Raw genomic sequence first — 57671 nt, 5'->3', positions numbered from 1 at the left:
ATTTTCTTAAAGATGATGAATTTCACACAGTACCCGTCAGTGGACGTTACGCAGTTAACCACTCGCAGATGCGACTGAAAGGTGTGAAAGAAGGTCTAGGCGTCGGTATTTTCCATGACTTCGTGATTCAAGATGCGTTGGCTGAAGGGTCTGTAGTACAAGTGTTGGAAGATTGGACCATCAAGAGTAATTACCATGGTGCGATTGCGATGCAGTTTGCTCAAACCAAGTACATGCCCGCTCGACTGCGTGTATTCATTGATTACGCCATGAAGCACTTAGGTGACAAGTTGGCAGGAGAAATAAACTGATGCTGAAAGGAATACACCACGCGGCCATAATCTGTTCAGACTACGACGCGTCGAAACACTTTTACACTGAGATTTTGAAACTCGAGATAATTGCCGAAAACTATCGAGAGGCTCGCCAGTCGTACAAACTTGATTTAGCGCTACCTAATGGTGCTCAGATAGAGCTATTCAGCTTCCCTAACGCACCAGAAAGACCTAGCTTTCCAGAAGCCCAAGGGCTGAGACATTTAGCCTTTTGTGTCGATGAAGTTCAACAAGTCAAAAGCTATTTGGAAGGACAAGGAATCGAAGTCGAACCGATCCGAGTTGATGAGTTTACAGGTAAAGCATTTACCTTTTTTGCCGATCCTGACGGGCTTCCGTTAGAGCTTTACCAAATATAGAGCTTTATCAAGTCTAACGTCTTCTTAATAAACAGAGCATGTCATCTGATTAATGAAACTGACCTCCTCAAACAGAAGGTCAGTTTGTGTATCAATTAACTCAATGCTGTCTTGAATTTCTCGACACGCGAGAACAGTAACCAATCCAATAGCATGGCTGTCACGATCGTCGCACCCGCCAGTGGAAACAGCGCTGAAATAACTATCACCGTCACTAAGCCTGCTTTCCAAAGCCCTGCATCACCAAACTTCGGTGGCGTGCCAAGCTTTCGTTGACCTGAAGGTCTGCGCATCCACCACATCACACCGCCAGTCACAGACACAACAATGAACGCCAAGCAAAACAAGGCATTTAGAAGCTTATTGATGATACTGATGTCACCTTGGTGCAATGAAATACCAACCGCTAACGTCTTGGCAATGAAGTTATAATCTTGCCATGTCACCTCACCCAGTATACGACCAGAATATTGGTCGAGGTGCGTGGTACGATCCTGCGTTGGATCGATGATATCGCCACCCATTGTATTGGCTGTGACCGTGTAAACGCCCGTTTCTGAACGCGGGAAATTGACCTTGTATTGCGTAAAGCCAAGTGAGTATGCTTTTTCAGTAACGTCATCAATGTCGAAGTTGCTTGCTGACAACATATGTTGAGAGTGATCTTCACCCATCTTAGAATGGTCGTGAGGCTCAGTAGCCTCTTCCACATGATGAACGTGCTCTGCTGGCTTATCTTGAGACAAAGGCAGTGGTGTTTGCTCCAAGTTCCAAGGGAGCTCTTCTTCTGATCCATGGTTGAGGGAAGCGTGCGTCTTATCAGACAATGGAATATCGTCCCACATTTGAGCAGGGAAAGTACTCCATGCTTGAACAAGCTTACCGCCCCAAAAACCTGTCCATGCCAATCCAGATAGAATAAACAACAACAGAATAAGCGATAAGGTACCACCGATGTTCGCATGCAGATCACGCATGAGAACACGTGGCCCGGATGACACTCTCAGCTTGAGAAAACCAGCGCGGCTTGCGTTGTCTCTCGGTAGCCATAAGTAAATGCCACTGACGAGCAACAGAATAGACAAGCTTATTGCGACTTCAATTAGATAATCACCCCAATCACCAATCAACAAAGTGCCGTGAATATCATTCGCTAGTTGGTACAGGCTATCGCTGCGTGGAATTTCTCCGACCACTTCGCCAGTGTACTGATTCACAGTGGCGAAAACAGATGTTCCGTCTTCAAGTGATAGCGAAAAGCGGTTAGCGAGATCAGGGGCTTTACTCGGAACAAACTGCGTCACCGAGCCTTGTGGGTATTGATTCTGCACTGCAGTTAACTGTTGTGACACTTTAATCGGATCGCCCGATGCAACAATCTCAATGGCTTCGTGATGAAAATCTAACTCGATTTCATCATCAAACAGCATCACCAAACCTGTAATGCTCAGCATTAACATAAACGGGATAACAAATAGCCCAGCATAGAAGTGCCAGCGCCATGTGAGGAAATAGAGGGTTTTATTGCGGTCTTTGCTTTTTATATTGGTTTCCGAACCGGTTGTTGCACTGCTTTTAGACTGCGAAGTTGCTTGTGCTTTCGCAGGGGTTTGAGATTCATTTCTCAACATTATAATTTCCTTTGACACACGCAAACATACCTTCTGAAAAATCAGAAAGTAATCTGAGCATGTTTAACTTTACTTAATACTTTATTTTTTAATTATTTTAATGGGTTAGGTTTAAGCAATAACAAAGGGAGGGCCGCGCGGGGCTTGCCTCGTGTAGCGTTCGCTTAGAGCCAAAAAAGCGTAGCTGTCGGAGACAATAGAACTCAGTCGAGTTGTCAGTAGTGTAGTGGGAAGTTCATCTTGGTGAAACGTGGAAAAATGGCTAAACGGACACGGCTTTCCTTTATGAGTATTAGGTTCGCCTTCTTCGATTTGAACCAATTCAAAGCCATTGACCGTACATAACGACGCCCATACTCCCGCACTATTACCATGAGCATTGATAACAGGCATTAATGTCACTAGCGCCCAGCTTAATGCTGTTGCAAGTAACATGAAGAAGTTGAACGAGGTTCGGCGCATTATTCCAAGTCTTTATAAATTTCCCTTATTATGAGGGACTTGGAATATAGGTAAACGTAAAGATTAACAGCAAGTTAAAAAATTGAAGCTAACGCACACTCTTTTTCGTTAAATACTGGTTACAACACTAAAACTAAGAAAGTAATACTCATCTCTTTGCAGCAGGCTTTCGATAAAAGAGACAATAAAAACGCCGCCTTACACCTTCCTCGAAAGAGGGTAATGTAAGGCGGCGTTTTAGAAATCGAATCTTGAGGTTTGCTCTTTGTTACCTATCTAGCAAACGTTCATGATTAACGAATTAACCGAAGATCTTGCTCCAGATGCTTGGGTTACGCTTCTCATGGTACTCTTCACGAAGGCCATCAATAGTACGAAGTTCTTGCTGTGCCGACGCTAAGTCACCTTGGTCTAGCTTCTGCTCAATGCTATCCAGTGATGCACTGATCTTTTTGAAGCCTTCCATGAAGTTGTCTTCTTTCTCGACTGGGTAAACACCCGTTTTCAGCTCTGCCACTAGCGTATCTAAACGAACGATAGGCTTTTGCATCTCTTCAATGCTTTGAGCTTCTGCCGCTTGTTTGAACGCAAGCTTCATTTCTTGCATGTTTTTCTTAAGGTCTACATTAGCAAATGCGTTGCCAGACAATACTGAAGCAGCGATTAAGCCAGATAAAAGGATTGAGCGAGTTTTCATTGTTTCTCCAAGTGAAGCGGTGTCTTTGAAGTTAGAGCCGTCATTACTGTGGCACTTCGACTTTATTATTTTCGGCTAGTGTATACAAAAATCTTTCAGGCACAAAAATTGATTGTGTCGAAATGCAAACCCGCCGATATTCTCTTAAACAAGATCTGAATATTCTGGGATTTCATTACGACCGCGCAAGGCCAAAAAGGCTAGGAACTGCTTTGGCGAATGGGTAATCACTTTACTCGAGTCTACGCCCACTTCATCTAACAATGCTGCGACTAAGTCTAAGCCACCGACATCTAAACAGAAATGCGCATCGCTGCCTGTTGTAATAAATGCACCCTTCGCTTTCGCTATTCTTGCAATCTCATAGCAGCGGTCAACACTGCCAACTCGGCTATTGCCTTTGAGTGTGGTGTTGTTGATCTCAATCGCCACGTTGTTCTCAACCGCACATTGAATAACGGCTTCGAAATCGAAATCAAAATTAGGATTGCCTAAGTGACCAAGCGCATCAATTCGACCGCCCTTAATCACATTCAACAATGCTTCTGTATGGGTAGCGACATCCGATGGGCGAAATACTGGCTCGTGAAAACTCGCGATCACCCAATCCAAGTTCTTATCCACACTCGGATGAATGTCGATTTCACCCTGTGTGTTCATGATGTTTGACTCAACACCTCGAATAATTGCGACATCTTCAATAAAACGAGGGAGCACACGCTGATTGCTGAAGAACCAATAGTGTGGCGCGCCCGGCATTGATTCTGAATGATCAGTAGTACAAAACATGGCTAAACCATTTTGCTTTGCCGACTTGGCGTTTTCGATCAATGTGCTGTAAGCATGACCACTTGCGTATGTGTGGGTGTGAGTATCTACTTTGAGTTCCATGAATCAATGCCCTCTTCGCTCGGTCAAAATACGTTTTTCAGAAAGTAACTCTGAATCTCTTTCAGGAAAAGAATACTTCAGAAAATGAATGCCTAATGGCAACAATTCGGCCAGTTTATCAGCTGAAAGTGACAATTAGCACCCAAACATAAAGGTTTATTACTGGTTCATTTACACGACACGGGAATACGTGGCTAACCAGAGCCAGCCAGCGCTTGGTCTTATCTAAGTCGAACCGCACACACTCGGTAATTGCGCCAATTTTTTGCAACCTACCCAAGTTCGTCAATACTTAAACCAGCCTACAAACTGGAGTGTTAGATGAGAAGAAGACGATATCCGCTGAGTATCCACATCACTAGCCTTTTCCTAATTTTGACAACACTTGTCGGTGCGGTATTGATTTCGATTAGTTATCGGCACTCCCAAGAGCTGCTGCTAGGCACAGTGCGCGAGATCAGTAATGAGCACCGCGACAAACTGGAATCAGTATTTAAACAAGCCATTGCCCCTGTTATCACAACCTTAAATGTGATGGCGGTGAGCCCGTTTGTTGCTCATCAAGCTTCCGCTGTCGAAAAAGACTCTTGGCTTGCTTCGGTCGATATCATCTTCAAGCAAAACACCAATTTGGTCGCTCTATTTTATGGTTCTGAAGATGGTGACTTCAGAATCTTTCGTCCATTAAGCACCAATAAACAGAGAGCCGAAAACAGCGCGCCCGCTAAAGCGACCATGATGGTTAGCAGCACCAATCTAGACGGTGAAAACTTTATTACCTATCTTGATGGCGCACATCAAGTGATCAGTACTCGACAAGCAGAGAGTAAGTTCAACCCCACCACTCGTCCTTGGTTTCGTAACGCAAAGCCTGATGGCTCAATACAACTCTCTGAGCCCTATCTATTCTATTTCCTGCAAACCAATGGCATTACACTCTCTAGGCGTTCTGCCGATGGCAAGCATGTGGTTGGTGCCGACTTTACGTTGAGTTCCCTCTCTTCTCAGATCAGTGAATTAGCTTATTCTCCGCAAACCCGACTCGCCTTGTTCGATCAACATTTTAATCTTCTCGGTCAGCATCAACTTGAGCTATCAGTACCCAAGCCTGACTCCCAATCTGATGACACAAGTAAAACTGAGCAAACGAACAACCAAACAACGGGGAATCTCTCTGGCAGTGAGCAAGACCAAAGCTTCTTTAATGTGCCCAAACGTGAACAGATGGAAGCATTGAAAGCGTCCGTTATTGCGCCGCTTATCTCTGATGAAGAGAAGTTTAACCTCAATCTAAAAAACGTTGAGTACAACTTAAACACTTGGGCACTAACGCTAACGCCGGTTCAACTGACTCAAAATGTCACCTTATACTTGGCAGAAGCGACGCCACACAATGAGCTGCTCGCTGATCTTATCTCGATGCGAGACAAGCAAGTTGCGGTCGCGATTGGGATGTTGTTCATCTGCTTCGCTATCGTATGGTTTGTTGCTAATCGACTGTCTCAGCCACTCAATACGCTGATGCAACTCACCGACAACATCGCTCGATTTGACTTCAGGCGTACTCATTATCCCAAAAGCATGATTCAAGAAGTGGCTAACCTTGCCCACTCGATTGAGCTAATGGAACACACGCTTCATGATCTGATTACCCTACTTCGAGACACCGCCGGGAATCAGGAGTTTTCGATCTTAGCCAAGAACATTGCTCATCAAAGCTATTTAATTACCAAAGCAGAAACCATTGTCCTTTTCACTCAATCCAAAGAGAAAGACGTGTTTGATACGGCAGCCAACCTTGCCATTCTTCCTTTTAAGGCCGACATTAATGACTTCATCAAACACACGCCTTGGTTGCTGTGTCAGCTTAAATCTGGTGAGACGATCCATTTGAACAGAGAAGACAATGTTCTCAACTATTACCAAGATTCGATCTTCAATTCAGACCTGTACCTATTTCCACTATTAAACCGAGAGAAACTGTTGGTAGGGATTGTGGCAATTGGCTATGAGAGACCAATTACCAAGATGCAGGCAGACAAGCACGCCTTTTTAAGAGAGTTGCTCAGCTTTGCGGAAATAGCGAAAGACAACATCGACCAAATGCAGCAACAAAAAGACATGCTTAATGCCTTTATTGAGCTGATTGCATCGGCGATTGATACCAAGTCACCTTATACGGGCGGGCATTGCCAACGAGTGCCTGAGCTCACCAAATGGCTAACTCAAGCAACCATAGATGATGACCGCTATTACCCGCAATTCTCATTGGACAGTAAACAGTGGGAAGAGTTGATGCTCGCCGCTTGGCTTCATGACTGCGGCAAGGTGACCACGCCTGAATATGTGGTAGATAAGGCAACAAAACTGGAAACCATTTACGACCGAATCCACGAAGTGCGAATGCGTTTTGAGTTGTTGAAACAGCAAGCGGAAACCGATTACTGGAAAGCGATGGCGAACGGTGCACTACAAGAAGAACAACTCAAAATACTCGAACAAAGCCTGTTTGAACTGGATGAGGAGTTTGCCTTCGTTGCTGAGTGTAATCTTGGCGGCGAATCTATGACGGAAGAGCAGCTAGAACGCTTAGATCAAATAGCCAAACGCCAATGGAAACGTACACTGGATGATCAATTGGGTTTGTCTTGGTCTGAAAAAGAGAGATTTAACACCCAAAAAGAGTCGGTTGAGAAAGAGAGAACTGAGCCAACAAGTCAGGAAAAGGGTTTGCCTGTCATGGAGCCTCTGCTTGCAGACAAACCGGAGCATAAAATACCTTGGGACAATGGCTTTAACCCTGCCGATGTATGGCAAGAAGCGTTTGTACTTAAGCCCGGAGAAGTTAAATACAACCAAGGTGAACTGCACAATTTGAAAGTACGCCGTGGTACGCTAAACGATGAAGAACGTTTCATGATCAACGATCATATTATCCAAACCTTCACCATGCTCAACAAGTTGCCTTACCCGCCTTACCTTCAAAACATTCCGGATATCGCCAGCGGACACCACGAACGTATCGACGGTAAGGGATACCCAAGAGGCTTAAACGAAGACCAGTTACCTCTGCCGTCCAGAGCAATGGCAATTGCTGATGTCTTTGAAGCGCTCACCTCTAGTGATCGCCCTTATAAGAAAGGTAAACTCTTAAGCGAATCACTCAACATCATGACCGACATGGCCACCAGCGGTCATATCGATCCCAAGTTGTATTTACTGTTTTTGGAAAACAAAATCTACGATAAATACGCTGAGCGATTCCTAGAAATGAACCAACGCTGCGAGATTGACCCGCACGAACACATCGACCGAGTAAAAGAATACATACGCTCATTGTTCTAAGTTTTAAATTAACCATTCAGAGGATAAGCCATAACTCAATGGTTAGCTTTTAGCTGCCGAGTCCAATACCGCAACGTCCACTACAGTCGCTACAGCCACTGTGGTGTGCGGTTTTTGTTTGGCTTTCGCCTTGCTGTGTCTTTTTGCCAGCAATGTATTGGTGATGCTCGCCACGACAATCAGGTTAATGCCAATCATCTGCTGTGTAGAAAACACATCATCAAAGAACAAGCCCTGCCAAAGCGCGCTAAACAGCATGTTAGTAAAAATCAGAGGTGCCAACTGGGAGCCACTGTCTGCAAGCTTATACGCCTTGGAACGGAAGATTTGGGTATTGATGGTAAACAGTGCAAGACCAAGTGATCCGAGAACAATCCAGCGTAAATCGTCAAAAGACAGCAACGCCGACAAGGTTCCTTTCTCTGCACTTTCAAGTACATCAGGCACCGCAGAAACAGAAGTAAACACCACCATTGGTATCACAATAATTGCCGCAACTAAAAAGGTCCACGCGTTAAGCTCTGCCGGAGTCAGGCTGGTTTTAGACGCTCGGTACAAACTCACTTGCGAGCCAGAATTAAATACCCCCGCGAGAAGCCCAAGCAGAAGCGCAGGTCTAAAGAACTCCGAACCCAACTCAAACTGCGACCAATCCCCCGCCATCATCACTACGCCAACAAAGGTGACAGCTAAACACACTATCGTCGTTGTATGAATCTTGGTTCTAAATATTAACTTTTCTAACAATGGAATAAACAGAGGCCCCGTACTGAACAACACAACCCCTTCAACAAGCGTTAAGGTTTGCAGTGAAGTAAGGAAACACCACTGACACGCCACCATAAAGATCGCCCGCATCACCAAAGGTTTCCACATTTCTCGTGTCGGCTTGCTGATTTTGTAAAAGGTCAGGAAAAAAAATAAAAACAGACTGGGTAACAAAAAACGCACAAAACTGAGTAACGAAGTGGGCATCACTTCAGATAGATACTTGGCCATCAAGCCACTTAAAGACAAACTGAACGTCGACAACAACATGAAAGTCGTCGCCTTGGTAATATCAGACATAATTATCACCTCCTATGACATCTATTTTAGAGGCGTGACGTAATGAAAAATAGCGAGTAATATTAACTATAACTGTAAGGAAAACTTACCAATGAAAAAACTCGTTCCGCTTAAATCCGTTTATGCTTTCATTGCTGTTGCTGAGACTGGCAGCATGACCGACGCCGCGCGGGTATTGTACGTCAGTCACTCTGCGGTAAGCCAAGCGATAAAGTCGTTAGAACAACTGGTCAACAAGCCTCTGTTTCAACGAGTCGGTCGTCGTGTTGTTCTTAATGCCGCAGGTAAGCGATATTACCGCAAAGTTGCTCCCGCACTTGAGCAAGTGATAGAGGCGACCGAAGAGCTTGCCAGAACGCCTAACGACCACCGCATTACCCTCAACATGGTCAATTCGCTAGCGATGCACTGGTGGATCCCACGAGTTCCCGACTTCCAAGCCTTCGCTCCCTCACTTGATATCCGCATTTCGACGCTAACTGGCCCTTTCGATATCGAGCAGGAAGGGGTCGATGTTGCGCTTGTACATGGCAAACCCAACGAGTGGGAACAATATTACAGCGAGAAACTGGGCGACGATGACCTAATCTTGGTGTGTAGCCCTACGATATTAAAAAACCAGACCGGATTGAGCGTCGAACAACTCGTCAAACAAAACCCGACCATTGGCGTTTTTAACCTCAGGCGACAACACGACTGGCAAGTGTGGTGCGACAATTACCAAATCCCAATGCCCACATTCCATAGCAACCTGACATTCGATGTCTCCATTCAAGCAGTACAAGCTGCGATTCGTTCACTAGGCGTATTGGTTACACATCGCTTGTTTGTGAAGGATGACATCAGCCACGGGATGCTTGTCGAACTGGGTAAACCGGTTGCTAACCCGCACCAAGATTTTTACTTTGTTTGCCCAAAAAACAAATTAAAACAAGAAAGTGTGCTAAAACTGACAACATGGTTAAGACATGAATTCACACGCTCAGAGACAGCACTGAACGATGACATTCAAGAGCAAGACCAAACTATCAATCAATAAGCGAGTGACAGCTCAGCAAGCTTACAAGAGGCCATTATGATTATTACCACCACACAATCAGTCGAAGGCAAGCGCATTGTCGATTACAAAGGGGTTATTGCCGGAGAAGCCATTCTAGGGGTGAACGTTTTCAAAGATATGTTTTCAGGAATTCGTGACTTTGTGGGTGGACGTTCTGGCACCTACGAGAAAGAACTGGAAAAAGCACGTAACTACGCGTTCAAAGAGTTAGAACAGAAAGCGATTGAAGCGGGTGCCAACGCGGTGGTAGGCGTAGATATTGATTACGAAGTCTTGGGAACAGGTAATGGCATGTTGATGGTCTCTGCTAGTGGCACGGCAGTGGTGGTTGCTTAATCAGTGGCAAACCTATCGCTCAATAGCTCTATCCATCGAATAACGGATTCAGTCGCTTAATCGTGTGATTCTTTAAAAAAACGCCCCTTAGCTAAATCGCTAACTAAGGGGCGTGATTGTATGCGTTGCCAAGTTAGATATGAATATCTCTAACTCGCGCGATCTGCGGGCTCAGAGAGCATGGCATCAAAAGAGGCAATTCGAGCCAAAAACTCTTTTCTATCTTTAGGCATAATTGAGCTTGCCATTGGTAAGTTCGCCTTCATCGCATCGACGGCGCGACCACGAACCAATACCTCAAAGTGCAAGTGCGGGCCAGTAATACGACCAGTAGCACCCGATAGCGCAATTTTCTGACCTCGCTTAATTTGCTGACCTTTCTTAACTAAGAAGCGGCTCAAGTGAAGATAACGCGTCGTATATACGCTGTTGTGTTCAATCACCAAATATTTACCAGCATACGGGTGGTCACGAAGTGCCACCACTCGACCATCACCAGTTGAGTAGATAGGTGAACCAACAGGTGTCGCAAAGTCGGTACCATTGTGCGGTGAGATTCGCCCAGTTACTGGGTGTCTTCGTGTCGGATTGAACGAAGAAGTGATTCTTCGGAATTTTCTGTCGACTGGGTATCTATCAAAGGCTTGCTCTAGACTATTTCCCTCTCTGTCATAAAAAAGACCATCTGGTGCTAGAAAAGCTGCGACTTCTCGGTTTCTTAATTGAATTGAGATACCTTGAATTTCTGTTTTACCCGTTAGGTGATCGTCCGTGTACTGCTCTTTGACCAATACATTGAAGCTATCACCAGCTCTCAGCTCTCGAGCGAAGTTGACTTTGTCTTTTAGTGTGCGGGTGATATTGGCTATCTGGTTAGTAGTTAACCCCGCTTTGTAGGCTGACGTTGAAAAGCTACCGTGAACACTACCCGCATAGAGTTTTTCTTTCCATTCGCCTGGGATCTCGTGGAATTTATAGGTGAAGCTACCATCATCGTTTCGAGTAAAGGCTGCTTGCTCAACCAAACTCTCGTGATAAATCAGCTCCACAAGCTGTTTTGAGTCACTATCCAAAAGCAACTCTAGATGGTCACCAGGTTTTATTGTGTCGAGTTTCAAAGACTCCAGATCCGCTTCCATCACCTTTTGAACGGTTCCATATGGCAGTTGCCATGACGAAAAGATGTTGCTTAGCGTATCGCCAACTTTCACAAAATAATGGACCTTAACCAAAGAGTTGGGAGTCGCTTGCGAGTCGATGACTTCCTTATCATTAGGTTGAGAACCTTGGTAAGGGGTTATTTTGATAGAGATTTCTGGTGCTGGTTTGGAGTGAAAAGAGAGCAAAGCAGCAAGGGAAAATGCGCTGATCGCAGTAACGATCAGACCAATACGGAGGAACTTCATAAAATACTTAGCGGTTATAACGAGGAACTTAGAAAGTGTTATAACATAACAATTAAATCAAAAAAATAAATGAAATGTAAGAAACCATAGCGCGATAGGTGTGAAAGTATGGTGAGCATGCAAAGCCCACCACCTTAGTTTACACGGATCTTTACCTCATATTACTCTTCACGAAGTACTTCGAAGCGTTCTAAGCCTCGCAGCATCTCAAAGTCCGGCTCTTCAGTTAGCAGCTCTCTCATGGACCCACTGGCTTCAATAGCGCGCTCTAAGTCATCGATAGCTTGACCTTCTGCCCCTAATCGAGCATAGGCGCAAGCACGTTGATACAAGGCATGAGCATTTTGGTCATCGACTTCTAATACACGGTTACAAAGACTCATTGCCCAGTGGTATTCCTGTATATCCATAGCAGCGTCAGCTTTGGCAGTAAGTGCTTCTAAATCTCCAGGACGAACCTTCAGTATTTCATCGTAGATTTCAATTTTTTGCTCTGCCGTTTGTGCGTTCTGTGCTCTCAACCATAGGTTATGAATCTCATTGATAATTTCAATTTCGCGGTTGTTGTCGGAAATGATTCTGGTCTTGCGCTTAAGATCCCGTTCAAGAACATTAAACTTCTTCTCATAGTCTTGAGCGATAGAATTAAGTCGCTTATCAGCCATGTCTTGAGTTGTGTGTTTAAGCTCTTTGATGGATTGCCAACCCACCAGCGCGATAAGAGAGGCCACACCAGCAATAATGTAGAAGAAGTAGGTTACGGTTACATTGGCGTAATTCAGAGACTTGTCTGCCACAGTCAGTTCCCGGTCAGTCATCTGAATGGTCAAGCGTCTTTCAAGATCCTGCTGTTCCATTCGAAGCTGCTTCAACTCATCCAAGATATAGCGTTCCATCAGCGGTCTATCCAAATACTCTTGTTCCGAGTACTTAACCTCTTCGCTTGCAAAACTCATCGTGCTGAACACCGAGATAACTGCAATCAATAAGATTCGAAGCATTATACATTCCTTATATATTTATCTTTAGACTAACTGTATCTCGTAATAGGCATACAAGCTAGGAAGTCGACAAGTTTGCTATGTCCATATTGGAATTAACACTCTAAAACATCATTGATAATTATAAAACACCTGAAGCAACATCATTAATTTCTAAATTATAAAAATACCGCGTAATACTGTTCTATATGATTAATTCGCGATGCGAATATACCGAAAAATGGTTTATTGCATCGAGATGAATCTTATATTAATAACGATCAGAACGAGGTTAATTTGAATAATCCACGATACGATTTAGTAAGCCGTGTACTGCACTGGGTAATGGCTTCTGTAATCATCTATGCAACAATCGCAGGGTATGTGATGCACAATGTCACCAGTCATCCAGAGCTGTTTTCTTTGCTGTCAGTGCTCAACATGTCATTGGCGACCGTTGCGACGCCACTGCTTGTGGTTCGTTATATCTGGAGCCACTTTCGCTCGTCGCCAAGCATGCCAACCTCTGTGCCTGAAGGGCAAAAATGCGTTGCCAAGCTTGCACACTCTTTGATGTATCTTGTGATGTTTATGGTTTTCAGCACCGGCTACTTAATGCTAAAAGAACCGTACTCTTTATTTTGGTTAGTGAGCGTAAATAATCTAATTACCGACTCTGCAATCAACGGCTTCTTTTTCTATTTCCATCGTGCCAGTTGTATTGCCCTAGCCTGTTTAATTGTGCTGCATATCAGTGCCACACTTAAACACCACTTTGTCTCTAGGAACTATGTATTGAAGATGATGCTCTAGATTCAAAGAATTCAAGACAATTTGCACAAACAACAAAAAAGCCATAGCATGTTCGCTATGGCTTTCTTATTTCTATTTGATTACTTGGTTTGAGTATCAAGCATCACTTGCCAGTATTCACACTTGGCCAAGAACTCTTTTAAATAAAGCTCTGGGTTAGCAAGCTTCTCACCGCCTTTAACATCAGCTCCAGTCACACGCCAAAATCCACGAGTAACCAAGTTTCGATGATAAATAAAATCGTTGAGTTCATTGGCCTTCAAAGGAAGTTGCTCACCAAACGTATTTTCGTAGTGGCTCAGAGTCGAGGCTTGTTCACTTGGCTTCTCCCTTAAAAAGGTATCCAAATCCAGACCTAATGCCTGTTGCTGATCTTTTGATAGGGTTTTAACTAATTTAGAGATCACACTGAACAGAGCCAACTCAACTTTTTGAGACGCTAATAACGATGCACCTAAAAGCGCATGTTCATTGGAAATGTGTTGCTCTGTTGATGAAACGGTTGCTGTTGTCACTGTGTTAACCTCAAATAATCATAACGGGTGTTACTGAACTGGATAGAGTCTTTTCACTAAGCTGAATCTTATTCTTGTCATTAAGAAGAATCTTACAGTTAAGCAGAGTCTTTTAGCAGAACACGGTCAGCATCAATAATGGTGAAGCCTGATGCATCTTCGTTCTTTTCGACTTGCACTAAACCTTTAAAACCAATCTGCGACAGCTTCTTCGCAAGTTGATCTGGTGCTGTTTCAAAAACAACATTCATAAAAGGTAAAGACTCAGTATCAACAAAACCATGCTCGTTAAACAGTTCCATTGCTTGAGATAAATGGTCTGAGTCGGTTAATTCGATAATTTCTACAACTTCTTCCAACAACATTTTCGATTCCATATTCGCCAGAAAGTGACTGACACAAGCCGGTTCTTTTTGCTTGCATACATCCCGATGCCCTAAGACACCCCTTTAGTAGTAGGGATATCATAACATATTAATAATCGTAAAATATGTTTTATTTTTCCTAAGCTACTGGGAATACTAGAAAAGAATAGAAATTGGTGAAACATAAGCAACACCAATTCATAGTATCGATAACGGTAAACCTGATTTGAGGTGATCAGGCAACCGTTACTTGAGAATCGCCCGTTTCTACAATCGATTCTTGTAACAAGCCAGCATAAATACCATTGTGTGCCACCAGCTGTTGATGATTACCTTGCTCAACAATTTCACCCTTTTCCAACACCAAAATCGTATCTGAGTGACGAACGGTACTCAAACGGTGTGCAATCGCAATCACAGTTTTTTCCTTGAAAAGGCGCTGCATTGCTTTTTGAATCAGGTCTTCGGTGATTGAATCTACCGAACTGGTCGCCTCGTCAAGCATCATCAATTGACCACCCTGTGCAACCGCTCTAGCGAACGAGATAAGCTGCGTTTGCCCTACAGACAAGTTGGAGCCGTTCTTTTCCAAGTGGAAGTCATAACCTTGTGGCAATTGTTCAATAAACTTATCGGCATAAACATAGCGCGCCGCCTGTTCAACCTCAGTTCTAGATAGATGCGTTTTGCCCAGCGCGATATTGAATTGAATGGTCTCTTCAAATAAGTGCACGTCTTGCATCATCATTGAGAACAAATGAGCAGAGTCTTCACTTGAGATCTGTGACAGCTCTATTCCATTCAACAAAATGCTGCCTTCATAATCTTGGTAGGTTTTAGAGATCAGACGCAGAATCGTCGACTTGCCCGAACCCGTCGAACCCACAAGGGCAATTTGATGCCCTTTCTCCAATACAAACGAGACATTCTTTAGAACGTAGGGAGAGTCGTCTTTGTAGCGGAAGCTTACGTTCTTAAACTCTAGGCTCACAAACTGTTCAAGCTGTTTCTCAACCTTGTTAGATGGCAGCAGGTTACGCCCTTCCTCTTCAGTCGGCTCAACAAACAGTTCTTCAATATGGTCAAACGCTGCAAATGAACTCTGAATCGAAGCGATCTGCGAAGTAAAGTCTCGGATCGGAACAAACACTTTCTCTAAAGTATTGATGAACGCAATCAGCACACCCAAGGTGAGCGCTCCTTCTATCACTTGCTCAGAGCCATACCAGATCATAATCGCGATAGTGATTGAAGTGATGCCGGAGATAAACGAGAACAAAATCGCATCGTATTTATTGATCTTCTTCTGCGCTCTTAAAAACTCATCGGTATAGCCTTGGTAGCGTTGCTCGACTTGCTCTTCCGCTCGGTACATCTGAACGGTTTTCATGCCAAATAAGACTTCTTGTAAAAAGCCAATACTGCGAGCCAAAGAAGAACGAGTCACCTTATACAAAGCACGAAGTCGGTTTCTCACATACACCGTCAAGTACATCACTGGTGGCATAATGATCAATACAATCATCGTTAACTGCCAATCAATAAAGAACATCATCACTAACAGAGCAATGGTATTGATGCTGTCTTTAACTAGCCCGACAACCGACTGAACAAACGTCTCGCCGATGGTTTCCAAATCACTGGTTAATCGTGAAAGCGTTACGCCAATCGGTGTGTTATCAAAATAGCTGCGTGGCAGTTTGAGCACGCGAGCAAACAACACTGAGCGCATGTCAGTTATCGTGTATTGCCCAGTTTTACGAAGGTTGTACGAATAGGTGGTATCCACCACATAACTCGCCACCAGCACGGCAACGAGATAGAAGACGTATTCGAGCAGACCATCCATATCCCCATGACTCAGGTGAACATCGATCACTTGAATGATCAGCCAAGGGAACAACAAGCTCGTGATGACAGAAAGAGGAAGCATAGCGATGCCCAGAATCGCAGAGCCTTTGTATTTCTTAGCAAACTTAAAAAAGTGCTTGAGGTATTTGAGATCAACACCTTTTAACATGCTGCTGCCTCCGTTTCATTCTGCTGTAGTTGCCATGTATCGTAATAGTAATCACAGGTTTTCAATAACGTGGCGTGGTCGCCCTTCGCGATCACTTTACCTTCGTTCAACACGATGACTTCATCCATATATTCAAGGGCATTAACGCGGTGTGAAACCACAAGAACCGATTGATTTTCCAAACGTTTAAACAAACCTTCCAAGATCTTACGTTCTGTTTCATAGTCGACAGCCGATAGAACGTTATCCATGATGATCAGGTCGGTGGGTTGCAATAAAGCACGCGCAATACTTAAGCGCTGCTTCTGACCACCTGACAACATGATCCCTTTCTCACCGACTAAGGTTTGATCGCCGTGTTCAAAACGTGTCACATCACTAGCCAACTGGCTGAGCTCTAGCACTTCATCAACCTGACTCTTTGCCAAATCGGTATCTAGGCTACCAAAGCGGATATTGTCTTCGACGGTTGCTGAAAACAGGTAAGGGTCTTGAGTCACGGTTTTCACGTAACGGCGTAAGTCACTGCGTGAGAAGCTAGTGACATCTCTTTCACCAAGGAAAACAGAACCTTGTGGTACATCCAAGTGGTGGTTTAAGCAGTTCACTAATGTCGTTTTACCCGCTCCGATCCCGCCTAACACACCCACTTTCTTACCTGCTGGAATATCAAAGCTGATGTCATCGAGAATCACGCGTTCTTCACCTGAATAGCTGAAGCTGAGGTTGCGAACAGAAAACGTTTTTCCCTTCAGTGATTCAACATCTAGTTCAGTCAGCTTACCTTCATCAAGCTCCGGGACTTTGGCATTAAGAATGGTTTGTGCACTTTGAATACCTACCATGCCACGCTGATAAATGGTCGCGATTCTGCCAAGTTGCATCAATGGCATAGCGAGCAAAACCGAGTAAGTCAGAAAGGCGGTAATCTCACCAAGTGTGAGTTCCTGTCTCATTAACATGTAGCCACCAAGCCCAAGAATGATGATTTTCATCAGGTCATTGGCGTAGTCGAGTACCGGCATAAAGAAGACTTGAATGCGTGTAATTTTAAGGCGGCATTCAAGCAATAACTGGTTCAGCTTTTCAGTTTCGGCTTTCACCCAAGGTGACATCTGCTGGCTCTTAATCAAGTCAATCCCAGACAGGTAACTCATTAGTTGAGCAGACAGGTTTTGTAGACGCTTCATGTGCTCTAAATGCAGCGTTTTCATACGCTTGAAGCCCACACGGAAAATCACAAAAGCGATTGAGATAGGAATGATCGAATACAGTGTGAGTTCTGGCGATATGCGCCACATGTAAAGAGGCGTCAACGACAACGCAAGCAAGGCATTGAAGAACTGCAAGAAGCCGACACCAAACAGCAGTCGAATGCCACTAAGGTCATTGTTGATAATCGAGATCAGTCGACCCGAAGCAAAGCGTTCGTGAAAGCTGCTCGGTAAGCGATTCAACTTTTGTAGAAGTGTACTTTTAAGTGCGGCCTCTGTAATTCGCCCCGGATTAAGCGCATAGATACGAGACAGAATTCTCACCACCACCATGGCAACCGACATCCCGACCACAATCCAAACATAGGTTTGAAGCTGTTGGTGGCCAGTTGAAGAGGCATCATCAATCAAATCTATCGCCAATTGGATATAACGAGGGATCTCTACTTGTAACCAGTTGACGAGAAAGATGAACACAATCGCCAATAAGTACGAGGTGCGATTCATGCGCAGATAATGGGCAATAAACTGTCTTTTATTCATAGTATTCTTTGTTTAGGGCAGGCTCACAGCGAGATTTAACGATATAACCGGGCAGTTAAGCTAGATAGGTTCATCGCTGAGGTAAAGATACATCAAAAACACTTAGTTGACAATATCAACCATATTCAATAATTAGTTTCCGCTATTAAATTTTAGCATTGCTAGAAACAATTTTGCCGCCAAAAGTGGCGGCAAATAAATAGCTTAGCAGGCTAGTATTGATAACGGCTAAAGCATCTCTTTGGCAATCAAATGCAGCAAAAAGGTTTCACGTTCAATACTCATGCCCTTCTTAGGGCTCTCTGCCATGGTCTTTTCGTTATGAGCGATCGCTTCATGGATATTCATCCACACCGGTTTCATCCCGTTTTTCACTTCATAATCTTCGTAAGCCGTTTCACCAAGCTCACGATCGATCTTGCATGAGTAGCAGTAAGAAATCATGTGCATCATGTCTGCATCATCTTTGTACCAAGGACGAAACTCTTCAAAAATGCCGAACGGCTTGATGCTATGGATATTCTTCGCGCCAGTCTCTTCTTCGAGTTCACGAACCATACCTGCGATCACATCTTCCCCTTCATCCAAACCACCACCAGGAATGGTGTAGTCGTGATAACGCTCTGTATACAGCATCAGAATGTCTTCACCATCTAACACAATGGCACGGGCAGCGTTGCGCTTATAGACCGTTTTATTGTCTAGATGGTCGATATCAGGATGGATGGTTGTTTTTAGGTGTCTCATGATTCTGACTGCTCTACTGAATTTGGCGGCATCATATCATAATCATCAATAGATTCGAGGTTCACAACCGCTAACCAGAACGGATCGGACGGGGATATTCCTACGGTAACTTGAATCCACTTAGCTTGATCTAACACTCAAAAAGTCGTTAAACATGAAGAAATATCAACCTATTTCAATATCTTGACCAAATTAGGACAACCTTTTCTGAAATCTAAAATATACTAATTTCATAGAGCTTCTCATTTGGTTCTGTAGAACTTAACGCATTCGATTATAGAGTTATCACGTAGGAGATAGACATGAAGAAAATTGGTTTGATGGCTGTATGTGCCGTTGTATTAGGCGGTTGTGCAAACGACTATGCAGAATATAGCGAGGGCCAACGTGTTTCAGTCGCTAACCCAGCAGCGGTTTATTGTGTTCAACAAGACGGTGAATTAGACACGGTTACTGAAAACAATCAGCGTACAACTTACTGTGTATTCGATGACGGCGAGCGCATTGAACAGTGGGAGTACTACCGCAATAACCATGAGCAAGATTCAGAAAACCAAAGTTAATCACTGTAAAAAACACATGAGCCTTCTGGCACAATGTTATGGGCGATGATTACGTTCGAGCGGTTAAAAACATCGCTGAAGAAGGCACTGAACTTCTAGCTTTTGGCATCACGAGAAAGAAATAATCACCTATCGCCACCAGCGATGTGTGTGATCCGATTCCGGATCTAAATAACGATTCAATAAAGTCAGGTTAGTATCTAGTAGAGCTAGGTATTCCCTGACTTTTTTTACATCGGTACCCACTGAAGTCTGCTGGATACAGCGCTCCAATGCTGGGAGTAAACTCTCCACAATGTCAAAGTCAGATGAACGTCCAACGAGCTCTTTGGCAGTGATCAATGCTTCCAAAGACAGTCTTTCTGGCTCTCGTCTAACCAACTCTAAATCTCGCTTAAATGCGCCCGCACAAACACCTTCAAGATAAACTCGGTAGGTCGTCAGTACGTCCATCAACAGAAACAATTGCCCCTGAGCACTTTGATGTGGGTATGGCACCGCAACATGAGCCTCCAACCTGCGATCTATTTGCTGCTCTACCCCAAGTGCGGAACACTTCTCGATGAGAACTTTAAGCAAACCTTGCTCGCCCATGAGCGATTGAATCTCGAATATACGTTGTAAATGGTAGTCATTCGAAACGAATGTCACTTGCACACTTTGCCCGCGAGTAAACAGCCCGCTTGCAATCATCTCTGAGGCCAAGTTCTGTATGTTCTCGACAGTGTTGGTCGAGTGCTGCTCGAGCAAAATCGCCCCTAAAGAAAACGGATGTTCACGCTGCTTTTCAAGCTTTCTAAAGTACTGGTGCATCGCGTCGGCTTCAGACAGTGTTTGCCCTTTTGTTAGCCCACCACAAAATGCTACCGCAGTTTGCTGATTCGACTCTTCTACCAAAGGCTCCGCCAGATACTCAACCAAAGCATCAACTCGACTGATTCCTTCATCAGTCAATTTATTCTTATTAAGTCGCTTACCCAGCACAATAAGGAGGTGATTAATGCTCATTTTATGTTCAAGTCTCGTTTTGGGGATTAGATGGAGTGAATTATGTATACAATACTTGTTAACAAAAGTATTTTGAAATTCTTATATGTTGCTCGCAATAATGCTCACTATTGATAGCGACATCTTAGGTAATACAAGAATAAACGTGTCGCTTTACAGCAAACATAGCACGCTCTTGTATTTCATCGCTCTATGCTTGTTAGCACTAGTCGATAAAAGAGCCCTTTCAATCAATGAATACGCTCTATCGCATAACTGTTTCACCCACAGAACAGGTTCACTCAAAGAAGTGCAACTAACCAAATACAAATTTTACACAGAGTTCGTCCATCGAACCGTCTTCACAGGAAGTTACTATGCTGTCTATTTTTGATATCTACAAAATTGGGGTTGGACCATCCAGCTCCCACACAAATGGACCAATGATCGCTGGGTTTAACTTTACCCAAAAAATTGATGCTCAGCTTAAGCAAGTGAAGCGTATTCAAATCGACTTATACGGCTCGTTATCATTGACGGGTATTGGTCACCACACAGACAGAGCGACCTTGTTAGGTTTGCTAGGTAACCGCCCCGACACCATTAAAATCACCAGTGCTAACCAAGCAATGCGTAAGGCGATTGAAGATAAATCTCTATTGGTTAGCGGTAACCATGAAATTTATTTCGATGTAGAAAGCGATCTGCTCTTCCACAAAACTAACCTTCCGTTGCATGAAAATGGCATGACTATCTCTGCCTTTGACGAAAGCGGCAGCCTTCTGGATATGGAAACCTACTACTCGATTGGTGGTGGCTTTATCGCAACCGCTGATGAGCTACAAAACGGCAAACAGGAAGCAGAAACACAAGTTGAGTTCCCTTTCTCTTCCGCTGATCAGTTACTTGAACTATCCGAACAACAAGGACTGAGCCTTGGTGGCTTAATTCTGCGTAACGAAGTGTCTTTCCAAGGTATGGATGTGATTGACCAGAAAGCCGACCAAATTTGGAAGGTGATGTCTCTGTGTATGCAGCGTGGCTTTGACACGGAAGGCATCCTTGATGGCGGTCTAGAAGTCACTCGTCGAGCACCTGCTCTGCTTAAAAAGCTGGAAGCAAATGCCTCGATTGAAAACGATCCAATGGAGATCATGGATTGGATTAACCTATTTGCCTTTGCTGTAAGTGAAGAAAACGCAGCGGGCGGTCAGGTCGTGACATCACCGACCAACGGTGCGGCTGGGGTTATTCCTGCGGTATTAATGTACTACCATCGCTTCATCAAAGAGCTAGACACTAAGCAGCTTAAAGACTTCTTGGCTGTCTCTGGTGCAATCGGCATCTTATACAAAACCAACGCTTCGATTTCTGGCGCAGAGGTAGGTTGTCAGGGTGAAGTCGGCGTTTCTTCATCAATGGCCGCAGCAGGCCTAACTGCCCTACGTGGTGGTAGCAACGAACAGATTTGTATTGCCGCTGAGATCGCGATGGAACACTCACTGGGCATGACATGCGATCCGATCGGCGGACTTGTTCAGGTGCCATGTATCGAACGTAACGCAATGGGTGCAATGAAAGCCATCAATGCATCGCGCATGGCGTTGAAACGTACCAGCAAGTGTCTTATCTCGTTAGACAAGGTTATCGAGACCATGTACCAAACAGGTAAAGACATGAACAAGAAGTACCGTGAAACTTCTCTAGGCGGCCTAGCCGTGATCCACATGGCACCACCTTGTGAATAAAAGACAGGAACACGAGTGGAGAAAGCCTCTATAGAGACAGCATTCTTGTAAACTTAGTTTTCAATATCTCAACAAAGCCAGCCACCAAGCTGGCTTTTTTATTGGCTAAAGCCCAACAGCTAATTGAAAGTGATACTCACTCAAAATAACTTACAGAATGACTACCTCTAACTTTCCCTTTATTAGTTCATTACTTAGCCACAAATGATGATGGCTAAATTTCATACCGCCATGCATCCACTTGCAAAATCTAACGTTGCAAATCTCATTCATGAGAAATATGAATGCACTCATAAGAAAAGATATATCGAGTAAAGTTCTGCTTGGGACAGATGTTTAAGTTTATGTATTACTACTAATGATATTATAATCGGGCAATTACACTACATATTAATACAAACGTGAGAATAAAATAATGTGGAATAGATTAAACAAATCAATGATGTTCTGCCAAATGATGTTCGGACTTTCGTTCTATGGCGTCATGGTGATCTTGACTCGTTTCTTCCTTGAAGATCTGAACTACAATGAAGCCGACACCATGATGGTTGTTGGTGCTTTCTCTGCAATCGGACCGCTATTTGCTATCGCAGGTGGCTTTATCGCCGACAAGTTTTTAGGCGCTTACCGATCTTTAACCATTGCCTTCCTAGGGTTCGCAAGTGGTTACGTTCTACTGGTACTTGGTGCAGCAGCAACCAATGTTCCGATGGCATTATGTGGTATTGCGTTAGCAAGTTATGCACGTGGTTTGATGTCCCCTTCTTACCCAAGTCTTTACAAACGCACGTTCAAAACTCAAGAAGATTTTGAGAACTGCTACCCAATCAACTACTCAGTAAACAATATTGGTGCTCTGTTAGGCCAATACCTGTTCCCAATGCTAGTACTTGTTGTTGGTTTCCACGGTGGTTTCCTTCTTTCAGCGGTGCTAGCCGGTGCTGCGCTTCTGATGATGATCTTTGTTCGCAAAGGCCTTGTTGAAGCAAGTGCTGAAATCGACCAAAAACCAGTAAGCACTAAAAACTGGGCAGCGTTCCTTGGTCTTTCTGCAGCAATGATCGGCTTGGTATTCTTCATGTTCTCTAACATGGATATTGGCCAAAACATCGTGTACGCAATCGGTGGTGCAGCGATCATCTACTTTGTCTCTTTGATGATGAAATCGAAGAAATCAGACATGCTGAAAATGGGCACTATCTTAATCATCACATTCCTGACGACATGTTTCTTCGTGTACTACGGTCAGATGATGACTTCGATGACAATGGTAGCGATCAACACAATGCGTGGCGATCTATTTGGTTTCATCCCTGTCGCACCTGAAGCTTCAATGGCAATGAACCCACTATGGTGTATGGTTGCTGGCCCTATCATCGCGGGTATCTTCTCTAACCTAGAAAAGAAAAACATTAACTTCTCAACTGCAACCAAAGTCGGTTTCTCTTTCATCCTCACGGCTATCGCTTTCGGTATCCTTACGATGGCAGTAACGACAGTTGGTGACGATATTCTGATCCGCCCAGAAGTCTTCCTAGCGATTCACTTCTTCCTAGCATTCGGTGAAGTGATTGTAGGTTCAATGGTTGTAGCCTTCATCCTGTCTGTTGCACCTAAGCACATTGAAAACTTCTCAGTAAGCTTGTTCTCTGTTGCTATCGCACTATCAGGCATTGTTGGCGCGGTATTCTCAACGTCTATTGCACTAGAGAAAGGTCAAGAGATCACACAAGAGATCGTGCAAACGGTTTACGGTGATTACTTCCAAATGCTGACTGTTCTTGCCGTCGTGATGGTAGGTATCGCAATGGCAGCATCGTTCATTATTCGTAAGATGCTAGAAGCTGCGAAAGCCGCTGAAGAAACGATTGAACTAGAGCAAGCAAACAGCTAATTCTGTTCGCTGAGTCAAACCAATCCTAAGAGCCCTTTAGTTTTCTAAAGGGCTCTTTTTGTAGGATCCGTTTCTCAATAGGATCTGTCGTATAAGTTAGGTAGTACATGTGTAAATAAAAGTAAATGATAACTATTAGTATTGAGTGTTTTTTAGTTCAGGATTATGATGTGGAAATCCAAATCTAAGAGAGCCTTATATGAGCAAGCCTAGCCCTATCACATTAACCGTTACTCAAACCTCAACAATTACTCCAAACATGCAGCGCATAACGCTTAGCGGTGAGGGATTAAGTAAATACCCAACAGAATGTGCCGGCGGCTACATCAAGCTTTTATTCTCGCCACTTGGCACGACTGATTTAAGCCAGCTAAACGAAGGTGAGCGCCCAACCATGCGTACCTACACCATTCGTCAGTACAATCCTGTAGAGCAGTGGATTGAAGTTGATTTTGTTCGTCACATCACTAAAGATTTGCAGTGTGGCTTTGCTGCAAGGTGGGCAATGAACGCGAAAGTGGGTGACACTATTTCAGTGGCTGGTCCTGGTTTAATTCAGGGGCTTAACCTAGAGTCAGACTGGTTCTTCTTAGTTGCAGACATGACGTCCCTACCTGCGCTTTCTGCAAAAGTAAAAACGCTCCCAGAAACAGCAACTGGTCACGCTATCATTCAGATCAACTCAGCAGCAGATAAGCAGGTACTTGAGACTCCTCAAGGTATCAAAGTAACCTGGTTGATTGAAGATGAAACCTCAGAGTCACTTTCACAAACCGTGCGCAACACAGAATGGTTAGAAGGTCAGGTTTCAATATGGACAGCGTGTGAATTTGAAAGCATGCGTGAGCTAAGACAATACTTCCGCAACGAAAAAGAAGTCGCGAAAGAGAACATCTACATCAGCAGCTACTGGAAACGTGGTGTCACTGAAGATGGCCACAAAGTGTTGAAACAGCAAGATGCTCAAGATTTAGCGGGGTAAGTCTTTTACTACCTACAGCTTCTTACTAGATAAAGAGAAAACGCCCTTAACGAAGTTTGTTTCGCTAAGGGCGTTTTTTCATTTAACTTAATAGAGATACCTATTCACAAATCCCCAATCACTCAGGCGATCTTTTAAGTCAATGAGATAACTAAGCCAGCAATAATTAGAGATACGCCTACACCGCGAGTCGCGTGCCACTTTTCCTTTAAAAAGTAGATCCCCATCACTACGCCGAAAATGATACTCACTTGCCTAAGAGCAACAACCAAGCTGACATTTTCAGTCATGGTCATCGCAAACAGCACTAAGCCATAGGTCGAAGCCATCATAATGCCTGCAAGCGTGGCTTTCTTTCGCAGTATCCAAGCATTAGTAAACTCGATTCTTTGGTTGGTTACGAATAACCAAACACTCAACGGAATCACAATTGCCCAAAACTGAATGCCTAGGTAGAAAATCGCGGTGTGCTTGTTAGTTATAACTGGTGTGCTCAAAGGATCGAGTAACAGAAGCGCTTCTTTATCAATGATGGAATAGCCCGTGGTACCAATGGCCGCGATTAACGCCCACAGTACGCCAAGGTTGAGATACGCTTTTAACCTAAGATCTGAAAACTTCTTAAGTGGTACAAACAAACAACCCAAGGTAATCAAGGTGAAGCCAAACCATTGATTAGGTGACAGCTCATAGCCTATCAACACCGTGCCTAAACCCACCATCAACACGGGCAGTGCCCGTGCCATTGGGTAAATCACACCGATATCAGCTTGTTTATAGGCCGCGCCTAACCCAATCAAATAGATGATTTGACAGATCCCACTCAAGAAAACCAGTTGCCAAAATGGAAGTAAGATATTTGACAGTCCAACGCTGTGAACATACCAGATCAAGTAAGGCGTCAATATCGCAGCAGCGGCAAAGCCAGAGGCTAAGAAGAAAGACGAGCCCGATCCTTGATTCGATTTACCTAGAACGTTCCAACCCGCGTGAAGCAAAGCCGAAATAGTCACGATGACGATGGCAGAGAATTCCATTTCATTCCTAAATTATAGATGAATTAGCACAACGGCTGACAACAGGTGATAAAAAGGCCTCCGAATAAGAGACCTTTGAACTTTTCAATTGGGCAATCCTGCATAATTGCAGATATGCTAACGTTCTAACGTATGACTAGCGCTCTAGCTGCGCGATTGACTCAATACTGATCGCGTCATGACGCCAATACTCAATATCACAGTCAATCAGATCGCCGTTTTGATTGTAGTTAACACGCTCAACAACCATTGCAGGTGAGCCAGAAGTCGCACGCAGGGCTTGCGCTGTCTCGCCAAGTAAAGACGTTGTGCTCACTCGGTAACGGATCTTCTGATACACCACACCAAAGTGTTCGCGGTAGATGTCCGTCAACGATTTAGACAAGTCATAATCAAGCAAGTTAGGGAACAACTCTGGTCGAATGTAGTTGGTCACATACACAACCGGCCTATCTTCAAGATAACGAACTCTGTCTACTCGATAAACGTCCGAGAAAGGTTGTAACTCAAGAAGCCGAGTCGCCTCCTTGGTTGCTAACATTCCTTTCGCCGCCACCAACTCAGTTTTCGGCTGTCGATTCTGCGATAGAGCCATATTGGTGAAGTTCAGCGTTTGTGTTGGATCGTAACGAAGCGGCTCGGGAGAGATAAACCAACCACGTCGGTCTTCTCGATAAATGCGCCCTTCCGCTTCAAGTGAAGACAAGGCTTCGCGTAAGGTAACTCGAGTCGTATCAAACGATTCAGCCAGCTTACGTTCCGCAGGCAGCTTCTGTCGTGGTGTTAACATCCCCGACTCTATCTGCTCTACGATGACATCTTTGATTTTTACGTACTGCACTTCATTTCCTTTCATTCTTGTTCTTGTCGTCAGCCACTCCTTGGCCAACTGCAATATAAGTGGTTCGCTAGCGTTTACGCCAAGCTTGGGTGCGCTTATCGAATAACTTGTTGATTAGCATATGAATCAACTTCGCACTCGCTGCAGATATCATGATCATCACCGCCATCGCTGCTGCTGCACCGGTTTGACCTGCATCGTCCATATTCAGTACTGATACTGACGCTGGAATCGTATTGGTAGAATACAAGAATACTACCGCAGATGTCGTGGTAAGTGCATTAATAAACAGGTATGTCGCAATATCTAAAATCGCCGGCAGACAAACAGGTAACGTCACCTTAAAGAACAGCTTGTATTGCGGTAAGTTTACCGAAGCCGCTGTTGCTTCAATTTCGGAAGGCAGTTGTTTCAATGCCGTTAACGCCGTCATGTGCCCTACCGTGTAGTAGTGAACCACGGTATTAATCACCAAGAACGCCATCGTGCCATACAAGAAGTTAAGTGGGTTACTCAAATCATTGAAGTAGAAGATATAACCCAAACCCAGCACCATACCCGGAACGGCCATCGGAACAACGCTGAGCATTTGCATCGCTTGACGAACAGGACCGAAGGCGCGACCTTTCTCAATGCAGTATGCACCTAAGAAAATCAGAACAGTACCAATAACCGCAGTCCAAGCACCAAGCGTTAAGGAGTTGAAGAATGGCGCCCAACCATAAGTACTCATTTCTGCGAAGTTGTAGTTGTTTAGCGTCAGCGCTTTGTTCCAAGGCCAGAAGGTGACCATCGAACCGTATATCGCCATGCCCAACACAATAACCACAGCAGCAGAGATGATGGTGCAATAAAGGAAACATAAGCCATCACGTAGTGAACTAGGTTCAGGTTGGTACGCGACAGAACGAGTATCAAACAAGCTCTTTTGTTTCTTTTGAACCCAGCGGTCAACGGTAAACGCAAGCAACGCAGGTAATAGCAGCAAGATACTGGTTACTGCACCCATAGAGAAGTTCTGTTGACCAACCACCTGCTTAAAGATGTCAGTCGATAACACGTTGTAGCTACCACCTATCACCTTTGGCACACCAAAGTCACAAGCCACCAGCGTAAACACAACGATCAGGGTACTGATCAAGCCGTATTTTGCCGCAGGTAACGTCACCATAAAGAAAGTTTTTAACGATGAAGTATTGAGTGCACGTGCTGCCTCATAAAGGCGAGCGTCAGAGGTTCTTAATGAGGTGGTCAGAATCATCAAGGCGTGTGGAAACGTCCAAAATATCAAGCCCAGTGAGATACCAATCAAACCATAAACCGAGTTGCCCCCCAAGACTTCTTTAGCGATACCTTGGTTACCAAATAAGAAGATCAAACTGATTGCAGGAAGCAGTGACGGAGCAAGAATAGGCGCAGAACCCAGTACTTGAAAAAGCCCCTTAAAAGGCATGCATGAACGAGTTAGCGCATAGGCATAACCAAACGCCAAGACACCCACGACTACGGTCACTAGCAATCCAAGCGTGAAGGTATTGCCTACCGACTGCCACAGGCTTTGAGACGCAAAATACGTAGCGAAATTCTGTAAACCTACAAATTCACCGTCTGCGTTCTGAACACTCTTTTTCAACATTGCCCACAGTGGCATCAGGATAAACAACGTCATGACCACAGACAAAAAGGCCAACAGCCCAAATAGAATTACGTTGTCTTTGCTTAACCGAGCCAGAAAAGGTTGTACTCGTCGTTGAATTAGCAGCTTAGATTGCATCATTTGAGTCGATTCCATGATTGATTACGCCGCCTCGTCTTTCATCACTTGCAGGCTTTTCGATGAGTAAGCTCTAAGGCCTTCTTGATCAAACGCCACGTAACAAATATCACTGCGACGCAGCTTCAATCGGTTGAACTCTTTGACGGGTACATCAACGATGATCTCTTTCGCCGTTGAGTCATGTTGCAATTGACACTCAACACGATAAAACGCCCCTAAGAATTCGCTTGATACGATTCTCACTGGCAAGGATTCACTAAAACGATCAACAAACTGGATTTGCTCTGGACGAACGGCAATATCAAAAACATCACCCAGATTTGGCGTGAGATTATCTAAGCCAGGTAACGGCAGCATTGACTCAGCAATACGCATCTTGCCTTGAGCCGCAACAGAAGCTTGAATGAAGTTCATGCTACCAACAAACTCAGCCACAAAACGACTGACAGGTTTTTGGTAGATCTCTTGAGGAGCACCGACCTGCTCGATAACACCATGATTCATCACCACAATTCGGTCTGCCATCGTTAAGGCTTCATCTTGGTCGTGCGTCACCATGATAGTGGTGATACCCAACTTGCGTTGCAGTTGGCAGATCTCGTCACGCAGATGTGTTCTTACCTTCGCATCCAACGCAGACAGCGGTTCATCGAGTAACAACAAGCCTGGAGACAAGGCTAATGCGCGAGCCAGAGCAACACGCTGCTGTTGTCCACCAGATAGCTGATTTGGGTATTTCTGACCAGATGTTGGTAAGCCGATGGTCTCTAACCAAGACTCAACCGTCTCAAGGGCTTCTTTGGTCGACATGCCTTGGTTTTTCAGACCAATCGCAATGTTTTCTTCTACAGTGAGATTTGGAAACAAAGCGTAAGATTGGAACACGATGCCAAAGTCGCGCTTTTCTGGTGGCAAGAAGGTCGTATCATTACCGTTCTGCTCAATGGAACCTGACGTTGGTAAGTCTAGGCCTGCAATCGCACGTAATAAGGTGGTTTTTCCACAGCCAGATGGGCCAAGGAAGCAGACGAACTCGCCTTTATCTATCGATAGGGAGATGTCTTTTAACGCTGTAAATTGGCCAAATTGCTTTACAACGTTTTCAATATTCAAATAAGTTTGGTTGCTCATACTACAGCACTCTCTATATGGTATATACCAAATTTAAACTGAGAATATTGCAGTTGAGTGACAAATTTATAGTAGCTAAATGACAGTTATATTGCAGATATAATAAGCATTAAGGATTGCTATTTGTTCAGCATTAACAGTTCGTTCAACGTTGAAAGCCCTCAGTGACTTGCCCATAAATCACTGAGAGCCTTAATGTAAACTTCTAATTTAAACGCAAGATTAATCTATGATTCAACCTTGTCGGCTTTGCCCGCCGCACCTGCGAGTTTGGATAACTGTTTATCTAGCCACAATGGCGTGTTACCCGAATCTTCCGCGTTCTCTTTTCTTCGTACCGCATCACGCACCATCATCGCACCTACCCAACGAAATGGCTCTGGCGGGAAGTGTCCTAACGGGCCTTTAGTTAAACCGCTTCGTGTCCAAGCATTGTCGATATCGAGCACCATTGCTGACAAAATCTTCCCGCCCATACGGGCTTGAGCAACGCCATTGCCTGAATAACCAAGCCCATAATAGATGTTGCTTTGGCCTTTTAGGTTACCGAAAAATGGCAATCCGGTAACCGAACGATCTGAGCCGCCAGACCAGTTGTAATCGAATTCACTTTGTTCCAATTTAGGGAACAGTTTTTGGAACGATTGATTGAGAATCGGCAGGTAGTTAGTCGTTTGGTTAAACATGCTTTCAACTTGATTGGCAAACGAGAATTTATTGCCGCCTTTGCCCAACATGAGTCGTCCGTCCTGGGTATCTCGGTAGTAGTGGACAAAGATACGCGAATCCACCACCGCCGCCCCTTTCTCTGGGCCAAACTTCTTGAGCTTTTCAGGAATGGGCTTGGTCACCACCATATCTGAAGAGACAACCACAATGCTGCGTTTGAACTCTTTGAAGTGATCGAGCATCCACGCATTGAGTGCCAAAATCACTTTATCCGCAAATACTGACCCGCCTTTGGTTTGAATTCGAGCGGGAGAGCCATAGTCGAGTGATGTCATCTCTGTGTTTTCGTGAATTTCGACACCCAGTTCAAGCGCGACTCGGCGCAAACCTCTAGCCAATAACGCTGGCTGCACACTACCCGCAGCTTCTGAGTAGTAACCCTCAATATGGTGTTCAGATCCCGCTTTATCAGCCAAAGAATTGTCGCACTTCTTCCAGCTATTGATACCCTGCTTAACCAGCTCATTAACAACAGGCTCCATTCCACCCTTTTGAGCTTCATTGGTCGCCGTGTAGTAAGTTCCGCTGCGATATAGATGCGCGTCAATCTTGTGTTCGTTACAGAAGGATTCGATCTCGTATATAACCTTTTCCGATTCCTTAACCAACCATTTCGCTTGTTCTTTTCCATAGAGCTTTTTCAGCGTCGGATACTTGGTTGACCACGTCAGCATGCAACCGCCGTTCGCACCAGAAGCACCGCTACCACATAGGCCTTTTTCAATCACGACAACATGCTTTTCGGGTTGCTGTTGTTTGATTAAAATCGCCGTCCATAAACCCGTATAGCCACCGCCAACAATGGCGATATCACAGTTGACATCTTTTTGGAGCGGCTTAGCCGAATCTAGCCCCGCATTGATGTTGCCGAACTCTTGTTCCAACGCTTGCTTGAACCAATATGAGTAGTGCTTTGTCATTTGTTGTACCTTACTTAAAACCTGAAGGCGTAAAACTAAAAAAGGAAGACCGAAGCCTTCCTTTACTGATTTCTAACTTCTAATGAACTAAATAGTTAAGTAACTGACTAGGTCGTCAGATTAAGATTTTGGCTCTGATTTAGCGTCAAACTTGTCAGACCATGTTTTAAGAACGTCGGCACGTTCGCTGCCCATGCGAGCGAAGTCCATTTTTGCCATGTTCTTTTCTACATTAGGGAAGTTCTCTGCTTTGCCTGTCACATCTTGGTGACCAACAACTGGGTACATTTCGATGTAAAGCTCATTTGCCGCTTTAGAAATAGACCAATCGATAACACGTTGTGCTGCATCAGAAGGCTTAACAAGGCCTACCGCTTCAGATTCCCAGCCGATGCCTTCAGGTGTAATCACTGAAAGTGGAGCGCCTTGAGTTTTCAGCTTAGCGCCACGGCTCGCCATAGAAATACCGATAGCGACTTCACCCATGCCCGCTTGAACACATGGCTTAGAACCTGAGTGCGTGTAGTGAGCAATATTTTGGTCTAGCTTCTGCATGTAGTTCCAACCTTGGTCTTCACCCATGTTTTGTAACCAAGCCGAAACCTGCATGTAGCCCGTACCAGAAGATGCTGGGTTTGGCATGGCAATGTGGCCTTTATAGATAGGCTTCGTTAGGTCATCCCAAGATTTAGGTGCAGGTAAGTTAAGTTGCTTAGCCACCACTTCGTTGAAACAAACTGCATTGAAGAATGCATCATTACCGTACCAAGCTTGAGTAGACTGTGGGTCGTTAAGGTTAGCGCGTAATGCTTCTACACCTTGAGGCATATAAGGTTTCAGGATGCCCTCTTCTTTAAGCAGTGCCATTGAAGAACCAGCAAGTCCCCAAACTACCTCTGCACGCGGGTTGTTTTTTTCGGCCAATAATTTTGCCGTCATGATCCCAGTTGAATCACGTACCCACTTGATGTTGATGTCTGGGTTTTCACTTTCAAATGCGTTTTTGTACTTCGCTAAAATGTCAGTTTCAAAAGCGGTGTAAACCGTCACTTCCTGTGCTGCATAAGCATTACCAGCCAATAGAGTAACTAAAGCTGCAAGTGATCCTTTCATAAAACGGTTTTTCATCATTTTCTCCAGTCAGGCCCGATGCCAAGGTTAGGAATTGCCAAGGTTAAAGTTGTTAAGGCTAGAAGCTCCATCTAGAGGCTTCTATATCCATAAATTCATTTAGGTTGTTAACACACACCTTTGCATTGGTATGTACCAGATTTCGAGTATTAAGCTAACTGGCTTTTATGACGATTAAATGAACAAAAAATGGCAATTTAAAGATCGGAAAATTTCTCAACAAAAGTGACAAATTTGAATATGAAGCTTTTGTGAAAATAACGTTTGGGCTATTTACGACCGTTTAAATTGGTTGTTAAAGTAACCGCAAATATTGGTATAGTCCAAAATACAAATCGCGAGAATTGAACATGAGAAACGAATACTTACTGCTGACACCGGGCCCTTTATCTACTTCTGAAACCGTTCGCCAAGCGATGCTAAAAGACTGGTGTACTTGGGATGATGAATACAACAAAGACGTTGTTGAGGTGATTCGTAGCAAGCTTGTTACTTTGGCGACTAAGCAGGCGGGATATACAAGTGTATTAATGCAAGGCAGCGGCACTGCTTCAGTTGAAGCAACAATCGGTAGCGTTATCTCTAACAGCGATAAGCTTCTTGTGGTCGATAACGGTGCGTATGGTGCTCGTATTGCTCAAATCGCAGAATATTTAAACATTCCATGCCATGTCGTTTCCCCAGGTGAAACATCACAGCCTGACTTGAACAAAATGGAAACGGCATTGGCTATGGATTCAGATATTACTCACGTTGCGATTGTGCACTGTGAGACCACTACAGGTATGTTGAATCCAATCGAAGAGATTGCCAAATTGGCAAAACAGCACAACAAAACCGTCATTCTTGATGCGATGTCGAGCTTTGGTGGCATCCCTATGGATATTGCTGACTTAGGTATTGATTACATGATCAGCTCGGCAAACAAGTGTATTCAAGGTGTACCTGGATTCGGCTTTGTTATTGCGAAGCAATCGGAACTGGAAAAATGCAAAGGCCAAGCTCGCTCATTAAGCCTTGACCTGTTTGACCAGTGGCACTGCATGGAAAGCAACCATGGTAAATGGCGCTTCACGTCTCCGACTCATACAGTGCGCGCTTTCTACCAAGCTCTACTTGAATTGGAACAAGAAGGCGGCATCGAAGCTCGTCATAGTCGCTACCAAACAAACCAAACCACACTGGTTGCAGGTATGCGCTCTCTTGGTTTTGAACCTCTGTTAAATGATGAACTTCATTCACCGATTATCACCTCTTTCTATTCTTCAACTCATAGCGATTACCAATTCAAGGAATTCTATGACCGTTTGAAAGAACAAGGTTTTGTGATTTACCCGGGCAAGGTTTCAAACGCCGACTGCTTCCGAATCGGTAACATCGGTGAAGTGTATCCGTCAGACATTGAAGCTCTAATTGGCGCAGTTAAGAATGCTATGTACTGGGACATCAAATAATGACGATGGCCAATCAAGATTCTGTTCTAAAGGCGACACACTTTCGAAGCGAAGGCGATGTGAACACCACGCCAGCGCGTGAGAAATGGAACGAGTCGCTAAACGATGATGCGACTCAAGCGATGTTAAAACGTGACTCTGACGTATTTCTTCATCAAGCGATGTCAACGCCTTGTCTAGACACACTTGAAGCAGCTGAAGGCATCTACATTCAAGATGCGACGGGCAAGAAGTACATGGACTTTCACGGTAACAATGTTCATCAATTGGGTTATGGCCATCCACATATCATTAATAAAGTGACTCAACAAATGGCTTCATTGCCGTTTTCACCACGTCGCTTTACCAATGAAACAGCCGTTCAATGCGCTGAAAAGCTGACACAGATCTGCGGTGGTGAGTTGAACCGCGTGTTGTTTGCACCGGGTGGTACTTCGGTTATCGGCATGGCACTCAAACTGGCTCGACATGTCACCAACAATTTCAAAGTAGTGTCATTGTGGGATTCATTCCATGGCGCGTCACTCGATGCAATTTCAGTGGGGGGCGAAGCGTGTTTCCGCGAAGGCATGGGGCCATTAATGGCTGGCGTAGAACGCATTCCACCAGCGGTTTCCTATCGTGGTGCTTTTCCCCTTAATGTCTCTTTATCGCGTTGCGGGCAAAACTCAGGCGATAACAATGAGACGGCATGTGATGTGCACTACGCCGATTACCTAGAATATGTGATTGAAAAAGAAGGTGGCATTGGTGCCTTCATTGCCGAAGCAGTGCGTAACACAGACGTTCAAGTTCCAAGCAAAGCTTACTGGAAGCGAATCCGTGAGATTTGTGATAAGCATAACGTCATGTTGATCATCGACGATATTCCAAACGGTATGGGTCGTAGTGGCGAATGGTTCACTCACCAAGCTTTTGATATCGAACCTGACATTCTTTGTATCGGTAAAGGTTTTGGCGGCGGCTTGGTTCCAATTGCAGCCATGGTCACTAAAGACAAATACAACACAGCAGCACAAGTCTCACTTGGTCATTACACCCATGAGAAAAGCCCTATCGGTTGCGCGGCGGCACTGGCTACGATGGAAGTGATTGAGCAAGAAAATCTACTTGAAAAAGTGCAAGCAGACAGCGCATTCGTGCGTGAACAACTGCTTCAAATGAAAGAGAAATACCCAGTCATTGGTGACATTCGCGGCATCGGCCTGCTCTGGGGAGTGGAATTGGTCACTGACCATATCACCAAAAACCGAGCGTTCGATGAAGCAGAAGCAGTACTTTACCAATGTCTGAACGATGGCCTGAGCTTTAAGGTGTCACAAGGTAACGTGATTCAATTAAGCCCGCCATTGATCATCAGTCGCAGCGAGCTAGAAGTCGCTCTGTCTGTATTCGAAAAAGCGATAGCCAAAGTCTGCAAAGATTTTGAATACCTTTAATTCTCGAAATCAACATTTAAACCAATAACCTTAAACAACCATTTGTTTCCCAGAACTTTGAACTGGGAGTGACACAAAAATAGGACACTATTATGAACACGACATCACCTATCCAAGCGGTTATCTTTGACTGGGCCGGCACTATCGTTGATTTTGGGTCGTTTGCTCCAACTAGCATCTTCGTTGAAGCATTCAAACAAGGTTTCGACTTTGACATCGACTTAGCTGAAGCGCGTGAACCTATGGGGATCGGCAAATGGGACCACATCCAAGCAGTGGGTCGAATTCCAGCTGTTGACGCTCGTTGGAAGGCTCAGTTCGGACGCTCCATGACAAGTGAAGACGTTGACGCGATCTACGCGGCATTCATGCCTCTTCAAAAAGCGAAAGTAGCCGATCACGCAGCACCTATTTTGAATGCGATAGAAGTGGTCAATAACCTAAAAGAGAAGAACGTGAAGATCGGGTCTTGTTCAGGTTACCCACGTGAAGTGATGGATGTTTTAATTCCTGCAGCTGCAGATTACGGTTACCGACCAGATAACGTGGTAGCGACCGATGACTTACCTCAAGGTGGTCGCCCTGCTCCATTTATGGCACTGAAAAACGTAATCGATCTAGGTGTAACTAGCGTTGCTGCGTGTGTAAAAGTAGACGACGCAGCACCGGGGATCGATGAGGGTCACAACGCAGGCATGTGGACAGTTGGACTTGTATTATCGGGGAACGAAGCAGGCTTAACGTATCAAGAATATTTAGATGCAGACGAGACAACACTTGCAGCTGCACGTGAAAAAGCAAGCGTTAAGCTAAACAAATCAAACCCACACTACCTAATCGATACCATTGCAGACCTACCAGGTGTCATTGCAGATATTGAAAAACGTTTGTTAGCTGGTGAGCGCCCATAACGGTAATCACCTAGATTACCCAACCAAACATTCCGTACACATGAAAATGAAACCTCGTATCGCCTAAAAATGATACGAGGTTTCTTCGTTTCCAACATTTGAGACAGCAATTAATTGACAAAAACCTCTGTAAATAGCACCTTAAATATATAATTTTTAACAATTTCATTGACCATAATAAGCAACTGTACTAACAATGTAATAACAGTTCCAAGATAGGTTCGACCTGAATCTCCGCCTTGAACGATCTACTGTTGCAGTGTCCCAATCAGTAAGTCGTCGCTTTAAAGGTTCATTCAGATAACAATAAGAGTTAATCCAAGGATAAGATTATGAAAAAATTGTCAAAAATCATGTGTGCTGTGATAGCTGCTTCAGGTTTCGCTGCTGCTCCATCAATTGCCGCAACGACATACGTAGGCGCAAAAGTTGGCATGGGTTGGCTAGATAGCGCTTGTGTCGACAACATTGATTGTGAAGATGATTCAGTGGCGGGCGGTATTTACGGTGGTTACAACTTTACCGATAACATTGCTCTAGAATTGAATGCAGATTACTTAGGTGATTATGACACCAGCTTTAACAACAACGGAGCGACTCAAAGATACAGCGATTCTATCGTAGCCATTTCTTTAAGCCCAATGTATCGACTAGCGATTAAACAAGAGTTTGATATCTTCTTTAAAGCAGGTCCTGCTTACATCATGCACGATGACGAAGACGACGTTGTTTTAGCCTTAGGTATCGGTGCCGAGAAACAGCTTTCAGACGATTGGGCGCTGAGAGTGGAATACCAATACTTCGATGATTTTGACGATAAGATCATCCAAGACCTAAACTCTAACCTTGTTACCATTGGTCTGAGCTACAATTTCGGTACAGGTAACACGACAGCTTCAGCCGCAACAGTAGCTACTGCTGCAGCGGTAACACAGGCTCCAGCTGAACCAATTGCAGAGCCAGAAGCTGTGGTCGTTGAAGAGGAAGCGGAGGTAGTGGTTACCAAAGCGCAAACTGAGAGTTTCTCTCAAGGTACATTTGCGACTAACAGCACAGAACTTTCAGACGAAGGTAAAGCCGCTATACAGCCAATTGTGGAAGTCTTACAAACATACCCTCAGTCTACCGTTAACATTGTTGGTCACACAGATTCAACAGGTGCAGCTGAGTACAACATGATGATCTCTAAGAAACGTGCGGCAGCAGTAGCAGCATACATCGAAGAGCAAGGTATTGAAGCTGATCGCATTACCGCTTCTGGTGAAGGGGAAGAAAACCCAATCGCATCAAACGATACGGCTGAAGGTCGTGCTCAAAACCGTCGTGTGGAAGCAACAATCCCAAGCTTCGAGTACCAAGAAGATGTTCAAGTTGAAGAAGTTATCATTGAAACAGTGGAATAATCGTATTCTAACGTAATAACGACTTCCTTAATAACAAGGGAGGAGCACTGCTAAGTGCTCCTCCCTTTCTTTATCTATGTTTGCTCATAAGCCGAAAAGTAACGACTCAAAGCCAGGCTATACAGCCAGAAGACTAGACGATTTCCCAGCTGTGAGTCATCTCTACGCCAGCACCCAACATTAGACATACAGAACAGTACTTTTCTAATGAATCCGCACACACCTTAGCGACCTGCTCAGGATCAAGGTTGTCACCAGACACTTCAAAGTGAATATTAATCACAGTAAAGATTTTCGGCGCTGTTTCACGACGTTTGGTTTCAAGCTTTGCATTGCAACCAGTGATGCTTTGACCCGCAGATTTCAAACCGTCCACTACATCAACAGAGCTACAGCCACCAGCAGCCATTAACACCATTTCCATCGGGCTTGGCGCAGTAGCACCGCCGCTTCCATCCATAACAATAGAATGGCCTGATTGAGATTGACCGAGGAATTTAAAGCCTTCGACCCATTTAACTTCTGCTTGCATGTTGTTCCTTAGATGTACGAAAACGTCATCATTATTTGGTATTTTATATCAATGCCTACACCCTACTACTGGCGGCATTTATGAGCAAGATTTTCTATTTGAGATATTTTTTTCATGAATAGTGTAATTTTTTCCATCTAAAACCTGTCTCTATTCGTACATTCAAAATCGAATGAGAAAAACGTCAAGATGAGGTATCTATGAATAAATTATCTAAAATATTGGTATCACTCGTGGTTACACTACCACTGATTTCGCTGTTTGTAAGCCAGACTGGCACTGCCAATACAATGGATAAAACGGCTAGTTCAGGTAAAACTGAAATCGCGACACTGGCTGGTGGTTGTTTTTGGTGTACAGAATCCGATCTAGAAAAACTGACAGGCGTGACAGACGTTATCTCTGGGTATTCTGGTGGTAAATTAGAAAACCCAACCTACAAACAAGTTTCATCGGGTAAATCTGGCCACATCGAAGTAATCAATGTGACCTATAACCCTGATGTGGTCAGCTATGAACAGGTGCTTGACCAATTCTTCCAACACATCGACCCAACCGATGACAAAGGTTCTTTTGTAGACCGAGGCCGTCATTATCGACCAGCTATTTTCTATCATAACCAAGCACAAAAAGATGTTGCTCAGAACTTCATGATGGAAATCGACAAAGCTAATATCTTTGGTGAACCACTAAAAACAGAACTGATTGAATTTGAAAAATTCTGGCCAGCGGAAGACTATCACCAAGACTATTACAAGAAGAGTAAAGTTCGTTATAACTACTACCGCTATGCTTCTGGCCGCGATCAGTACCTAGATAAAATCTTCGGTGATGATAGAAAGGACAACCCTAAAACACTACGTCAGATCATCGACAGTAAGAATGCGACAGCCAATGCTAAAACCTACGTTAAGCCGTCTGACGCGGAGATCAAAGCCAAGCTAACGGCACTTCAGTACGATGTAACGCAAGATGACGCGACAGAACGCCCGTTTGATAACAAATACTGGGATAACAAACAGGAAGGAATCTACGTCGACATCGTTACTGGTGAGCCGTTGTTCTCATCAAAAGACAAATACAAATCAGGTACGGGTTGGCCGAGCTTCACCCAACCAATCAGCGAAGCTTATGTCGTTACAACTACTGACTACAAGCTGCTTTACCCAAGAACAGAGGTTCGAAGTAAGTTTGGCGATTCCCACCTAGGGCATGTATTCAAAGATGGTCCAAAACCAACAGGGTTACGTTACTGCATGAACTCAGCCGCAATGCGCTTTATCCCTGCGGATAAATTAGCAGAAGAAGGCTATGAGGAATACGTTGAGATGTTTGAGGGATAGGCATTCAGCAATTAACGATCAGCCTATGACAACAAAGCCAGCATATCGCTGGCTTTGTTTTTATTTACAGAGCTTTATTTATCAGCCCATGGACCTAATTAACCCGTTAACACCGTGTCTTCAGGGTATTTCAACAAGGAAGGTTCTGGGCGAGCTAGCATATAAGCCAAGGTCAGGGGGCCGATACGTCCAATCACCATAACCACAATCATGATGTATTTACCTGGCTCAGTCAGGTTTGCGGTTAAGCCAGCTGTTAAACCAACCGTTGCAAAGGCAGAAATCACCTCAAACATGACTCGATCAAACGCTGCCTTTTCAGTAAGCATTAACAAAAACATCGCGGTGGTTAATAACGCCCCACTTACCACAATAATGGCCAATGACTTTGTTACCGCTTGCCAAGTCACAGTGCGCTTAAACATCACCACGTGCTTTTTCTGACGGAGGAAGGTCCACGTTGCGACAAAGGCTACTGCAAAGGTCGAAACCTTAATACCACCACCTGTTGAGGTAGAACCTGCACCAATCAACATCAGTACAATCATTACCAGCAACGCAGGCTGTGTGTACTGAGACAAATCCACACTATTAAAGCCAGCAGTACGAGCACTTGCCGACTGAAAAAGTGCGGCTAGCCACTGTCCTTGAGTCGATAACCCTTCCATGGTTGCTGAGTTATTTCTTTCTAGCAGCCAGAACAATACCGTACCTACCAACAATAGAGTCGGAGTGGCGGTTAGCATAATCTTGGTGTGTAAATGAAGATGTCGAAAACCTTTACGCCAGTTACTCGATAGGTCGCCGACGACTGTGAAGCCTAGCCCACCGAAAATAAACAAGCCAGCTAAGGTGAAGATCACCAGCGGATCATCAACAAAACTCATCATACTGTCTGAAAACAGTGCAAAACCTGCGTTATTGAATGCAGATATCGCATGAAACAGTGCATAAAAACTGCCCGTTGACCATCCCATCTCAGGTACCCAGCGGAAGCAGAGCAATACAAAACCGATAAATTCAGCCACTAATGCAAAGATGATGATCTTCTTAACCAATTTACGAAGGTTAATCTTACGATCTTGGCCAAGCGCTTCTTTCGCGAGTGCTTGTTGTTTAAGGCTTAACCTAACACCGAACATGTAAAGCAGTACCGCAGATAGAGTCATCTGCCCTAACCCGCCGACTTGCATCAAGAACATCAGTAAGATTTTACCCGCCAAGGTGAAATGCTCACCGGTATCGACAACACCTAATCCTGTCACACTGATCGCCGAGGTTGCTGTAAACAGTGCATCCGTAAAACTTAGGCCTGTCACAGAGAATACAGGCATCGTCAACAATATTGCAGAGGGGATAAGTACGCCTAAGAAGCTCGTAAGGATAATCTTAGGTTCAGAGCCTTTACGTGGCTTTTTATCACTCTTAAGCGTGTAGAAAGTACCTTTTCGTTTTAACGAATTCATACTGTTACCTTATTGCCAATTACCAATTGCGTAGCTTTCTAGATAAGGTCTCTTTCGGCCCAGCGATGATCACCACATCCCCAATTTCTAAACTCACATCCAGTTCTGGAGCTTTAGTTAGGTTCGGTCCTCGCTTGAAGCCAAGTACTTCAACACCATTTTCTTTACACAGCTTAAGGTCGCCAAGTTTCTTACCCAACAAATTAGAACCAATAACAATCTCCGTCATCGCTAAACCGCTGCCAAGATCGATAAACTCAAGAACGCGTCTATCCAACATTTTACGCGCAACACGAATGCCCATATCTCGTTCAGGCATGATGATATGGTCAGCACCAATCTTAGAGAGAATCTTGCCGTGAAACTTATCGTTCGCCTTTACCCAAACAGCTTTTGCGCCTGACTCTTTTACCACCAGAGTAGTCAGAATACTGGAATTAACATCAGAGCCAATCGACACCATCACCATGTCGTAATCGTCGAGTCTTAACTCTTTAACTGTCTCCTCGCTTGTACAGTTCGCAACAATCGCTTGTGAAACAAAAGCCGCCGCTTCTTTCACTCGCTCTTCATCAATATCGACGGCCAGTACCTGTGCCCCTGAACTTTGTAGCTCTTTGCAAACAGACAGACCAAATCGCCCTAAACCGATAACTGCATATTGTTTGTCGCTCATTTGAAATCCTGTTTAGAAATTTTAATTACACGGGATAGCCAAACCTACATTAGTTTCTATCTCAAAAAAAGTTAGTTCTGCAAGAATAAGGTTATACTATTGTCATAATCGCTTGATTTATAAAGGTAGAGAACAACTCGAGTTTCTGCTAATTTCCAATTCATAATTTCTGCGGCAGCACACACAATGAATGAATTCATAACCCAAGTACAAACCTACATCAACCAGAGCCATAGTGATTGGGCAAACAGCGTCCTATTCATCACTATTGCGAGTTTTCTCGCTTGGGTAGCTTGGCGAATTATCCATAATCGCTTAGAAATTCTGGTTCAGAAAACCCCATTCCACTGGGACGATCTACTGCTAGAAGCACTAAAAACCCCTGTCAGCACATTACTTTGGTGTTGGCCTGCTACAGTCTCTATCGGGCTAATACTTCAAGACCAGTTTGGCAATGAAATCAATTGGTTAAAAACGCTTAAACACATATTGATTATCTGTACATTCGTTTGGTTTACCTTACGAATGATCACTAACACTGAAGCCTATGTCTTAGAGCAAAAAACCAGAGACGAAACCACTGTACAAGCGATAGCGAAAGTCGCTCGCTTGTTCTTTATGGTGATGGGCGGCCTAACCATTATGCAGGCATTTGGGCTCAGTCTTTCCGGCTTACTCACCTTTGGTGGTGTTGGTGGCTTGATCGTCGGTTTAGCGGCTAAGGACTTACTGTCGAATTTCTTCGGTGGCATGATGATTTACTTCGACCGCCCTTTTAAAGTCGGTGATTGGATACGTTCTCCCGATCGTCAAATCGAAGGCACTGTCGAACGCATTGGTTGGCGCATGACGATCATCCGCACTTTTGATAAGCGTCCTTTGTACGTGCCAAATTCGGTGTTCAGTAGTATTGTGGTAGAGAATCCATCGAGAATGTTGAATCGTAGAATCAATGAAACCTTTGGTCTTCGTTATCAAGATGCAGACAAATTGGCGCTCATTGTTGATGATGTAAGAACCATGCTCGAGACCCACCCAGATATTGATGCCAAACAGACGTTGATCGTTAACTTTGACAAATTTGGGCCATCAACGCTCAACTTCTTTATCTATACCTTCACAAAAACAGTCAACTGGATCAGGTACCACAAAGTGAAGCAAGACGTTCTGTTACAGGTTCTGGCGATTATTCATAAACACAATGCAGACATCGCGTTCCCAACACAGACACTCAAGATTGACCCTCAAGACTTTTCTAATGTTCAAGATCATAACAGCGTTCAAAGCCTAGGTGATAATCAGAATATTAGCGATCCCAAAGACATGTTGAACTCCCCTACGGAAGGTCATCGATAGTCATATCCTTCTTGGTTATCGATAAGTAATAAGCGTGAAGCGTGGTAATATGATGGCAGTATTCTAATGCACCTAATTACCACGCTATGATTTTACCTGTCATTCTAGCCGGCGGCTCCGGAAGTCGTCTCTGGCCACTGTCTCGCGAGCTTTACCCTAAGCAATTTCTCAATATTGCCGGCGACCAGTCAATGCTTCAGCACACACTTCAACGCCTGCAAGGCCTTGAAGAGCACTTGATGGATAGTAAATGCGATGCCCCATTCATTATCTGTAATGAAGAGCATCGCTTTATTACCGCTGAACAAGCTCGATCAGCTAACATTCAACATAGTGGTATTCTGCTAGAGCCAGTCGGTAGAAATACAGCCCCAGCCATTGCGCTTGCCGCCCTAAAGGCTTTAAGTAAACCACCGCTTAATGAACAAAGCGCATCCGACCCTATCTTGTTAGTGCTGGCTGCTGATCATCACATCGCGAAAACCTCTGAATTCCAACAAGCGATTAGTCGTGGTGTTGATTCTGCAAAACAAGGCAAGCTGGTGACATTCGGTATAACACCTAGCTCCCCAGAGACTGGCTATGGCTATATCAAGCAGGGAGAGCCTCTTTCCTCCAGTGCTCAAACTGATACTAATGGAACAGAGCAGCCAATCAATCACGCCTTCGCCATAGAATGCTTTGTAGAAAAGCCAGACACAGCAACAGCAGAAGAGTACATCCGCTCAGGACAATACTTATGGAACAGTGGCATGTTCATGTTTAAGGCATCACGCTATGTTGAAGAACTCGCCGAACACCACCCTGAGATAGTAGCGGCTTGTAAACTCGCTCTTGCAACGCAAAATACCGACCTCGACTTTATCCGTATAGACGCTGAAGCATTCAAAAGCAGTCCAAGTGATTCAATCGATTACGCCGTGATGGAAAAGACCTCGCACGCCGCGGTGATCCCGATGGATGTCGGCTGGAACGATATTGGCTCATGGTCCGCGATCTGGGATGTAAGCGAAAAAGATCAGCACAATAACGTCATTGAAGGTGATGTGTTAACCGTCGACTCTCAACACAACTACATCCATGCTGAAAATAAGCTGGTTGCGACGGTAGGTGTCGACAACCTGATTATTGTCGAAACCAAAGACGCTATATTGGTTGCAAATAAAGACAAGGTTCAGGGTGTTAAATCGATTGTCAGTCAACTAAATCAAGCGGGTCGCACAGAACATGTGCATCATCGTGAGGTGTTTAGACCTTGGGGTAAATACGATGTTATCGACCTAGGCAAGCGCGACAAAGTTAAACGTATCACCGTTAAACCCGGTCACAAGTTGTCGTTACAAATGCACCACCATAGAGCGGAACATTGGGTAGTCGTGGCGGGTACTGCGAAAGTGACCAACAATGAGAAAACCTATCTGGTTGAAGAAGATCAATCCACTTACATCCCTTTAGGTCATATTCACAGCCTAGAGAACCCAGGGGATCTCCCACTCGAGATGATTGAAGTACAAACAGGCAGTCATTTAAGTGAAGGCGACATCATTCGATATCAAGACAGTTATAGGCGAGACGTGCGCAAGCAACAAGTCCACTCATCAAAGCACAACCAAACGAAATAAAGCAGCGACAAATCGATGAAACCAACATTAGACCTAAACTGCTTTAAGAACAACGATATCCGCGGCGTCATTGGTAAACAAATCAATGAGCCACTCGCCTACCTGCTCGGTAAGGCATTTGGCGAATACGTCCTATCCGCTAAACCTGAAACCTCACTCGATGGTTTGGCGCAGGTAGTGATTGGTCGTGATAACCGCAAAACCTCCCTGTCATTACAAGAAGCCATGACCAAAGGCTTAATCGAGTCAGGGATTACCGTCATTGATCTAGGTATGACTGGCACTGAAGAGGTCTACTTTGCGACTCGTTACCTAAAAGCGATTGGCGGAATACAAATCACAGCCAGCCACAACCCAATCAATTACAACGGCATGAAAATGGTCGGTGTAGACGCTAGCCCTATCAGTAAAAACAGTGGTTTAGATGAAATCAAACGACGCATTGAAGAACTTAATCAAGAGCTGAACTGCAATTTACCGTTCGTTCATGCACAACCAAGTAACTCTAGTAGATCGAACAGTATTCTTGCTCCGTACGTCGAGCATCTACTCTCGTACATAACCCCATCAAAGCTGTCACCGATGAAGATTGTGGTTAATGCTGGGAACGGTGTTGCAGGACATATCATTGATGCTTTAGATAATAAATTTAACGAACTCGGTGTCCCTATCACCTTCATCAAAGTTCATCATAACCCTGATGGAAACTTCCCAAATGGTATTCCAAACCCTTTGATTAGAGAGAACCAAGCAGCCACTCGAGATGCCGTTTTAGAGCATTCTGCCAACCTTGGAATTGCTTGGGATGGAGACTTCGACCGATGCTTTTTCTTTGATGAGCAAGGCAATTACATCGAGGGTTATTACATTGTAGGGTTGCTTGCTGAAGCATTCTTGGTCAAACAGCCTAACACGACTGTATTGCACGATATGCGCATGACCTGGAACACAATTGAAATCGCAAAAACGCATGGTGGAAAAGCGATTGGAATTAAAGCAGGACACGCACTGATCAAAGAGAAGATGCGTGAAACGAATGCTGTCTATGGGGGCGAAATGAGCGCACACCATTATTTTCGTGATTTTGGATATTGCGATTCAGGCATGATTCCTTGGCTATTGGTTATCGAGCTGATGTCGAAAACTCAACAATCTCTTCACCAATTAACGAGTACTAGTATAGATAGATTCCCCTCTTCCGGGGAGATCAATCGAAGAGTCTCAGACCCAGAGCAGGTCATGGCTTGCGTGTTATCGCACTACCAAAATCATGCCGTTGAGATCGATCACACAGACGGAATCAGCATGAATATGGGCTCATGGCGCTTCAACTTAAGAAAGTCCAATACCGAGCCATTAATACGCCTTAACGTTGAAACCAAACAAGATAAAGCTTTACTGTCACTTAAAGTCGACGAGTTACTGTCTTTTCTCATTTAAGAATACAGACACTTCCAGTTTTCAACTAAGATCCACAAAAAAGCCCTTATTAGCTGTTGCTAACTAAGGGCTTTGAATTTTCAATAGCTTAATCGCTGACTGTAATTAGTCTATTTGTTACGACGAGCTTCAACAGCGTCTGCCAGCTGGCGAAGTACTGTTTCAGTGTCTTCCCAACCAATACACGCATCAGTAACAGATTGGCCGTACGTTGCAGCTTTGCCCTCAACCAGGTCTTGGCGACCTTCAACAAGATGAGATTCAATCATCACACCAAAGATAGCTTTGTCGCCACCAGAAATTTGTGCGCTTACGTCATCAGATACGTTCATTTGACGCTTAAACTGCTTAGAGCTGTTTGCGTGGCTGAAATCGATCATCACTTTTTGTGGAAGACCAGAAGCTGCTAGCTCTTCTTTAATCTTACCAACGTGTTCTGCGCTGTAATTTGGCTCTTTGCCACCACGTAGGATGATATGACAATCAGGGTTACCTGCTGTTTCAACGATAGCTGAGTGACCGTACTTAGTTACTGATAAGAAGTGGTGAGAAGCGCTAGCAGAGCGAATAGCATCTGTTGCAATCTTGATGTTGCCATCAGTACCATTCTTAAATCCAACTGGGCAAGATAGGCCAGAAGCCAGTTCGCGGTGAACTTGAGATTCTGTAGTACGTGCGCCGATTGCACCCCAGCTGATTAGGTCAGCAACGTATTGAGGCGTGATCATGTCTAGGAATTCGCTTGCCGTTGGCATGCCCATGTCAGTTAGGTCCAGCAGTAGCTTACGTCCTAGACGAAGGCCATCATTTAGCTTGAACGTATCGTTCATGTACGGGTCATTTATTAGACCTTTCCAACCAACAGTTGTACGTGGTTTTTCAAAGTAAACACGCATTACGATTTCAAGGTTATCACCAAGTTCGTCGCGCAACACTTTCAAACGTTTACCGTACTCAAGAGCAGCTTCTGTGTCATGAATAGAACATGGGCCGACAATAACAAGCAAGCGATCATCGCTCTCTTCTAAAATATTGTGGATCGCTTTGCGGCTTTCAAAGGTTGTAGAAGAAGCAACTTCTGTCGCTGGAAACTTTTCTAAAACAGCAACAGGGGGTAATAACTCTTTTACTTTGTTAATTCTTACATCATCAGTCTGGAACATTGCTTACTTCTTCCTTTTTTCTATCCTTGAGCTGAATGTACGTTGTCTCACGTCACTTTCTATCAGCACTAATCTTCTTGTTCCCTGTAACTTAACTAGTAAAAACTCTAGTTTCAATCACTAATTAAAAATAAACGCAATTTTTTTTGTGTTTTATATTTAAAACACCCTGTATACCATTATTTACACGCTATCGATTGCGTATTTTATAGCAAGGTAAGAAGAGCCATTCTTCAAGCTACATCATGCATGTAAAATTGTGTCGAACTCAAAAACAAAAAAGCTCACGTGATCAGCGTGAGCTTTTATTTAATTACATTCTTTTCAATGGCTTGACGACACTATCAAGCCCTTCAATTTTCAGAGCAAGGCACAGTTTCAATAAATCGCCGAGTTCACCAGACGGGAATCCCTTTTTATCAAACCACAGCAAATATTCTTCAGGTAAGTCAATCAGTGTACGACCCGCGTACTTTCCAAATGGCATCTGCATTCGAGCCAACTTAATCAGGTTCTCTTTCTCTAGCATTATTCGGTCTTTACTATGCGTCATCTATGTTGTGTAGAGTATCACCTAAACGTTCAACCCAATAGTTGATCGCGTCTTTGGCATCATCCAGCGAATCAATCATGGTTGAAAAATCTTTGTTACCCGCTTCACGGTCGATCACTACAGAATCGTAGTCATCTAACTTGGATTTCAAACGCTGCGCGTCACGTAGCCCAACCCTTGCCCAAACCAAGTCGACGCCTCCGTCAGGCCCAGCCTGAAAATCTTCGTAGCTGGTAAATTTAGTAGCGGTTCTAATTGGGCCGCCTGCACAACCAAGCAAGAAAATGCTGGTTGCAACAAGCAAAAGGACTTTTAAAGGGTTCATAACGCACTTAGTCAAAATTAAGGAATCTAATTAAGTATGACATACCCTATGTGAAAAGGTTGTAGAAAAAGGGGGTTAAAAATCAGAGCTAACTCTAAAATTAATCATGTTGAACAGTGTGTGCGTACTCTACAATTACCTGATTTCCTTCAATATAAGCATTTTGGATCTCACCATCAACACTCATTCTACTTTTCAGGTAGACCACTTTAGGCCCCGATTCATTGCCCTCTTTTAGCGAGGGGAATACATTCCTTGGTTCCAAATGAAGTAAACGACAAAAATGACTAATGAAAGACATGGTTAATGGCGTCTCCCCTCTTAGCACTCTTGAGAAATCAAGCTGGTTCATGCCTAGCTTTTTTGAAAACTCCATCTGCGTAATTCGCATTCTCGATTTTTGTGACATCCACGTTTGATACAACGCGTCTCTGTCTAGTTCTGTGAATTCCATACCGGCTCCTTTATATAATTCATACCAATCAATTGTCCGGTTTTTCATACATGGCGTGTCAGGGTTCGGTTAGTGGAAACCAAAGGTTTGGTTTTGATATGTGCACAATTGTTGTACAGAGCGAAGCGAAACAGCCCAAAGTCATTCACTAAAACGATTAGAGCAAATGCTTTATTTATATCAATAATTTATACGTTAACGAACTAAACATATAGCAAGTTAATTTGTATCAAGAATTAAAAGTTCGAGATTGGCATTCCACATTTCAATCGATTGATTCGCATTTATAAAAGTGGTTGGCTACATTTCGATTGCTCAAACGCACTTCTGGCAAACTATTTGAAAGAATAAGACGCAAAGCCACCGGTCTGTCGACAAATATTCTGTCTATGATAGCGGGGCCGCCACTTAATAGAATTTAAGTGTAAATGCATGCCGGGGTGTTCTCTTTTTTGTCGGCCAAATACAGTAAGGACAAATAATGAAACAACTCCAAAAAAAATCACTCATCGCGCTATCGCTTCTTAGCGTAAGCGGTGCAAGCTTCGGTCACGGTTATGTCTCGGCATACAACAATGGCGTAGCTGAGAGCCGTGTTGCCCTATGTAAGTTCCCTGCGAGTGATACGCAAGAGAAAAACACCAACTGTGGTGGTATCCAATACGAACCACAAAGTGTAGAAGGCCCTGAAGGCTTCCCAGAAGTTGGCCCTGCTGATGGGAGAATCGCCAGTGCGCAATCTTCTTTAGCAGCAGCACTAGACGAACAAAAGGCAGACCGCTGGGTTAAACGCCCTATCAAGTCTGGTTCTCAATACTTCGAGTGGACATTCACAGCTAACCACAAGACTCGCGATTGGAAATATTACATTACTCAACCCGACTGGAATCCAAACCAGCCGTTGGCTCGCAGCTCTTTTGACTTAACGCCATTCTGTGTTGTTGAAGGCAATATGGAACAGCCACCGATGCAAGTCAGTCACTTGTGTAATGTGCCAGAGCGTGAAGGTTATCAAGTGATCCTTGCCGTATGGGATGTAGGTGACACTGCAGCGGCTTTCTACAACGTTATCGACGTGAAATTTGATGGTGACGGCCCTATCATTCCTGATTGGGATCAAGGTGGTCAAATCAACCCGACACAAGACCTGAATGTTGGTGACGCTGTTTATACGCGTGTATTCGACCAGTCTGGTGAGAACGCTTCATACAGCACTGAGCTTGTGATTGAAACTTCTGAACAAGGCAAAGCCAATAACTGGTCTTACGCGCTTGCTTCTAAGATCAACCAAGAGCAGACGCAAATCAAAGCAGGTCAATTGAATGACCAAGGCGATTTCGCACCCGTTTACGGCACGAATCCTGTTTATCTAAAAGCAGGCTCTGGCTTTAACAGTGTCGAAATCGGCTACAAGATTGATACTCCAGAACCCGAGCATGATCTTGAAGTCTCGGGCTTAGAATCAGAGTACATTATCGATGAGAGCCAACCTACTCAGCTTGATCTTACGTTAGCGGCAACAGGCGATATCCAAGCTGAGCTTACCGTGTACAACCATCACCGTGAAGCACTTGCCTCTCAGAAATCGGACCTAACAGACGGACAAGTTGAAGATGTTCAACTGACTCTTTCTAAGTCTGAAGCTGGCCACCACATGCTTGTGGTTGTGACGAAAGATGACCAAGGTAACTTAGTGGATCAGAACACGCTTGATTTTCATCTTATGGACGAGCAAACACCGCCACCAGCAGGCGACTACGACTTCGTGTTCCCAGAAAGCATTGAGTCTTACACAGCAGGAACAAAGGTTCTAAGCAGCGATGGTGGCGTTTATCAGTGTAAAGAGTTCCCATACTCTGGCTACTGTGTTCAATGGGCTCCAACAGCAACTCAGTACGAACCAGGTGTCGGTTCACACTGGCAAAGTGCTTGGAACAAAGTGGACTAAGTACTCGCTAGATACTTACTTTGTATTGGGTGAGTTTTAGTCATCAACCAAACAAAAACGGATGCCCAGAGCATCCGTTTTCTTATTCAGCAACAGCAGAAATGCGGTTATCAAAGTAGATAGTGGTCTGCCAACAGAGCCACAAACAAGATCATGAGATGATAGATGGATAACTTAAAGGTCTTCATGGCCATATTGGGTTCATCACGATATTTCAGTACCCAAGCGTGATAAACAAACCCGCCGTTGAGCACCAATGAAGCGCTCAGATATATCCAGCTGCTCATGCCAACCAATACAGGCAATATACACACGATGCTAAGCAAAAAGGTATACAGAAGAATAGACGTCTTGGTGTATTCGATTCCGTGAGTCACAGGCAACATGGGGATGTTCACTTTGGCATACTCATCACGACGATGAATTGCCAACGCCCAGAAATGAGGAGGCGTCCAAATAAAGATGATCATCACCAACAACCAAGCATTTGAATGCAGCTCGTTGGTGACTGCCGTCCAGCCCAATAACGGTGGCATTGCGCCAGCTATCCCTGCAATTACGATGTTCTGTGGCGTCGCTCGCTTCAAGTACATGGTATAGATGACCGCATAGCCCAATAAACTTGCAAAGGTTAGCCAAGCCGTGAGTTGATTGACCCACACCACTAACGTAGCGAACCCAAATAAGCCGATACCTGCTGCAAAGCTAAACACACGCACACTACTCAGCTCACCGGATGGTAAAGGGCGTCGATTTGTTCGAGTCATCTGGCCGTCGATCTTTTTATCGATCAAATGGTTAAACGCAGCCGCTGAACCTGCCATTAACCCTATCCCAATCATTCCGAACAAAGTTTGTTGCAAAGGCAATCCATTCGGCACGGCCAAACACATCCCAACCAATGCTGTCAGCAACATCAAAGCCACCACTTTAGGCTTAGTCAGCGTTAAATAAACTTTCCAAGTGGCTTTGTTTTTTTCAGCCTTTTCGTTACTTAAAGTTATGTCATTATTGGCTGTTATCTTATGAGTTAAGGCTGCGTCTTGAGCCACCACTTCATACTGTGTTGACGTTCTACTGACCATGATTACCTCCTTGTAATACACTGTTCTTCACCAAGCTCTCACTCGGTTTGCGTTGCCACACCACAAAATTGGTTACAACCATGCTGATGAGCAACATTACTGCGACTAGGTTATGCAAAACCGCAACTGAGATTGGCAGATGAAACCATACATTACTGATCCCAAGGCTGATTTGAGTAAACAACACTATTGCGACAATCATGCTCAGCTTTTGGTGAGGCACTTGGCCAAACTTCCATAACTGGTACACGACCATCAGCACCGTTAATGTCGCCACAATAGCCCCGAACCTGTGCATGACATGTATGGTAAGCCTCGCGGGATACTCCAACACACCAAACTCATAGTTATCGTGTCCGTGTTGAGCAAAATCGAACGCATTTTTGAAATCGAGGTAGCTCATCCAGTTACCTTCACAAATAGGCAATTGGGTACACACCAAAGCGGCATAGTTTGACGATGTCCAACCACCAAGCAGTATCTGCCCAACCACAATGAGTAACCCAAACAACGCCCAAAATTTAAGTGTTGGAGAATAAGAAGCCTCGCCAAAACGGCTTTGGAATTGAGACAAACGGCAGTAGAGCAGACACAACAGTGACAGCAACGTGAACCCCCCCATCAAATGCGCCATAACCACAACGGGCATCAACTTAAGAGTCACCGTCCACATTCCAAGCAAAGCCTGAAAAATCACAGTGGCAGAGATAAGTAATGGAAGACCAACTGGTGTGATGTTCTTTTTAATACACCAAGCTACAACGACAAAGATAAGCAACCCTAATGTTCCTGCAAAGTAGCGATGGATCATCTCTATCCACGCTTTGTCTGCTTCAAGAGCTCGCTCTGGAAATTGCAGATTGGCTTGACTCACCGCTTGGGCATCAGACGGAACGGTGATCTTACCGTAACAACCCGGCCAGTCAGGACAGCCAAGGCCAGCATCAGACAGGCGTGTATAAGCTCCGAGAACAATCACGGTAAGGGTTAACAAGATAGTTAATCTCATCACAAGCATCAGTAAATCAGGGGCTTTATTCTGCATCACTTATCTCCCTATACTTATTCCCTTTCGCTGCTTAAGCTCAAGCATTTGCGCCATCAACTACCCAACTCGTGACAGCTTAAGTAGCTTTCTTAAATCATGAATCATACCTTTGGATTGCCCGACTAACTGCGACGGTTCCGACACGCTTTTGTACTCCATAACCAACTGTCCTAGCGGGTCAATAATGACAATGGAAGCCGGCGAAAACTCGGTGCTTAACTGATCACCACCAGCTAACAAAGATAAATCAGGCTTGTTGAGCGAACCCGACAACGAGTTACCTTCTGAGACGAAAACAACGGCGGTCACTCGCTCTTTGTTTTTCCCTAACGCTAAGTAGCTTTGATTCAAATAATGAAGCTGTTGTTCACACAAGCTTTCGCACTCCATCGGTGCGATATACCCCACAACCCAACCCTCTCCTGCCATGGGTACCGTTACGCCAAAATCCGCTAGTGTAATTCTTGGTTCTACCAATTCGCCTGAGTTAGTGACACCTGACGTATACCAATTCTGATCCAACACAGTTTTGGCGATAATGGCTGGCAAAGCGAAAATTAAAACGAGTCCGATTAATACCAAGCGTCCTTTAGTACGACGGCTTCTGAGCTCAGCCATGTTTGCCTCGGTAATTTCCCTGTTCACTTGTGCTTGAGATTTATCCATCCTTATTCCTCGTGATAGGTGTTGCTTTTAGGTACCGATAGCCAATCAACAACATCAAAAACAAAAGTACCGCAGCCATAACAAACCATTGAAATGAGTAACCAAAATGCTTCTCAGACCTCATCGCCGTTGGACGCCATAACATTTCATAGGGCCATGAATCTAAACTCTGAGGTTGGAAGACAAAGGGCAGCACTTCTTGTCCTGTATACTGTGATAACGCTGCTATGTTTAGGTTTTGGATTCTATTCGGTGTCGTATTTTCTAAACCCAACTCATGACTTAAAGGATTAATTGAGCGTGTATACAAGCGCCCTGACATTTTGGTTGGTACAGTGATACTTCCTAATTGCGGTAGTTCTCTTCTGTCATTACTTGCCGGAACAAACCCAAGATCGATCAACAACTGTTTTTCAGCCACTAAGGACTGGTTTCCATCTTCAAAGCGAACCTCACCCAACATGTAAATCACATACCCTACCGTTCCTTGGCTTATCTGGTTGTCTAACAAGAGCATCAAGCCGCTCGTATTGACTAATTCAACATCAGCCTTTAACCCGTTTAGGGTTTGAGGATTTAATGACTCTTGACCAGATAAATCCAGCTCTCGCAACTCAGAAATAACGACACCCAAAGGTTGTGACGAGAGATGTGCTCTCTCAGCTAATTGCTGTTCATAACGTAATTTCTCGTTACCACGATCGAGTTGCCACAAACCTAACTTGATTAAAGCGCCGACTGAAACCACAGTTAAAACAACCGCTATCCAAAAACCTTTACTGCGGAACTTGTGTTCATCATCAATCAATCGGTTTGGAGTTATCACTATGGCGTCATCTACCTTTGTTCTGTTATTTAAAGTCGTCTTGGTCGCTTTGCTGTTTTTTATCGCTTTCAATTTGATGAAAGGCCTAATCCAAATCGCCTCGGGCAAACACAATGGAAAAAGGCTCAGTCACTTCTTGGGGCGTCGTGTCATGTGGTCAGCCGTTGTCGTGCTACTTTTATTACTTGCTTTGGGATCAGGAGTGATAACTCCTAACCCTCGCCCCTATTAATCCCCGATAGGCTCAGCAGTTAAAGCACATAGACAAATACAAACAGGCCTAACCAAACCACATCAACAAAGTGCCAATACCAACTGCCCGCTTGGAACGCAAAGTGGTCTTTCGGAGTGAAGTGGTCTTTCGCAACCCTTGCCAGCAACACAATCAAAAAGATCGTCCCTAAACAGACATGTAAGCCATGAAACCCAGTAAGCAAAAAGAAGGTATTACCGTAGATGCCAGACTGAAGTGTCAGCCCCATCTCTTGATAAGCGTGAAGATACTCTTCAACTTGGAAGAACAGGAAGAAGCCAGCCAGAACAATGGTTATCTCCAACCACACGATCAAAGCCATACGCTTATTTTGTTCAAGACTGATATGTGCCATGTGCAGCGTCACAGAGGAAAGCAGCAGAATAATGGTGTTCTTAAGCGGGATACCTTGCCAAGGCATGGCTTGTGTCGTTACGCCATCAGGGGTCGTCGTTAGTGGCCAAATTGATTGGAACATCGGCCACAATACTTCATGGGTCATTTCATTATTGCCCGCACCACCAATCCAAGGCACAGAAATCATTCGAGCATAGAAAAGCGCGCCAAAGAAAGCGCCAAAGAACATGATTTCGGAAAAGATGAACCAACTCATTCCTTGTCTAAAAGAACGAGAAATCTGCTCAGAATAGAGACCACTCAATGATTCTGTGATCACATTGCTAAACCAACCTGCGAGCATGTAAAGCAGCACAGCAAACCCGACTAACAACACCGCTTTGCCAAACACACTACCTGCGGCGTCGGTACCCATGTTTTGCACCGTCAAGCCAGCGCCAACCGCGACCAAAAACAGTGCTACAGCACCCACCAATGGCCAGTGACTTTGATGTGGAACGAAATACACTTCCTTTTTAGAACTCATCGCTCAACTCCTTATGTTGATACTGGTTCTGTAAATTCCTAGTTACTTGCGAGTACGTTAGGCTCAGATTTATTGGCCGCAGCACCCACCTCATTCGTGATATTGAATAATGTGTAAGAGAGCGTCAGCGTATGTATCGATTCTGGAATATCTGGCTCAATGTAAAATATCAAACCCATTTCTGCGCTCTTGTGCCCGTCCAATGGCTGCTGATTAAAGCAAAAGCATTCCATCTTATTGAAGTAGGTTGCCCCCATACCTGGAGAAACCGACGGTACGGCTTGGCCAACCAATGAGGCTCCAGAAAGGTTTTTGGCAATGTAGTTAGTTTGAACCACCTCACCAGGATGAACCTCTAACACTCGAACTTCAGGCGAAAACTGCCATGGCATATCTGGCTTGATGTGGGACATGAATTCGACTCGAACCGTACGAGAGTAGTCTGGCTGCATTCCCTGAGGTTGCACCGCTGAAACAGTATTAGTTTTGCCATTGATGCCTAAGGCCTCACACATGACATCGTAGAGCGGCACCAAAGCGAAACCGAAGCAAAACATCGCAACCACGCTCAACACCAAGTAGCCCGTCAGCTTTTTGGTCGATCGCTTATTAGACAGGCGCTTAGGTTGTTTTTTATCTTGATTGGGATCGCTTTGCTTATCACTCATGGTTCTGCCCTCTAATCCACTTTCGGCGGATGGGTAAAGGTGTGGTGAGGCGCAGGGCTTGGTACTGTCCATTCAAGACCTTCAGCTCTATCCCAAGGCTTACTTGGCGCAGGCTCTCCCCCTCTTACGCACTTAATCGCTAGCCATAAGAAAATTAGCTGAGACAACCCAAACGCAAAACCACCAATCGACACGACTTGGTTAACGTCAGCAAACTGAATCGCATAATCAGGAATACGACGCGGCATACCCGCTAACCCTAAAAAGTGCATCGGGAAAAACAGTACATTAACTGAAATCACCGACGTCCAGAAATGCCACAGGCTGAGCTTGTGGTCGTACATATGTCCGGTCCACTTAGGCAGCCAATAATAGGCAGCAGCCATAATCGAGAACACGGCACCGGTTACCAGAACATAATGGAAGTGAGCCACAACAAAATAAGTATCGTGGTATTGGAAATCAGCTGGCACGATAGCGAGCATCAATCCAGATAACCCGCCAATCGTAAACAAAACAATGAAGGCAATCGCAAACAGCATTGGTGTTTCAAAGGTCAAAGCACCGCGCCACATGGTCGCCACCCAGTTGAAGACTTTCACACCGGTCGGCACCGCTATCAACATGGTGCAATACATGAAGAACAGTTCGGCAAATACTGGCATACCCGTGGTGAACATGTGGTGTGCCCAAACCAAAAATGACAACAGTGCGATACTACAGGTCGCATAAACCATCGAGTGATAACCAAACAGGCGCTTACCACTGAATGCAGGGATGATGGCTGAGACAATACCAAAAGACGGCAAGATCATGATGTACACTTCGGGGTGCCCAAAGAACCAGAATATGTGCTGGAACATGACGGGATCACCACCACCAGCGGCATCAAAGAAGCTAGTCCCAAAATACTTGTCAGTCAGTACCATAGTCACAGCCCCCGCGAGAACGGGCATCACGGCTATCAGCAAGAAAGCGGTAATTAACCATGTCCATACGAACATCGGTAGCTTGAACCAAGTCATACCCGGAGCGCGCATGTTCACTATGGTTACGATGACGTTAATCGCCCCCATGATCGAACTGATCCCCATAATATGAACTGAGAATACGAATAGCGCGGTACTGTCTGGGCCATAAGTTGTCGAGAGTGGCGCGTAGAAGGTCCAACCAAAGCTCGGGCCGCCACCCTCTGTAAACAAAGATCCGATTAAGATTAGAAACGCAAAAGGCAAGATCCAGAAACTGAGGTTGTTCATTCTCGGCAGCGCCATATCTGGTGCACCGATCATCATCGGAATCATCCAGTTAGCCAAACCCGTAAATGCAGGCATTACGGCACCGAATACCATGATTAAACCATGGACTGTAGTCATCTGATTGAAGAAATCTGGCTCAACGAGTTGCAAACCCGGTTGGAACAGCTCCGCACGGATCACCATCGCCATTGCGCCGCCCGTTAAGAACATTGCAAAGCTGAACCACAAATAAAGTGTACCAATGTCTTTATGATTGGTTGAATACAGCCAACGAGCCCAGCCTTTAGGTGCCGCATGTGAATCGTGATCATCAACAGGCAAATCATTATTGCCCAAGGTGCCTTCCACAGAATGGCTCAGTACTTGATCTT

At 44.5% G+C, this 57671-nt stretch carries 53 protein-coding genes and 1 riboswitch (2 of these 54 cut by a window edge); of the genes, 20 read left to right on the top strand and 33 right to left on the bottom strand.

What is annotated here, in order from left to right:
• Positions 1 to 311, top strand: the final stretch of a protein-coding gene (locus AB4351_RS11305; RefSeq protein WP_065584581.1) for a LysR family transcriptional regulator. Its footprint begins 622 nt before the window's first position; only the last 311 of its 933 coding nucleotides appear in the window; the start codon falls outside the window, past its left edge; the stop codon is at positions 309 to 311.
• Positions 311 to 694, top strand: coding sequence for a VOC family protein (locus AB4351_RS11300; RefSeq protein ID WP_372126021.1), 384 nt, complete (start codon positions 311 to 313; stop codon positions 692 to 694). Before AB4351_RS11305 ends, AB4351_RS11300 begins: the two co-directional genes overlap by 1 nt.
• 95 nt (positions 695 to 789) lie before the next feature.
• On the opposite strand, the gene AB4351_RS11295 is transcribed toward AB4351_RS11300, so the two are convergent.
• The 4 genes from AB4351_RS11295 to AB4351_RS11280 form a co-directional block, all read right to left on the bottom strand.
• Positions 790 to 2325 (bottom strand): PepSY-associated TM helix domain-containing protein, encoded by a 1536-nt coding sequence (locus AB4351_RS11295; RefSeq protein WP_372126019.1) that lies wholly within the window; start codon positions 2323 to 2325, stop codon positions 790 to 792.
• 111 nt (positions 2326 to 2436) lie between these two features.
• Positions 2437 to 2787, bottom strand: a complete 351-nt coding sequence (locus AB4351_RS11290) for a hypothetical protein (protein WP_017064798.1) — start codon at positions 2785 to 2787, stop codon at positions 2437 to 2439.
• 301 nt (positions 2788 to 3088) lie between these two features.
• Entirely contained in the window at positions 3089 to 3484 is a 396-nt protein-coding gene (locus tag AB4351_RS11285) for a cytochrome b562 (protein ID WP_017059534.1), read from the bottom strand.
• Positions 3485 to 3628: 144 nt separating this feature from the next.
• Positions 3629 to 4375 carry a phosphatase gene (locus AB4351_RS11280; RefSeq protein ID WP_017059533.1) on the bottom strand — a complete coding sequence of 249 codons (747 nt, stop codon included), beginning with the start codon at positions 4373 to 4375 and terminating at the stop codon, positions 3629 to 3631.
• A 321-nt stretch (positions 4376 to 4696) separates the two neighbouring features.
• Between AB4351_RS11280 and AB4351_RS11275 the strand changes: the two genes are divergently transcribed.
• On the top strand, positions 4697 to 7720 hold the full coding sequence (locus AB4351_RS11275) for an HD domain-containing phosphohydrolase (protein WP_372126017.1): 3024 nt from the start codon (positions 4697 to 4699) through the stop codon (positions 7718 to 7720).
• Positions 7721 to 7762: 42 nt separating this feature from the next.
• On the opposite strand, the gene AB4351_RS11270 is transcribed toward AB4351_RS11275, so the two are convergent.
• A complete protein-coding gene (locus AB4351_RS11270) occupies positions 7763 to 8788 on the bottom strand; it encodes a DMT family transporter (RefSeq protein ID WP_104216172.1) in 1026 nt (341 codons plus the stop codon).
• 91 nt (positions 8789 to 8879) lie between these two features.
• Between AB4351_RS11270 and AB4351_RS11265 the strand changes: the two genes are divergently transcribed.
• Together AB4351_RS11265 and AB4351_RS11260 are read left to right on the top strand one after the other, a co-directional pair.
• A complete protein-coding gene (locus AB4351_RS11265) occupies positions 8880 to 9827 on the top strand; it encodes a LysR substrate-binding domain-containing protein (protein ID WP_372126015.1) in 948 nt (315 codons plus the stop codon).
• A gap of 36 nt (positions 9828 to 9863) precedes the next feature.
• Complete coding sequence (locus AB4351_RS11260; protein WP_004730185.1) at positions 9864 to 10184, top strand: heavy metal-binding domain-containing protein; 321 nt, start codon at positions 9864 to 9866, stop codon at positions 10182 to 10184.
• A gap of 149 nt (positions 10185 to 10333) precedes the next feature.
• Here AB4351_RS11260 and AB4351_RS11255 read toward each other — a convergent pair whose 3' ends face one another.
• Complete coding sequence (locus tag AB4351_RS11255) at positions 10334 to 11590, bottom strand: peptidoglycan DD-metalloendopeptidase family protein (RefSeq protein WP_017070643.1); 1257 nt, start codon at positions 11588 to 11590, stop codon at positions 10334 to 10336.
• A 161-nt stretch (positions 11591 to 11751) separates the two neighbouring features.
• The gene (locus AB4351_RS11250; protein ID WP_017069419.1) at positions 11752 to 12591 is read right to left on the bottom strand and encodes a tetratricopeptide repeat protein; all 840 of its coding nucleotides are present in this window, start codon (positions 12589 to 12591) and stop codon (positions 11752 to 11754) included.
• A gap of 276 nt (positions 12592 to 12867) precedes the next feature.
• On the opposite strand from AB4351_RS11250, the gene AB4351_RS11245 reads away from it, so the two are divergent.
• Entirely contained in the window at positions 12868 to 13383 is a 516-nt protein-coding gene (locus AB4351_RS11245) for a cytochrome b (protein ID WP_104216171.1), read from the top strand.
• An 80-nt stretch (positions 13384 to 13463) separates the two neighbouring features.
• On the opposite strand, the gene AB4351_RS11240 is transcribed toward AB4351_RS11245, so the two are convergent.
• The 5 genes from AB4351_RS11240 to AB4351_RS11220 all read right to left on the bottom strand — a co-directional run bounded on the left by AB4351_RS11240 (position 13464) and on the right by AB4351_RS11220 (position 18787).
• Positions 13464 to 13898: a hypothetical protein gene (locus AB4351_RS11240; protein ID WP_372126013.1), complete on the bottom strand. Its 435-nt coding sequence runs from the start codon at positions 13896 to 13898 to the stop codon at positions 13464 to 13466.
• Positions 13899 to 13996: 98 nt separating this feature from the next.
• The gene (locus AB4351_RS11235; protein ID WP_017067627.1) at positions 13997 to 14263 is read right to left on the bottom strand and encodes a hypothetical protein; all 267 of its coding nucleotides are present in this window, start codon (positions 14261 to 14263) and stop codon (positions 13997 to 13999) included.
• Between the two features lie 235 nt (positions 14264 to 14498).
• Complete coding sequence (locus tag AB4351_RS11230; protein WP_372126011.1) at positions 14499 to 16283, bottom strand: ABC transporter ATP-binding protein; 1785 nt, start codon at positions 16281 to 16283, stop codon at positions 14499 to 14501.
• Positions 16277 to 18040 (bottom strand): ABC transporter ATP-binding protein, encoded by a 1764-nt coding sequence (locus AB4351_RS11225; RefSeq protein ID WP_372126008.1) that lies wholly within the window; start codon positions 18038 to 18040, stop codon positions 16277 to 16279. The genes AB4351_RS11230 and AB4351_RS11225 overlap by 7 nt, the downstream gene beginning before the upstream one ends.
• A gap of 228 nt (positions 18041 to 18268) precedes the next feature.
• Positions 18269 to 18787: an NUDIX hydrolase gene (locus AB4351_RS11220; RefSeq protein WP_017059522.1), complete on the bottom strand. Its 519-nt coding sequence runs from the start codon at positions 18785 to 18787 to the stop codon at positions 18269 to 18271.
• 302 nt (positions 18788 to 19089) lie between these two features.
• Here AB4351_RS11220 and AB4351_RS11215 point away from each other — a divergent pair, with 302 nt between their 5' ends.
• The gene (locus tag AB4351_RS11215) at positions 19090 to 19350 is read left to right on the top strand and encodes a DUF333 domain-containing protein (protein WP_017059521.1); all 261 of its coding nucleotides are present in this window, start codon (positions 19090 to 19092) and stop codon (positions 19348 to 19350) included.
• Between the two features lie 129 nt (positions 19351 to 19479).
• On the opposite strand, the gene AB4351_RS11210 is transcribed toward AB4351_RS11215, so the two are convergent.
• The gene (locus AB4351_RS11210) at positions 19480 to 20358 is read right to left on the bottom strand and encodes a YdcF family protein (RefSeq protein ID WP_102393581.1); all 879 of its coding nucleotides are present in this window, start codon (positions 20356 to 20358) and stop codon (positions 19480 to 19482) included.
• A 356-nt stretch (positions 20359 to 20714) separates the two neighbouring features.
• On the opposite strand from AB4351_RS11210, the gene AB4351_RS11205 reads away from it, so the two are divergent.
• The 3 genes from AB4351_RS11205 (at position 20715) to AB4351_RS11195 (ending at position 24961) form a co-directional block, all read left to right on the top strand.
• Positions 20715 to 22085 (top strand): L-serine ammonia-lyase, encoded by a 1371-nt coding sequence (locus tag AB4351_RS11205; RefSeq protein WP_017068616.1) that lies wholly within the window; start codon positions 20715 to 20717, stop codon positions 22083 to 22085.
• A gap of 415 nt (positions 22086 to 22500) precedes the next feature.
• Entirely contained in the window at positions 22501 to 23979 is a 1479-nt protein-coding gene (locus tag AB4351_RS11200) for a peptide MFS transporter (RefSeq protein WP_080582209.1), read from the top strand.
• 199 nt (positions 23980 to 24178) lie between these two features.
• Complete coding sequence (locus tag AB4351_RS11195) at positions 24179 to 24961, top strand: siderophore-interacting protein (RefSeq protein ID WP_102332033.1); 783 nt, start codon at positions 24179 to 24181, stop codon at positions 24959 to 24961.
• Between the two features lie 134 nt (positions 24962 to 25095).
• Here the strand turns inward: AB4351_RS11195 and AB4351_RS11190 are convergent, their stop codons facing one another.
• From AB4351_RS11190 to AB4351_RS11165, 6 genes are all read right to left on the bottom strand, one after another.
• Positions 25096 to 25998: a multidrug transporter gene (locus tag AB4351_RS11190; protein ID WP_102393583.1), complete on the bottom strand. Its 903-nt coding sequence runs from the start codon at positions 25996 to 25998 to the stop codon at positions 25096 to 25098.
• A 136-nt stretch (positions 25999 to 26134) separates the two neighbouring features.
• Positions 26135 to 26839 carry a phosphonate utilization transcriptional regulator PhnR gene (phnR, locus tag AB4351_RS11185; protein ID WP_029235340.1) on the bottom strand — a complete coding sequence of 235 codons (705 nt, stop codon included), beginning with the start codon at positions 26837 to 26839 and terminating at the stop codon, positions 26135 to 26137.
• Between the two features lie 67 nt (positions 26840 to 26906).
• Positions 26907 to 28616: a putative 2-aminoethylphosphonate ABC transporter permease subunit gene (locus AB4351_RS11180; protein ID WP_372126005.1), complete on the bottom strand. Its 1710-nt coding sequence runs from the start codon at positions 28614 to 28616 to the stop codon at positions 26907 to 26909.
• Between the two features lie 21 nt (positions 28617 to 28637).
• On the bottom strand, positions 28638 to 29747 hold the full coding sequence (locus tag AB4351_RS11175) for a putative 2-aminoethylphosphonate ABC transporter ATP-binding protein (RefSeq protein WP_102393585.1): 1110 nt from the start codon (positions 29745 to 29747) through the stop codon (positions 28638 to 28640).
• Between the two features lie 227 nt (positions 29748 to 29974).
• Complete coding sequence (locus tag AB4351_RS11170; RefSeq protein ID WP_102393586.1) at positions 29975 to 31396, bottom strand: FAD-dependent oxidoreductase; 1422 nt, start codon at positions 31394 to 31396, stop codon at positions 29975 to 29977.
• Positions 31397 to 31516: 120 nt separating this feature from the next.
• A complete protein-coding gene (locus AB4351_RS11165; RefSeq protein WP_102393587.1) occupies positions 31517 to 32527 on the bottom strand; it encodes a putative 2-aminoethylphosphonate ABC transporter substrate-binding protein in 1011 nt (336 codons plus the stop codon).
• A 350-nt stretch (positions 32528 to 32877) separates the two neighbouring features.
• Between AB4351_RS11165 and phnW the strand changes: the two genes are divergently transcribed.
• The 4 genes from phnW (at position 32878) to AB4351_RS11145 (ending at position 37734) form a co-directional block, all read left to right on the top strand.
• A complete protein-coding gene (gene phnW / locus AB4351_RS11160; RefSeq protein WP_102393588.1) occupies positions 32878 to 33981 on the top strand; it encodes a 2-aminoethylphosphonate--pyruvate transaminase in 1104 nt (367 codons plus the stop codon).
• Positions 33981 to 35420 (top strand): aspartate aminotransferase family protein, encoded by a 1440-nt coding sequence (locus tag AB4351_RS11155; protein ID WP_102393589.1) that lies wholly within the window; start codon positions 33981 to 33983, stop codon positions 35418 to 35420. Before phnW ends, AB4351_RS11155 begins: the two co-directional genes overlap by 1 nt.
• Before the next feature lie 92 nt (positions 35421 to 35512).
• Positions 35513 to 36331 carry a phosphonoacetaldehyde hydrolase gene (gene phnX, locus AB4351_RS11150; protein ID WP_050649212.1) on the top strand — a complete coding sequence of 273 codons (819 nt, stop codon included), beginning with the start codon at positions 35513 to 35515 and terminating at the stop codon, positions 36329 to 36331.
• A 332-nt stretch (positions 36332 to 36663) separates the two neighbouring features.
• Entirely contained in the window at positions 36664 to 37734 is a 1071-nt protein-coding gene (locus tag AB4351_RS11145) for an OmpA family protein (RefSeq protein WP_372126000.1), read from the top strand.
• 133 nt (positions 37735 to 37867) lie between these two features.
• Here AB4351_RS11145 and AB4351_RS11140 read toward each other — a convergent pair whose 3' ends face one another.
• On the bottom strand, positions 37868 to 38266 hold the full coding sequence (locus AB4351_RS11140) for an OsmC family protein (RefSeq protein ID WP_017064824.1): 399 nt from the start codon (positions 38264 to 38266) through the stop codon (positions 37868 to 37870).
• A gap of 200 nt (positions 38267 to 38466) precedes the next feature.
• Between AB4351_RS11140 and msrB the strand changes: the two genes are divergently transcribed.
• Complete coding sequence (gene msrB, locus AB4351_RS11135; RefSeq protein ID WP_372125998.1) at positions 38467 to 39609, top strand: peptide-methionine (R)-S-oxide reductase MsrB; 1143 nt, start codon at positions 38467 to 38469, stop codon at positions 39607 to 39609.
• A 98-nt stretch (positions 39610 to 39707) separates the two neighbouring features.
• Here the strand turns inward: msrB and AB4351_RS11130 are convergent, their stop codons facing one another.
• Complete coding sequence (locus tag AB4351_RS11130; RefSeq protein WP_372125996.1) at positions 39708 to 41075, bottom strand: TrkH family potassium uptake protein; 1368 nt, start codon at positions 41073 to 41075, stop codon at positions 39708 to 39710.
• 19 nt (positions 41076 to 41094) lie between these two features.
• Positions 41095 to 41751, bottom strand: coding sequence for a TrkA family potassium uptake protein (locus AB4351_RS11125; RefSeq protein WP_017065605.1), 657 nt, complete (start codon positions 41749 to 41751; stop codon positions 41095 to 41097).
• A 186-nt stretch (positions 41752 to 41937) separates the two neighbouring features.
• Between AB4351_RS11125 and AB4351_RS11120 the strand changes: the two genes are divergently transcribed.
• The 3 genes from AB4351_RS11120 to AB4351_RS11110 all read left to right on the top strand — a co-directional run bounded on the left by AB4351_RS11120 (position 41938) and on the right by AB4351_RS11110 (position 46169).
• On the top strand, positions 41938 to 43107 hold the full coding sequence (locus AB4351_RS11120) for a mechanosensitive ion channel family protein (RefSeq protein ID WP_017061743.1): 1170 nt from the start codon (positions 41938 to 41940) through the stop codon (positions 43105 to 43107).
• A gap of 86 nt (positions 43108 to 43193) precedes the next feature.
• Entirely contained in the window at positions 43194 to 44729 is a 1536-nt protein-coding gene (locus AB4351_RS11115; protein ID WP_372125994.1) for a mannose-1-phosphate guanylyltransferase/mannose-6-phosphate isomerase, read from the top strand.
• Positions 44730 to 44744: 15 nt separating this feature from the next.
• The gene (locus tag AB4351_RS11110) at positions 44745 to 46169 is read left to right on the top strand and encodes a phosphomannomutase CpsG (RefSeq protein WP_372125992.1); all 1425 of its coding nucleotides are present in this window, start codon (positions 44745 to 44747) and stop codon (positions 46167 to 46169) included.
• Between the two features lie 110 nt (positions 46170 to 46279).
• On the opposite strand, the gene aroG is transcribed toward AB4351_RS11110, so the two are convergent.
• From aroG to AB4351_RS11090, 4 genes are all read right to left on the bottom strand, one after another.
• Complete coding sequence (aroG, locus tag AB4351_RS11105) at positions 46280 to 47332, bottom strand: 3-deoxy-7-phosphoheptulonate synthase AroG (RefSeq protein WP_017061746.1); 1053 nt, start codon at positions 47330 to 47332, stop codon at positions 46280 to 46282.
• A 313-nt stretch (positions 47333 to 47645) separates the two neighbouring features.
• Positions 47646 to 47861, bottom strand: coding sequence for a DUF3820 family protein (locus AB4351_RS11100; RefSeq protein WP_004730103.1), 216 nt, complete (start codon positions 47859 to 47861; stop codon positions 47646 to 47648).
• A gap of 13 nt (positions 47862 to 47874) precedes the next feature.
• A complete protein-coding gene (locus AB4351_RS11095; protein ID WP_372116984.1) occupies positions 47875 to 48210 on the bottom strand; it encodes a hypothetical protein in 336 nt (111 codons plus the stop codon).
• 100 nt (positions 48211 to 48310) lie between these two features.
• Complete coding sequence (locus AB4351_RS11090; RefSeq protein WP_017061749.1) at positions 48311 to 48664, bottom strand: hypothetical protein; 354 nt, start codon at positions 48662 to 48664, stop codon at positions 48311 to 48313.
• A 319-nt stretch (positions 48665 to 48983) separates the two neighbouring features.
• A riboswitch (cyclic di-GMP riboswitch) is annotated at positions 48984 to 49073 on the top strand.
• Between the two features lie 72 nt (positions 49074 to 49145).
• Between AB4351_RS11090 and gbpA the strand changes: the two genes are divergently transcribed.
• Positions 49146 to 50612: an N-acetylglucosamine-binding protein GbpA gene (gene gbpA / locus AB4351_RS11085; protein ID WP_102332020.1), complete on the top strand. Its 1467-nt coding sequence runs from the start codon at positions 49146 to 49148 to the stop codon at positions 50610 to 50612.
• Between the two features lie 110 nt (positions 50613 to 50722).
• On the opposite strand, the gene cyoE is transcribed toward gbpA, so the two are convergent.
• From cyoE to AB4351_RS11065, 4 genes are read right to left on the bottom strand one after another with little or no spacing between them, the layout of a single operon-like run.
• Positions 50723 to 51697 (bottom strand): heme o synthase, encoded by a 975-nt coding sequence (gene cyoE / locus AB4351_RS11080; RefSeq protein WP_372125989.1) that lies wholly within the window; start codon positions 51695 to 51697, stop codon positions 50723 to 50725.
• Complete coding sequence (locus AB4351_RS11075) at positions 51687 to 52742, bottom strand: heme A synthase (protein ID WP_136982410.1); 1056 nt, start codon at positions 52740 to 52742, stop codon at positions 51687 to 51689. Before AB4351_RS11075 ends, cyoE begins: the two co-directional genes overlap by 11 nt.
• 60 nt (positions 52743 to 52802) lie before the next feature.
• A complete protein-coding gene (locus AB4351_RS11070) occupies positions 52803 to 53411 on the bottom strand; it encodes a hypothetical protein (RefSeq protein ID WP_017061753.1) in 609 nt (202 codons plus the stop codon).
• Positions 53404 to 54351: an SURF1 family protein gene (locus AB4351_RS11065; protein WP_083190249.1), complete on the bottom strand. Its 948-nt coding sequence runs from the start codon at positions 54349 to 54351 to the stop codon at positions 53404 to 53406. Before AB4351_RS11065 ends, AB4351_RS11070 begins: the two co-directional genes overlap by 8 nt.
• Here AB4351_RS11065 and AB4351_RS11060 point away from each other — a divergent pair.
• Positions 54239 to 54469 carry a DUF2909 family protein gene (locus AB4351_RS11060; protein WP_017064837.1) on the top strand — a complete coding sequence of 77 codons (231 nt, stop codon included), beginning with the start codon at positions 54239 to 54241 and terminating at the stop codon, positions 54467 to 54469. The genes AB4351_RS11065 and AB4351_RS11060 overlap by 113 nt on opposite strands.
• A 19-nt stretch (positions 54470 to 54488) precedes the next feature.
• Here AB4351_RS11060 and AB4351_RS11055 read toward each other — a convergent pair whose 3' ends face one another.
• The 3 genes in view from AB4351_RS11055 to ctaD are tightly spaced (at most 38 nt apart) and all read right to left on the bottom strand, a layout consistent with a single transcriptional unit that may run on beyond the window.
• Entirely contained in the window at positions 54489 to 55373 is an 885-nt protein-coding gene (locus tag AB4351_RS11055) for a cytochrome c oxidase subunit 3 (protein ID WP_372125987.1), read from the bottom strand.
• A gap of 38 nt (positions 55374 to 55411) precedes the next feature.
• Positions 55412 to 56041: a cytochrome c oxidase assembly protein gene (locus tag AB4351_RS11050; RefSeq protein ID WP_017064839.1), complete on the bottom strand. Its 630-nt coding sequence runs from the start codon at positions 56039 to 56041 to the stop codon at positions 55412 to 55414.
• A gap of 11 nt (positions 56042 to 56052) precedes the next feature.
• Positions 56053 to 57671 carry the 3' portion of a cytochrome c oxidase subunit I gene (gene ctaD / locus AB4351_RS11045; RefSeq protein ID WP_048612910.1) on the bottom strand. 43 nt of this gene lie beyond the right edge of the window, so 1619 of the gene's 1662 nt are visible here — the last part of the coding sequence; the start codon falls outside the window, past its right edge; its stop codon occupies positions 56053 to 56055.

Origin of the sequence: Vibrio sp. 10N.261.51.F11 (assembly GCF_041471665.1) — a bacterium.
GTDB lineage: Bacteria > Pseudomonadota > Gammaproteobacteria > Enterobacterales > Vibrionaceae > Vibrio > Vibrio crassostreae_C.
The sequence above is the reverse complement of the archived record's forward strand: the minus strand, read 5'-3'. Positions and strand labels throughout refer to the sequence as shown.

What these genes read in the sequence shown, in the direction of transcription:
- AB4351_RS11300 (WP_372126021.1), top strand. Translation starts at nt 311, where the DNA reads ATGCTGAAAGGAATACACCACGCGGCCATAATCTGTTCAGACTACGAC.
- AB4351_RS11295 (WP_372126019.1), bottom strand. Translation starts at nt 2,325, where the DNA reads ATGTTGAGAAATGAATCTCAAACCCCTGCGAAAGCACAAGCAACTTCG.
- AB4351_RS11290 (WP_017064798.1), bottom strand. Translation starts at nt 2,787, where the DNA reads ATGCGCCGAACCTCGTTCAACTTCTTCATGTTACTTGCAACAGCATTA.
- AB4351_RS11285 (WP_017059534.1), bottom strand. Translation starts at nt 3,484, where the DNA reads ATGAAAACTCGCTCAATCCTTTTATCTGGCTTAATCGCTGCTTCAGTA.
- AB4351_RS11280 (WP_017059533.1), bottom strand. Translation starts at nt 4,375, where the DNA reads ATGGAACTCAAAGTAGATACTCACACCCACACATACGCAAGTGGTCAT.
- AB4351_RS11275 (WP_372126017.1), top strand. Translation starts at nt 4,697, where the DNA reads ATGAGAAGAAGACGATATCCGCTGAGTATCCACATCACTAGCCTTTTC.
- AB4351_RS11270 (WP_104216172.1), bottom strand. Translation starts at nt 8,788, where the DNA reads ATGTCTGATATTACCAAGGCGACGACTTTCATGTTGTTGTCGACGTTC.
- AB4351_RS11265 (WP_372126015.1), top strand. Translation starts at nt 8,880, where the DNA reads ATGAAAAAACTCGTTCCGCTTAAATCCGTTTATGCTTTCATTGCTGTT.
- AB4351_RS11260 (WP_004730185.1), top strand. Translation starts at nt 9,864, where the DNA reads ATGATTATTACCACCACACAATCAGTCGAAGGCAAGCGCATTGTCGAT.
- AB4351_RS11255 (WP_017070643.1), bottom strand. Translation starts at nt 11,590, where the DNA reads ATGAAGTTCCTCCGTATTGGTCTGATCGTTACTGCGATCAGCGCATTT.
- AB4351_RS11250 (WP_017069419.1), bottom strand. Translation starts at nt 12,591, where the DNA reads ATGCTTCGAATCTTATTGATTGCAGTTATCTCGGTGTTCAGCACGATG.
- AB4351_RS11235 (WP_017067627.1), bottom strand. Translation starts at nt 14,263, where the DNA reads ATGTTGTTGGAAGAAGTTGTAGAAATTATCGAATTAACCGACTCAGAC.
- AB4351_RS11230 (WP_372126011.1), bottom strand. Translation starts at nt 16,283, where the DNA reads ATGTTAAAAGGTGTTGATCTCAAATACCTCAAGCACTTTTTTAAGTTT.
- AB4351_RS11225 (WP_372126008.1), bottom strand. Translation starts at nt 18,040, where the DNA reads ATGAATAAAAGACAGTTTATTGCCCATTATCTGCGCATGAATCGCACC.
- AB4351_RS11220 (WP_017059522.1), bottom strand. Translation starts at nt 18,787, where the DNA reads ATGAGACACCTAAAAACAACCATCCATCCTGATATCGACCATCTAGAC.
- AB4351_RS11215 (WP_017059521.1), top strand. Translation starts at nt 19,090, where the DNA reads ATGAAGAAAATTGGTTTGATGGCTGTATGTGCCGTTGTATTAGGCGGT.
- AB4351_RS11210 (WP_102393581.1), bottom strand. Translation starts at nt 20,358, where the DNA reads ATGAGCATTAATCACCTCCTTATTGTGCTGGGTAAGCGACTTAATAAG.
- AB4351_RS11205 (WP_017068616.1), top strand. Translation starts at nt 20,715, where the DNA reads ATGCTGTCTATTTTTGATATCTACAAAATTGGGGTTGGACCATCCAGC.
- AB4351_RS11200 (WP_080582209.1), top strand. Translation starts at nt 22,501, where the DNA reads ATGTGGAATAGATTAAACAAATCAATGATGTTCTGCCAAATGATGTTC.
- AB4351_RS11195 (WP_102332033.1), top strand. Translation starts at nt 24,179, where the DNA reads ATGAGCAAGCCTAGCCCTATCACATTAACCGTTACTCAAACCTCAACA.
- AB4351_RS11190 (WP_102393583.1), bottom strand. Translation starts at nt 25,998, where the DNA reads ATGGAATTCTCTGCCATCGTCATCGTGACTATTTCGGCTTTGCTTCAC.
- AB4351_RS11180 (WP_372126005.1), bottom strand. Translation starts at nt 28,616, where the DNA reads ATGATGCAATCTAAGCTGCTAATTCAACGACGAGTACAACCTTTTCTG.
- AB4351_RS11175 (WP_102393585.1), bottom strand. Translation starts at nt 29,747, where the DNA reads ATGAGCAACCAAACTTATTTGAATATTGAAAACGTTGTAAAGCAATTT.
- AB4351_RS11170 (WP_102393586.1), bottom strand. Translation starts at nt 31,396, where the DNA reads ATGACAAAGCACTACTCATATTGGTTCAAGCAAGCGTTGGAACAAGAG.
- AB4351_RS11165 (WP_102393587.1), bottom strand. Translation starts at nt 32,527, where the DNA reads ATGATGAAAAACCGTTTTATGAAAGGATCACTTGCAGCTTTAGTTACT.
- phnW (WP_102393588.1), top strand. Translation starts at nt 32,878, where the DNA reads ATGAGAAACGAATACTTACTGCTGACACCGGGCCCTTTATCTACTTCT.
- AB4351_RS11155 (WP_102393589.1), top strand. Translation starts at nt 33,981, where the DNA reads ATGACGATGGCCAATCAAGATTCTGTTCTAAAGGCGACACACTTTCGA.
- phnX (WP_050649212.1), top strand. Translation starts at nt 35,513, where the DNA reads ATGAACACGACATCACCTATCCAAGCGGTTATCTTTGACTGGGCCGGC.
- AB4351_RS11145 (WP_372126000.1), top strand. Translation starts at nt 36,664, where the DNA reads ATGAAAAAATTGTCAAAAATCATGTGTGCTGTGATAGCTGCTTCAGGT.
- AB4351_RS11140 (WP_017064824.1), bottom strand. Translation starts at nt 38,266, where the DNA reads ATGCAAGCAGAAGTTAAATGGGTCGAAGGCTTTAAATTCCTCGGTCAA.
- msrB (WP_372125998.1), top strand. Translation starts at nt 38,467, where the DNA reads ATGAATAAATTATCTAAAATATTGGTATCACTCGTGGTTACACTACCA.
- AB4351_RS11130 (WP_372125996.1), bottom strand. Translation starts at nt 41,075, where the DNA reads ATGAATTCGTTAAAACGAAAAGGTACTTTCTACACGCTTAAGAGTGAT.
- AB4351_RS11125 (WP_017065605.1), bottom strand. Translation starts at nt 41,751, where the DNA reads ATGAGCGACAAACAATATGCAGTTATCGGTTTAGGGCGATTTGGTCTG.
- AB4351_RS11120 (WP_017061743.1), top strand. Translation starts at nt 41,938, where the DNA reads ATGAATGAATTCATAACCCAAGTACAAACCTACATCAACCAGAGCCAT.
- AB4351_RS11115 (WP_372125994.1), top strand. Translation starts at nt 43,194, where the DNA reads ATGATTTTACCTGTCATTCTAGCCGGCGGCTCCGGAAGTCGTCTCTGG.
- AB4351_RS11110 (WP_372125992.1), top strand. Translation starts at nt 44,745, where the DNA reads ATGAAACCAACATTAGACCTAAACTGCTTTAAGAACAACGATATCCGC.
- aroG (WP_017061746.1), bottom strand. Translation starts at nt 47,332, where the DNA reads ATGTTCCAGACTGATGATGTAAGAATTAACAAAGTAAAAGAGTTATTA.
- AB4351_RS11100 (WP_004730103.1), bottom strand. Translation starts at nt 47,861, where the DNA reads ATGCTAGAGAAAGAGAACCTGATTAAGTTGGCTCGAATGCAGATGCCA.
- AB4351_RS11095 (WP_372116984.1), bottom strand. Translation starts at nt 48,210, where the DNA reads ATGAACCCTTTAAAAGTCCTTTTGCTTGTTGCAACCAGCATTTTCTTG.
- AB4351_RS11090 (WP_017061749.1), bottom strand. Translation starts at nt 48,664, where the DNA reads ATGGAATTCACAGAACTAGACAGAGACGCGTTGTATCAAACGTGGATG.
- gbpA (WP_102332020.1), top strand. Translation starts at nt 49,146, where the DNA reads ATGAAACAACTCCAAAAAAAATCACTCATCGCGCTATCGCTTCTTAGC.
- cyoE (WP_372125989.1), bottom strand. Translation starts at nt 51,697, where the DNA reads ATGGTCAGTAGAACGTCAACACAGTATGAAGTGGTGGCTCAAGACGCA.
- AB4351_RS11075 (WP_136982410.1), bottom strand. Translation starts at nt 52,742, where the DNA reads ATGCAGAATAAAGCCCCTGATTTACTGATGCTTGTGATGAGATTAACT.
- AB4351_RS11070 (WP_017061753.1), bottom strand. Translation starts at nt 53,411, where the DNA reads ATGGATAAATCTCAAGCACAAGTGAACAGGGAAATTACCGAGGCAAAC.
- AB4351_RS11060 (WP_017064837.1), top strand. Translation starts at nt 54,239, where the DNA reads ATGGCGTCATCTACCTTTGTTCTGTTATTTAAAGTCGTCTTGGTCGCT.
- AB4351_RS11055 (WP_372125987.1), bottom strand. Translation starts at nt 55,373, where the DNA reads ATGAGTTCTAAAAAGGAAGTGTATTTCGTTCCACATCAAAGTCACTGG.
- AB4351_RS11050 (WP_017064839.1), bottom strand. Translation starts at nt 56,041, where the DNA reads ATGAGTGATAAGCAAAGCGATCCCAATCAAGATAAAAAACAACCTAAG.